58 protein-coding genes and 3 pseudogenes (2 of these 61 cut by a window edge) are annotated in these 57,671 nt (G+C 41.0%); 8 read left to right on the forward strand and 53 right to left on the reverse strand.

Translation table 11 applies throughout. The features are described from left to right. The 8 genes from BVI01S_RS04340 to BVI01S_RS04380 all read right to left on the reverse strand — a co-directional run. Nucleotides 1-265 carry the 5' portion of a ribonuclease FAU-1 family protein gene (locus BVI01S_RS04340; RefSeq protein WP_369690878.1) on the reverse strand. It extends 161 nt beyond the left edge of the window, so the window shows 265 of its 426 coding nt (coding positions 1-265); it begins with the start codon at nucleotides 263-265; its stop codon lies beyond the left edge, outside the window. A 121-nt stretch (nucleotides 266-386) separates the two neighbouring features. Beyond that, nucleotides 387-785 (reverse strand): VOC family protein, encoded by a 399-nt coding sequence (locus tag BVI01S_RS04345; RefSeq protein ID WP_061809378.1) that lies wholly within the window; start codon nucleotides 783-785, stop codon nucleotides 387-389. 97 nt (nucleotides 786-882) lie between these two features. Continuing rightward, nucleotides 883-1,089, reverse strand: a complete 207-nt coding sequence (locus BVI01S_RS04350; RefSeq protein ID WP_061809379.1) for a hypothetical protein — start codon at nucleotides 1,087-1,089, stop codon at nucleotides 883-885. Nucleotides 1,090-1,112: 23 nt separating this feature from the next. Then, nucleotides 1,113-1,886: a class I SAM-dependent methyltransferase gene (locus BVI01S_RS04355; protein ID WP_061809380.1), complete on the reverse strand. Its 774-nt coding sequence runs from the start codon at nucleotides 1,884-1,886 to the stop codon at nucleotides 1,113-1,115. Nucleotides 1,887-2,127: 241 nt separating this feature from the next. Then, complete coding sequence (locus tag BVI01S_RS04365; protein WP_061809382.1) at nucleotides 2,128-2,790, reverse strand: hypothetical protein; 663 nt, start codon at nucleotides 2,788-2,790, stop codon at nucleotides 2,128-2,130. A gap of 28 nt (nucleotides 2,791-2,818) precedes the next feature. Then, nucleotides 2,819-3,487, reverse strand: coding sequence for an HAD hydrolase-like protein (locus BVI01S_RS04370; RefSeq protein ID WP_061809383.1), 669 nt, complete (start codon nucleotides 3,485-3,487; stop codon nucleotides 2,819-2,821). A gap of 44 nt (nucleotides 3,488-3,531) precedes the next feature. Next, nucleotides 3,532-3,915: a hypothetical protein gene (locus BVI01S_RS04375; RefSeq protein WP_061809384.1), complete on the reverse strand. Its 384-nt coding sequence runs from the start codon at nucleotides 3,913-3,915 to the stop codon at nucleotides 3,532-3,534. Between the two features lie 36 nt (nucleotides 3,916-3,951). Next, the gene (locus BVI01S_RS04380) at nucleotides 3,952-4,290 is read right to left on the reverse strand and encodes a hypothetical protein (protein ID WP_061809385.1); all 339 of its coding nucleotides are present in this window, start codon (nucleotides 4,288-4,290) and stop codon (nucleotides 3,952-3,954) included. A 394-nt stretch (nucleotides 4,291-4,684) separates the two neighbouring features. Between BVI01S_RS04380 and BVI01S_RS04385 the strand changes: the two genes are divergently transcribed. Then, the gene (locus BVI01S_RS04385) at nucleotides 4,685-7,717 is read left to right on the forward strand and encodes an efflux RND transporter permease subunit (RefSeq protein WP_061809386.1); all 3,033 of its coding nucleotides are present in this window, start codon (nucleotides 4,685-4,687) and stop codon (nucleotides 7,715-7,717) included. Between the two features lie 217 nt (nucleotides 7,718-7,934). Here BVI01S_RS04385 and BVI01S_RS04390 read toward each other — a convergent pair whose 3' ends face one another. Both BVI01S_RS04390 and BVI01S_RS04395 read right to left on the reverse strand, forming a co-directional pair. Then, nucleotides 7,935-8,360, reverse strand: coding sequence for a VOC family protein (locus BVI01S_RS04390; RefSeq protein WP_061809387.1), 426 nt, complete (start codon nucleotides 8,358-8,360; stop codon nucleotides 7,935-7,937). 23 nt (nucleotides 8,361-8,383) lie between these two features. Next, the gene (locus BVI01S_RS04395; RefSeq protein WP_094075188.1) at nucleotides 8,384-9,193 is read right to left on the reverse strand and encodes a class I SAM-dependent methyltransferase; all 810 of its coding nucleotides are present in this window, start codon (nucleotides 9,191-9,193) and stop codon (nucleotides 8,384-8,386) included. A 383-nt stretch (nucleotides 9,194-9,576) separates the two neighbouring features. Here BVI01S_RS04395 and BVI01S_RS23220 point away from each other — a divergent pair. Beyond that, nucleotides 9,577-10,012 (forward strand): annotated as a pseudogene (locus BVI01S_RS23220) (MraY family glycosyltransferase); the annotation flags it as partial. A gap of 3 nt (nucleotides 10,013-10,015) precedes the next feature. Further along, nucleotides 10,016-10,312, forward strand: coding sequence for an MraY family glycosyltransferase (locus tag BVI01S_RS23225; RefSeq protein WP_369690879.1), 297 nt, complete (start codon nucleotides 10,016-10,018; stop codon nucleotides 10,310-10,312). 116 nt (nucleotides 10,313-10,428) lie between these two features. Here BVI01S_RS23225 and BVI01S_RS22470 read toward each other — a convergent pair whose 3' ends face one another. The 4 genes from BVI01S_RS22470 to BVI01S_RS04420 form a co-directional block, all read right to left on the reverse strand. Further along, nucleotides 10,429-17,976, reverse strand: coding sequence for a carboxypeptidase regulatory-like domain-containing protein (locus tag BVI01S_RS22470; RefSeq protein ID WP_061809389.1), 7,548 nt, complete (start codon nucleotides 17,974-17,976; stop codon nucleotides 10,429-10,431). A gap of 147 nt (nucleotides 17,977-18,123) precedes the next feature. After that, nucleotides 18,124-18,738 carry a histidine phosphatase family protein gene (locus BVI01S_RS04410; RefSeq protein WP_034756780.1) on the reverse strand — a complete coding sequence of 205 codons (615 nt, stop codon included), beginning with the start codon at nucleotides 18,736-18,738 and terminating at the stop codon, nucleotides 18,124-18,126. A gap of 146 nt (nucleotides 18,739-18,884) precedes the next feature. Further along, nucleotides 18,885-19,112, reverse strand: coding sequence for a hypothetical protein (locus BVI01S_RS04415; RefSeq protein ID WP_034756777.1), 228 nt, complete (start codon nucleotides 19,110-19,112; stop codon nucleotides 18,885-18,887). A gap of 54 nt (nucleotides 19,113-19,166) precedes the next feature. Further along, entirely contained in the window at nucleotides 19,167-20,009 is an 843-nt protein-coding gene (locus BVI01S_RS04420) for an alpha/beta fold hydrolase (protein WP_034756775.1), read from the reverse strand. 648 nt (nucleotides 20,010-20,657) lie between these two features. Between BVI01S_RS04420 and BVI01S_RS04425 the strand changes: the two genes are divergently transcribed. Further along, the gene (locus BVI01S_RS04425) at nucleotides 20,658-21,014 is read left to right on the forward strand and encodes a VOC family protein (protein ID WP_061809390.1); all 357 of its coding nucleotides are present in this window, start codon (nucleotides 20,658-20,660) and stop codon (nucleotides 21,012-21,014) included. Nucleotides 21,015-21,039: 25 nt separating this feature from the next. Here BVI01S_RS04425 and BVI01S_RS04430 read toward each other — a convergent pair whose 3' ends face one another. Continuing rightward, the gene (locus BVI01S_RS04430) at nucleotides 21,040-21,936 is read right to left on the reverse strand and encodes a LysR family transcriptional regulator (RefSeq protein ID WP_061809391.1); all 897 of its coding nucleotides are present in this window, start codon (nucleotides 21,934-21,936) and stop codon (nucleotides 21,040-21,042) included. Between the two features lie 115 nt (nucleotides 21,937-22,051). Here BVI01S_RS04430 and BVI01S_RS04435 point away from each other — a divergent pair, with 115 nt between their 5' ends. Then, entirely contained in the window at nucleotides 22,052-22,684 is a 633-nt protein-coding gene (locus tag BVI01S_RS04435) for a class I SAM-dependent methyltransferase (protein ID WP_061809392.1), read from the forward strand. A 79-nt stretch (nucleotides 22,685-22,763) separates the two neighbouring features. Here BVI01S_RS04435 and BVI01S_RS04440 read toward each other — a convergent pair whose 3' ends face one another. From BVI01S_RS04440 to BVI01S_RS04525, 18 genes and pseudogenes are all read right to left on the reverse strand, one after another. After that, nucleotides 22,764-24,656 carry a S9 family peptidase gene (locus BVI01S_RS04440; RefSeq protein WP_061809393.1) on the reverse strand — a complete coding sequence of 631 codons (1,893 nt, stop codon included), beginning with the start codon at nucleotides 24,654-24,656 and terminating at the stop codon, nucleotides 22,764-22,766. 18 nt (nucleotides 24,657-24,674) lie between these two features. Next, nucleotides 24,675-25,895 carry a GNAT family N-acetyltransferase gene (locus BVI01S_RS04445; protein ID WP_061809394.1) on the reverse strand — a complete coding sequence of 407 codons (1,221 nt, stop codon included), beginning with the start codon at nucleotides 25,893-25,895 and terminating at the stop codon, nucleotides 24,675-24,677. Nucleotides 25,896-25,935: 40 nt separating this feature from the next. Beyond that, nucleotides 25,936-26,406, reverse strand: a complete 471-nt coding sequence (locus tag BVI01S_RS04450; protein WP_061809395.1) for a GNAT family N-acetyltransferase — start codon at nucleotides 26,404-26,406, stop codon at nucleotides 25,936-25,938. Between the two features lie 54 nt (nucleotides 26,407-26,460). Further along, nucleotides 26,461-26,946, reverse strand: coding sequence for a GNAT family N-acetyltransferase (locus BVI01S_RS04455; RefSeq protein ID WP_061809482.1), 486 nt, complete (start codon nucleotides 26,944-26,946; stop codon nucleotides 26,461-26,463). A 47-nt stretch (nucleotides 26,947-26,993) separates the two neighbouring features. Next, the gene (locus BVI01S_RS04460) at nucleotides 26,994-27,260 is read right to left on the reverse strand and encodes a hypothetical protein (protein WP_061809396.1); all 267 of its coding nucleotides are present in this window, start codon (nucleotides 27,258-27,260) and stop codon (nucleotides 26,994-26,996) included. Between the two features lie 35 nt (nucleotides 27,261-27,295). After that, nucleotides 27,296-27,580, reverse strand: coding sequence for a TIGR04104 family putative zinc finger protein (locus BVI01S_RS04465; RefSeq protein WP_244886871.1), 285 nt, complete (start codon nucleotides 27,578-27,580; stop codon nucleotides 27,296-27,298). Nucleotides 27,581-27,655: 75 nt separating this feature from the next. Beyond that, nucleotides 27,656-28,000, reverse strand: a complete 345-nt coding sequence (locus BVI01S_RS04470; protein ID WP_061809398.1) for a helix-turn-helix domain-containing protein — start codon at nucleotides 27,998-28,000, stop codon at nucleotides 27,656-27,658. Between the two features lie 102 nt (nucleotides 28,001-28,102). Then, nucleotides 28,103-28,782 (reverse strand): annotated as a pseudogene (locus BVI01S_RS23305) (phosphopantothenoylcysteine decarboxylase domain-containing protein). A 101-nt stretch (nucleotides 28,783-28,883) separates the two neighbouring features. Beyond that, entirely contained in the window at nucleotides 28,884-29,159 is a 276-nt protein-coding gene (locus BVI01S_RS04480; RefSeq protein ID WP_061809399.1) for a YesK family protein, read from the reverse strand. Between the two features lie 81 nt (nucleotides 29,160-29,240). Beyond that, complete coding sequence (locus BVI01S_RS04485) at nucleotides 29,241-30,068, reverse strand: GNAT family N-acetyltransferase (RefSeq protein WP_061809400.1); 828 nt, start codon at nucleotides 30,066-30,068, stop codon at nucleotides 29,241-29,243. Nucleotides 30,069-30,074: 6 nt separating this feature from the next. After that, the gene (locus tag BVI01S_RS04490) at nucleotides 30,075-30,626 is read right to left on the reverse strand and encodes a DinB family protein (protein WP_061809401.1); all 552 of its coding nucleotides are present in this window, start codon (nucleotides 30,624-30,626) and stop codon (nucleotides 30,075-30,077) included. A gap of 55 nt (nucleotides 30,627-30,681) precedes the next feature. Beyond that, entirely contained in the window at nucleotides 30,682-31,599 is a 918-nt protein-coding gene (locus BVI01S_RS04495) for a GNAT family N-acetyltransferase (protein ID WP_061809402.1), read from the reverse strand. Nucleotides 31,600-31,658: 59 nt separating this feature from the next. Further along, on the reverse strand, nucleotides 31,659-32,561 hold the full coding sequence (locus BVI01S_RS04500) for a GNAT family N-acetyltransferase (protein WP_061809403.1): 903 nt from the start codon (nucleotides 32,559-32,561) through the stop codon (nucleotides 31,659-31,661). Nucleotides 32,562-32,596: 35 nt separating this feature from the next. Continuing rightward, a complete protein-coding gene (locus BVI01S_RS04505) occupies nucleotides 32,597-32,884 on the reverse strand; it encodes a hypothetical protein (protein ID WP_174523014.1) in 288 nt (95 codons plus the stop codon). Nucleotides 32,885-32,896: 12 nt separating this feature from the next. Next, nucleotides 32,897-33,751 (reverse strand): DUF2785 domain-containing protein, encoded by an 855-nt coding sequence (locus BVI01S_RS04510; protein WP_082804664.1) that lies wholly within the window; start codon nucleotides 33,749-33,751, stop codon nucleotides 32,897-32,899. A 326-nt stretch (nucleotides 33,752-34,077) separates the two neighbouring features. After that, nucleotides 34,078-34,503, reverse strand: a complete 426-nt coding sequence (locus tag BVI01S_RS04515) for an NUDIX hydrolase (RefSeq protein ID WP_061809404.1) — start codon at nucleotides 34,501-34,503, stop codon at nucleotides 34,078-34,080. A gap of 96 nt (nucleotides 34,504-34,599) precedes the next feature. Then, complete coding sequence (locus BVI01S_RS04520) at nucleotides 34,600-35,907, reverse strand: hypothetical protein (RefSeq protein ID WP_156477299.1); 1,308 nt, start codon at nucleotides 35,905-35,907, stop codon at nucleotides 34,600-34,602. 115 nt (nucleotides 35,908-36,022) lie between these two features. Next, nucleotides 36,023-36,634 (reverse strand): CGNR zinc finger domain-containing protein, encoded by a 612-nt coding sequence (locus tag BVI01S_RS04525; protein WP_061809406.1) that lies wholly within the window; start codon nucleotides 36,632-36,634, stop codon nucleotides 36,023-36,025. A 117-nt stretch (nucleotides 36,635-36,751) separates the two neighbouring features. Between BVI01S_RS04525 and BVI01S_RS04530 the strand changes: the two genes are divergently transcribed. Continuing rightward, nucleotides 36,752-37,228, forward strand: a complete 477-nt coding sequence (locus BVI01S_RS04530) for a hypothetical protein (protein WP_244886867.1) — start codon at nucleotides 36,752-36,754, stop codon at nucleotides 37,226-37,228. A gap of 526 nt (nucleotides 37,229-37,754) precedes the next feature. Here BVI01S_RS04530 and BVI01S_RS04535 read toward each other — a convergent pair. Then, on the reverse strand, nucleotides 37,755-38,186 hold the full coding sequence (locus tag BVI01S_RS04535; RefSeq protein WP_061809408.1) for a hypothetical protein: 432 nt from the start codon (nucleotides 38,184-38,186) through the stop codon (nucleotides 37,755-37,757). A gap of 299 nt (nucleotides 38,187-38,485) precedes the next feature. On the opposite strand from BVI01S_RS04535, the gene BVI01S_RS04540 reads away from it, so the two are divergent. Beyond that, entirely contained in the window at nucleotides 38,486-39,355 is an 870-nt protein-coding gene (locus BVI01S_RS04540) for a DMT family transporter (protein ID WP_061809409.1), read from the forward strand. A gap of 123 nt (nucleotides 39,356-39,478) precedes the next feature. On the opposite strand, the gene BVI01S_RS04545 is transcribed toward BVI01S_RS04540, so the two are convergent. Genes BVI01S_RS04545 through BVI01S_RS04555 form a run of 3 tightly spaced genes read right to left on the reverse strand, consistent with a single transcriptional unit; the run spans nucleotide 39,479 to nucleotide 41,441 of the window. Next, entirely contained in the window at nucleotides 39,479-40,018 is a 540-nt protein-coding gene (locus tag BVI01S_RS04545) for a GNAT family N-acetyltransferase (RefSeq protein WP_061809410.1), read from the reverse strand. 23 nt (nucleotides 40,019-40,041) lie between these two features. Beyond that, on the reverse strand, nucleotides 40,042-40,773 hold the full coding sequence (locus tag BVI01S_RS04550; protein WP_061809411.1) for a GNAT family N-acetyltransferase: 732 nt from the start codon (nucleotides 40,771-40,773) through the stop codon (nucleotides 40,042-40,044). A gap of 44 nt (nucleotides 40,774-40,817) precedes the next feature. After that, nucleotides 40,818-41,441 carry a class I SAM-dependent methyltransferase gene (locus BVI01S_RS04555; RefSeq protein WP_061809412.1) on the reverse strand — a complete coding sequence of 208 codons (624 nt, stop codon included), beginning with the start codon at nucleotides 41,439-41,441 and terminating at the stop codon, nucleotides 40,818-40,820. 113 nt (nucleotides 41,442-41,554) lie between these two features. Between BVI01S_RS04555 and BVI01S_RS04560 the strand changes: the two genes are divergently transcribed. Continuing rightward, nucleotides 41,555-41,917, forward strand: a complete 363-nt coding sequence (locus BVI01S_RS04560) for a hypothetical protein (protein ID WP_061809413.1) — start codon at nucleotides 41,555-41,557, stop codon at nucleotides 41,915-41,917. Nucleotides 41,918-41,952: 35 nt separating this feature from the next. Here the strand turns inward: BVI01S_RS04560 and BVI01S_RS04565 are convergent, their stop codons facing one another. The 16 genes and pseudogenes from BVI01S_RS04565 to BVI01S_RS04645 all read right to left on the reverse strand — a co-directional run. After that, nucleotides 41,953-43,008 carry a serine hydrolase domain-containing protein gene (locus BVI01S_RS04565; protein WP_082804665.1) on the reverse strand — a complete coding sequence of 352 codons (1,056 nt, stop codon included), beginning with the start codon at nucleotides 43,006-43,008 and terminating at the stop codon, nucleotides 41,953-41,955. 10 nt (nucleotides 43,009-43,018) lie between these two features. Further along, entirely contained in the window at nucleotides 43,019-43,441 is a 423-nt protein-coding gene (fosM, locus tag BVI01S_RS04570) for a FosM family fosfomycin resistance protein (RefSeq protein ID WP_061809414.1), read from the reverse strand. Between the two features lie 164 nt (nucleotides 43,442-43,605). After that, nucleotides 43,606-44,133: a GNAT family N-acetyltransferase gene (locus tag BVI01S_RS04575; RefSeq protein WP_034756689.1), complete on the reverse strand. Its 528-nt coding sequence runs from the start codon at nucleotides 44,131-44,133 to the stop codon at nucleotides 43,606-43,608. Nucleotides 44,134-44,248: 115 nt separating this feature from the next. Then, nucleotides 44,249-44,986 (reverse strand): class I SAM-dependent DNA methyltransferase, encoded by a 738-nt coding sequence (locus tag BVI01S_RS04580; protein WP_061809415.1) that lies wholly within the window; start codon nucleotides 44,984-44,986, stop codon nucleotides 44,249-44,251. A 663-nt stretch (nucleotides 44,987-45,649) separates the two neighbouring features. Continuing rightward, nucleotides 45,650-46,003 (reverse strand): Na(+)/H(+) antiporter subunit C, encoded by a 354-nt coding sequence (locus BVI01S_RS04585; protein WP_061809416.1) that lies wholly within the window; start codon nucleotides 46,001-46,003, stop codon nucleotides 45,650-45,652. A 1,404-nt stretch (nucleotides 46,004-47,407) separates the two neighbouring features. Further along, nucleotides 47,408-48,493 carry a DUF4179 domain-containing protein gene (locus tag BVI01S_RS04595; protein ID WP_061809418.1) on the reverse strand — a complete coding sequence of 362 codons (1,086 nt, stop codon included), beginning with the start codon at nucleotides 48,491-48,493 and terminating at the stop codon, nucleotides 47,408-47,410. Beyond that, complete coding sequence (locus BVI01S_RS04600) at nucleotides 48,478-49,035, reverse strand: sigma-70 family RNA polymerase sigma factor (protein WP_061809419.1); 558 nt, start codon at nucleotides 49,033-49,035, stop codon at nucleotides 48,478-48,480. The genes BVI01S_RS04595 and BVI01S_RS04600 overlap by 16 nt, the downstream gene beginning before the upstream one ends. Before the next feature lie 262 nt (nucleotides 49,036-49,297). Further along, on the reverse strand, nucleotides 49,298-50,458 hold the full coding sequence (locus BVI01S_RS04605) for an FtsW/RodA/SpoVE family cell cycle protein (protein ID WP_061809420.1): 1,161 nt from the start codon (nucleotides 50,456-50,458) through the stop codon (nucleotides 49,298-49,300). Nucleotides 50,459-50,950: 492 nt separating this feature from the next. Then, complete coding sequence (locus BVI01S_RS04610) at nucleotides 50,951-51,223, reverse strand: hypothetical protein (RefSeq protein WP_061809421.1); 273 nt, start codon at nucleotides 51,221-51,223, stop codon at nucleotides 50,951-50,953. Between the two features lie 118 nt (nucleotides 51,224-51,341). Beyond that, a complete protein-coding gene (locus BVI01S_RS04615; protein ID WP_061809422.1) occupies nucleotides 51,342-51,695 on the reverse strand; it encodes a Na(+)/H(+) antiporter subunit C in 354 nt (117 codons plus the stop codon). 49 nt (nucleotides 51,696-51,744) lie between these two features. Next, a complete protein-coding gene (locus BVI01S_RS04620; protein WP_061809423.1) occupies nucleotides 51,745-52,251 on the reverse strand; it encodes a hypothetical protein in 507 nt (168 codons plus the stop codon). A 114-nt stretch (nucleotides 52,252-52,365) separates the two neighbouring features. Next, nucleotides 52,366-53,598, reverse strand: a complete 1,233-nt coding sequence (locus BVI01S_RS04625; protein ID WP_167562095.1) for a M1 family metallopeptidase — start codon at nucleotides 53,596-53,598, stop codon at nucleotides 52,366-52,368. 593 nt (nucleotides 53,599-54,191) lie between these two features. Continuing rightward, the gene (istB, locus tag BVI01S_RS04630; protein WP_061809425.1) at nucleotides 54,192-54,956 is read right to left on the reverse strand and encodes an IS21-like element helper ATPase IstB; all 765 of its coding nucleotides are present in this window, start codon (nucleotides 54,954-54,956) and stop codon (nucleotides 54,192-54,194) included. Further along, nucleotides 54,953-56,527, reverse strand: a complete 1,575-nt coding sequence (istA, locus tag BVI01S_RS04635; protein ID WP_061809426.1) for an IS21 family transposase — start codon at nucleotides 56,525-56,527, stop codon at nucleotides 54,953-54,955. The genes istB and istA overlap by 4 nt, the downstream gene beginning before the upstream one ends. 134 nt (nucleotides 56,528-56,661) lie before the next feature. Beyond that, nucleotides 56,662-56,823: pseudogene (lepB, locus tag BVI01S_RS23070) on the reverse strand (signal peptidase I); the annotation flags it as partial. A 136-nt stretch (nucleotides 56,824-56,959) separates the two neighbouring features. After that, on the reverse strand, nucleotides 56,960-57,671 hold the 3' portion of the coding sequence (locus tag BVI01S_RS04645; protein ID WP_061809428.1) for a hypothetical protein. Its footprint extends 1,121 nt past the window's final position; only the last 712 of its 1,833 coding nucleotides appear in the window; its start codon lies beyond the right edge, outside the window — the gene reads right to left on this strand; its stop codon occupies nucleotides 56,960-56,962.

The raw sequence follows: 57,671 nt of genomic DNA on the forward strand, positions 1-57,671 counted from the left end.
CATCCTCATCAAGCAGAAAGATTTCCCCAGAGGGCAGAACGACAATATCCAAGTAGAGATCATCCAACCACGGAACACCGTCCTCCACTCCATTTTCCAGGCATATATCTATGTACCACTGAACGATTTCCCCATTTGCATCAAGCATGGTAGTGACGGAATGATGTTTCCCAAAAGGAAACTGTTGGAGCCACATATAACCGTTATCAACAAAGCATATTTCTTTCTCTCCATATCGGGTAATTAATGGCTCCTTCACTTCCACTGTGTTCAACAGAGTGATATACCCTTGGAACTCCTTCGTGTGAAGATGGGTTTGAGCGTATCTCCTTTGTTCTACTCTCTTCCAATCAGCACGGTTTCCGTATTTTCTTTTGAGCATAAGATCAATTAGGCAAATTCAGCTGCCACGATACCCCAAAACGGTCATTCACCCAGCCAAATTTCTTACTGAATCCATAATCTCCAAGTGGCATAAGCGCTTGACCACCTTCATTCAGCTTCTCATAGATCGTCTCAAGTTCTTCTTCCGAATCGCACTTAAGAAAGATGGAGAAAGAAGGTGTGAAGTCAAACTGATGCTTCACATTGCTGTCAATACACATAAACTCTTGTCCCTTCAAAGTGAACGTCGCCTGCATGACCGTCCCTTCATCTCCACTTTCATTTGCTCCATAGCGAGCTATATTGGTAATGGATGAATCCTCAATCAGAGAGGTGTAAAAGTTCATTGCTTCCTCGGCATCTCGGTTTTGAAACATTAAGAATGGTGTAACCTTGTTCATAGTGAATCTACTCCTTTTTTATGTATTACCTAAAGTATCATTCAACAATTATGATTATATCCAATCGCTCTTTTAAATTCACACAACATTTAATTCGCTAGTTAGTCATCCCTAATAGGTCAGCCACAATATCAGCACTTCCCGGGGTAAACATAAAAATGGATAATCCAATCAACACAGCACCCATCACACCATAGACAAACACTCTTGGCTTTAAGAAAGAACCCTGCTTAGACGCCTGCAAACCAGCACGGAAAATGAGAAAAACCCCTATAAATAGAATAGCAAAATAATAAACTCCCATTAAATAATCACCTCGTTAAAGTTTTAAACGACTAAAAAGAAATGCCCACAATCATACTCATTCAAATGAATGACCTGTTGATATTTTTCATGCCAATATCCATTCTCCAGATCCCTCTGCAAATGTTCAAGGCACTGGTTCACCTCCTCCCCCTTGGCAAGTGGAGATGTCCCCCTTTGAAAATCCCTGTCTAAATAAAGCTCCGGCGTCCTCCATCCCGTAAAGAAAAATTGATCCGTCAAATCATAAGGTAATGGAAAAGGAACCATGGTAACCGGTCGCTCGATCTGTTTCTCAAGTAATTGGGATAGCTCTTTCACTGGAGGATGAATCCTATAAGCACCATCTAAGACTGGTCCGAAATAGTCAAACAGCCAGCACTCCTCTTCGCATAATCTTGGATCCAAGGTGAAAATGACAATCTTGCCACCTTCCTTTAAGACCCTTCTCATTTCCTGAAAACTAACGGATAAATCATGAAAATGATGAGAGGCGAGTGTGCAGATGATTCCGTCAACGGACGCATCTTCCAATGGAATTTGCTCTGCAACTCCCTCTTTCCAAGTCAAATTCCTATGCTGCCTGCCCTGGGTCCTCATGATTTCTGACGGTTCAAGAGCAATGACACGGTATCCCTCTTCAGCTAGTTCATAGCTATAATTTCCGGTTCCTGCTCCAATGTCTAAGATGGTTGCAGAGGGTTCCAGTTTGAGTTGCTGCAGGATCATCCGAGTGATGCGAGAATCTGCTTTTCTGGTCGCGTTGTAGGTTTTTCCTATTTGATTATAAATTGGCATAATCTAATCACTCTCCCTATCTAAAACCCCATAATTATCCTTTACTTTTCCAAAACCAGATTACACTAAAAATAATCATAAGACTCCCCCATACACTAGACGAGAATAAAAGAGTCTTACGTTTATATACACGTTTCAGAATTTCCATTCCAACCCATTCAACCGCTCCAGCTACTAATAGCAAGCTAAACAGTAATACAACATGATTCATTTTCAGCATCACTCACCTGTCCTGAATAAATCACTTTCTCTGCCGACCTTCCTCAATCATCTCAAAATACTGCGTATCCCCTAATCCATACTCTCTGAAATTCTCAAGCATAAGCGATACCAGCTTCTCTATCGGAACATTCGGATGCTTCTGGATATACACCATCAGTTCACTATCCTTCTCCCAGTAGTTTAAATAAAGCTCAACTCCCTTTTTTAAAGGTTCTAGCACAATGTCCTCAGGCATCGTCCGATGAATCATCACTTTTTCGTAAAGGGCCGCATACCCCTTCGCCTCTAAGCTGTACTTATTCACTGGCTTATACTGATGATCTACAAGATGCAGCTCAATAGACCCTTTATACTCCCTCTGGTCCAACCAGGCGAGTATCGTCAGCACATTCATTTGACAGAACATATCTTCATCAAACCACAAGGCAATAGTGTCCACACGCTCATGAAAGAGTGGCTCCAACGGCTTCAGGGTGATGTCTGTATATTGATTCCGCGTTACATGATGAACCTTCGAACGCATCTCAATAAACTCATCTGAAAATATGTTTTCGCACGTCTCTCCCCAACACATGGCTTCGTTAAATGGAATCATCTCTTCTGATTCAAGAAACCCAGTCTCTTTGAAACGTTTGTACATCTCTGTTCCATTTAGAATATGGATTGATTTATGTTGGATCACTTGGATACCCCTTTTCTAATGAACGATTTCATTTAATACCTTGCTTTTTTGCAGGAAACAGCATTTTTAATTCCAGTAACCCCTCAATGATCACATCAGCCTCCGCAAGCTCCTCTTCCCGGGCAAAATCAAAACGACAACCAATGGAAATCAACCCATTGTCCTTCGCCGCATGTATATCCGATAACCGGTCCCCTACCACAGCTCCACTCGTAATCTCGTATTTCTCCACAATATGCCGGACTAAATCTGATTTATTCAGAGATTCAATATGCTGAATACTGAATGTCTCCGTTATCCATTGGTCCAGGGCATAATAATCAACAATAGCGTTTAAGTATTCAATTAATCCGTTACTGGCTATGTAGAGGCTGAATCCATTTTCTTTTAAATGGCTAAAAAGTTCCTGAACATGAGGATATAGGGCCCCTTTTCCATTCCTTATATTCTGAATTAATCTCTCAAGAAAAAAGGCATCGGTCTGCTCTCTTTCTTCAAGAGAATGGTCAGGCAACAGTGCCTCCCATACCTTTGGCAGAGGAACACCCATAATCCCCCGGTATTTCTCAATCGGGGTTTCCTCATACCACTTGCCTTCTGACCGTAATCGTTCGAACGCATCATCCAGAGAGACTTCTAATATTTTGTCTGTTTGAAAGAGTGTTCCATCCATATCGAAGATCAATGATTGTGTCATTATAAATGTTCCTTTCTCTTTGTCATCGTGCAAAATCGTTCTGCTCACAACCCAGTAACATTATCAAAAACGGCAGGCTTACTATCCACTAAAACATGAATGACGTCTTGCCCTTTATCTCTTGTTAAATAATAGACATGTTGCTCCACAACATTCTCTTTTGACTCGGAGGTGTTGAACTTGATTGTGACCGTATCATCTTTTGACTGCACATCTGTTTCTACTTCTCCACTTGATTGAAATACGATATATGAACCCTTTTTTCCTTCATCCATCAGCTGGAGTGTGTATTCGGGTTCGATTTTATTTTGTACATCAGCTGGGACAGTTTTCACTTTACTGAAGCTTAATGTTGACGAATCCTTTGATGAACTGCATGCGGTTAATATCGAGAGCACTAAAATGGCTAAGACTATGATTCTCTTCATTCTCACACTTCTCCTCTATAAGAAAACGATTATTTCTTATATGCATTGTTTAGTTGATTGAAATAATCCTTTATATGTTGCCGTTAGCAATACCATGGTATAGAGAAGGAAATAAAATAATTTAGATGTGTTCATAAGTGGTTCATCTAAAGAATATGCCAGAAAAACACCTGACAGGATGAAAATACAATATGCCCAGAACCAAAGTTTGGCATGCTCCATTCTCTTTTGAAAGTACAGAAGCATTGGTTCAGTAATTGCGAAAATTAATAATACAATTCGCACATATGTGTAGGGCTCATACACGAAGAAACTGATCACGATACCAATCGCAGCAAGGAGATTAATCCAATTAGAAGCTTTTAAATCTTTCATAATCAATCCCCCTCTAAATATGTCGGCTTCAAATAACATTTTTTTCTTATCCCTTCAATCCATTCAATTCCAATTATTCCAAAAACTCTCCCAATAAACAATCGGTTTGTAAAACTTTAGCCTACATGAAATTCACCATTCCCACTTCTTACCATTCATACTATAATACTATATTGTGACAGGAATATTTTTACACAGGGCAGGTCCTTACATAAAATTTACAAGTTTTTAAGAATAACAAGGAGTGCTCTACAGTAAAATGAATTTTGTGACAAGAGGAAATCCGCCTCAAGACCTAGGCGAATATTAGCCTGGAGGTGGCTGTGATGCATTCCGTATTACAGTATCTTTAAAAAGAAGGTTAAAAGCCAAATCAGTATTAGGGGGGAAACACATGCAAACTTTAACCAATTGGGTATTCCGCAATAAGGCAGCCATGACACTATTTATCATCATAACATTGCTTCTCGGCATCATAAGTTATTTCCGTCTGCCTATGGAATTCCTGCCTGAAGCGGATAATCCACAAGTGACCGTCGTCACCCTGGGTCAGGGGTATGACGCAGGCTCCATGACCACGAACATCACAGAACCCGTTGAACAGGCAGTGACATCGATTTCAGGGAAGACATCGATCCTGTCCACGACCGGGGAAGGATATTCCCAGGTGACCATTAACTTCGATTCAAAAAGTGACATGAAGGAAGCCAAGAACAAGGTCGAAGAGGCCATCAAAGGAATCCAGCTTCCTGAAGGAGTCGGACAGCCGCAAATCTCTCAGCTGAACACCTCGATGATCCCGATCAGTCAGGTGTCTGTGACATTTGATGATGGATTGACGAAAAAGAACCTTGATCTCGTCAATGATGAGTTCAAGCCGCTCTTTGAAAATAAGGGCTCCCTGTCTCAGGTAAGCATCGCTGGAGAAAACAGCCCACGGGTCCAAATCAATCTTGATCACCACAAACTGGAGAAGTTACATATTCCGGTCAATGCGGTTATGGGCGTACTGCAAGGGCAGGATGTTTCTGCCTCTGCCGGAAGCACGACGATTGACGGCCAGAAGAGTACGATCAACGTCACGGACAATCTGACTTCCGTAGAAGCCTTGGAGAACTTGCCGGTACCAATGCAAGTCCCGAATGCTCCTGCAGTCAAATTGAAAGACATCGCAAACGTTGAAAAAGTGAAAGCGGAAAACACCATCACCCGTGTAAATGGGAAAGAAGCTTTGGCATTCGTCCTGTTCAAAGAGAGCGATGCCAGTGCCGTTACCGCCGGAGACGATGTGAAAGAAACAGTCGATCAAATCAATAAGGACTATGACGGTGTAGAAGCAACGGCACTGTTTACCACAGGTGATATGGTGGAAAACTCAGTGAACAGCATGGTTCGCGAAGTGGCACTTGGTGCTCTTTTCGCAACCCTTGTCATTCTGTTGTTCCTAAGAAAGTTCAAGCCAACACTGATTACCGTTGTGTCTATTCCATTATCACTCTGTATCACGTTATTCCTGCTCTGGTTATCCGGAGTCACCTTGAACATCCTGACACTGGGAGGGGTCGCAGTAGCGGTCGGTCGACTCGTTGATGACAGCATCGTCGTCGTCGAGAATATTTTCAGGCGAAGCCAAAATGAAAAACTGACCAAACAGAATGTCCTGCTCGCGACAAAGGAAGTTTCCCGTGCGATTACGTCTTCCACTCTCATCACAGTGGCTGTATTCCTGCCGATGGGACTCGTCAACGGATCGTTGAAAGCATTCCTGCTTCCGTTCGGTTTGACTGTTACGTATTCATTGCTCGCATCTCTGCTTGTAGCCGTTACGGTCGTGCCATTATTAAGCCGAGGAATGTTGAAAAATACAACCTTGCCAAAACACAACACGCCGCACCGCTATGTGAATGTTTTGCGTTGGTCACTCAATCACAAATGGATTCCCATCCTGTTGGCCATTCTTGTATTCGGGGGATCCATTGCTCTTTATATCACGTTACCCAAAGCTGCAACGAGTGCGAATGATGCCTCTTTCGTAGCCGTCACCATGGAGTTTCCGAGTGATACACCAGAAGACACGATTAAAGAGCGCACCATGGAATTCGAAGAAACGCTATCCGGGTTTAAAGGGTACGATTACTTGATCACCCAGTACGGTGCAAGTGAAGAAAACGCTGAATACGGAGCCGTGAGTGATCCAAACACAGCGGTGTATACCGTCATCATGAAAGAAGGATCCGATGCAGAATCCTTCATCGAAGAAGTGAATGAAACAAAGAAGGATGAAAAAGGTGTGACGATTACAGCTTCACCATCCTCCATCTTCGGAGGCTCATCCAACTCAAGCATCACCTATGATGTTGTCGGAAATGACGCCAATGAACTTCTGACTACTTCCAAAACCATCATGGATAAGATCAAAGATGTAGACGGTGTGAAGAAAGTCTCAAGCAATCAGGAGAAAACGTCACCTGTTTTCACGGTGAACGTCAATACGGAGAAAGCGAATGCCCAGCAAACGGCCATGCAAATCCGTTCCTTATTGAATCCACAGCCGATCGGGGCCATCAACCTGGATGATGTAACGACACCTGTATTTCTGGACGCAGGCGTCAATCCTGAATCAACGTCAGATTTGAAAGACTTGACCATTGCGACAAACTCAGGCATCCAGCCTCTTACAGAAGTGGCTTCCATAACGGAAGAAGAAAAGCCAAGTACCGTCCTGCATAAAGATGGTGACTTATATGTCCGAATCACGGCAGAGGTAAAACCTGAAGAGCTCTCGGTTATTTCGAAGAATATCGGTACCGAAATCAAGGATATCGACCTGCCAAAAGGCGTTTCCCTTGATACCGGCGGCGCCGCTGCCCAACAGGCCGACGACTTTAAGGACCTTGGCATGACAATGCTTGCATCCATCATGATTGTCTACCTGATCATGGTCCTGACCTTTAAGACGTTGAAAGCACCGCTGGCGATTTTGATCACACTGCCACTCGCCTCAATCGGCGCCGTCCTCGGACTGCTGATTGCACGCGTCCCTGCAGACGCAACGGCTTTAATTGGAGCGTTGATGCTGATCGGTATTGTTGTGACAAACGCTATCGTCTTGATCGACCGCGTCAAGCAGAATGAGGAAACGATGATCATTCGTGACTCGATCCTGGAAGCGTGCGGCACCCGTCTCCGTCCGGTCGTCATGACGGCGATTGCCACGATCTGTGCCATGCTCCCGCTTCTTTTCGGTCATACGGAAGATGGAAGCCTCGTATCGAAATCACTTGCCGTTGTCGTCATCGGTGGTCTTGCCGGTGCCACGGTGCTGACGCTTGTGGTCGTCCCTGTGTTTTATGAATTGCTGTATTTCAGGAAGTCGAAGCGACAACGTGCTCAGCAGTTGGAGAGTGAGGAGAAAGTCGCACAGTAATTTAAAAAAGGTGTTTATCCTGCTTTGGATAAGCACCTTTTTTGGTGGGGTGAAGTTTTGATTTTGGTTCATTCAGCTGCTGAATATTCGTTGTTCTTCACCTGCTGATTCAACCGAAAAAATTCAGCTGCTGATTATAACCATATATTCAGCAGCTGAACCCGCAAACCTCAACCATAAAAAAAGCCACACCCCTCAGATGTGGCCCCCATCTAAATCACTTTGATTCCGAAATCAAATACTTCTCTCTAAACGTCGGACTAAGTTCACTCCACACATCAAACTTATTCCCATCCACATCATAAAAAACAAAATTCCTTCCTGAATGACCTCGGTCCTCAATCTCTCCAACCTTCATCCCGCGACGTATAAAGTCCCCGCGCACATTCTCCAGAGCCTCTAACCCATCCACTTCAAAGGTTAACGAAAAGCGTTCCTTACCGTGAATATCTATAAAGTTGGCACTCTCGTTTTCTTTTGATTTAACAAGAAAGATACTTTGATTTGCAAGATTTAAAATCGCCTTATCTTCATCTTTATAGTTTAATTCTGCCTCCAGTTTCGTCACATACCATTCTGAAGACATTTCCACGTCGCGAACTGGTATATACGTGGTTCCGACTCTTACTAATTTTTCGTTCATCGTTGATTCCTCCGAAACATTTGTTATTTTTTTCTGCCGATATAAAGCAAGTGTGATGATACCCCAAGGATATAAGGATCTGTTGCTCTTTCTATAATAAGATCAATGATTTTCCTCACTTCTACTTCCCCTTTTTCTCTCCAGTAATCCCAGTGGGTCTGATTTAGAAGAGCACCTGCATTCGATCCGATGAGGTCAATGGTTTCAAAGCCATTGACTTCCATAAATGGATTGATGTCTTCTATATCAAAATAATAGGCACCCGTGAAACGTCCTTGATCGGCATGGTTGAAACAGCCTGTTTGGGCGAATTGCAGGATCGCATCCACCTCATCATGGGGCTTCCAGTTGTCAGGAGAGACGAGCGATGTGAGGATATGCCTGATCCTCGGCATGAAGGCTACAAATACGAGGCCATCCTTTTTGGTCACTCTATTAAGTTCTTTCACGGCCATTATGCGGTCGCTTTCTTCCTGCAGATGGTACATGGGCCCGAGCATGAGTGAAGAGTCGAACTGTTCATCTTCAAGCATGTGCAGGTCCCTGGCATCGGCTGCATGAAAACCGTCGAATTGTCCTTCCAGATGAAGTTCGTTTGCTTTACCTTCTGCAATTCCCACTAGTCTTGGTGTTAAATCGGTCAATGTCACTTGATATCCCGCTTTGGCCAGCTCCATTGAATATTTCCCCGGTCCGGCACCATTATCAAGAACAGTCCCCCCAGTAGGCATATGTTTCCGTATATAATGCCAATTCACCTGAAATTCAACTGGTTCACGTTCAAGTCTTCCCCATTCATCATATTGATTGTAATAGTCGATAATAGTACTCAGTTCCTCCACCCACATTCCACTTTTTACCTACTGTATTCGCTGCAATCCATGTCAAATCCTTCCGAATACCCATTTTTTTGAAAAGTATCTTCTTCAGGAGAGAGGATATCCTCTCTCTTCATCGAACTTATGTAAAGACGATTAAATAGAATAGGAGAAGATAAGAAGTGAGAGATCAACTCATCCCGGCCATTATTGCTTTTGTATTAGTCTCGGCATTATCCCCTTTGTTCATTGCACTATTAAGAAAACTGGGCCTCCTGCAGCCCATTCGTAAAGAATTACCTTCCAATCATCAAATAAAAAAGGGTACACCGTTAATGTTTGGGATCATTCTTTTCATCGGAATTATCGTAGCCTTAGTGATCTCACCTACCCCACTGATGTACTTCCTGGCCATCACTTACATCCTATTCAGCTTTATCGGCTTTTTGGATGACTTCTGGAAAGCATCCCGTCAGGATCCCGGCGGTGTATCAAGTAGAACGAAGCTTATCTTCCAATTTCTTTTTACGGGTGCCCTGCTTTTCTATTTGATGAATGAAATGGAGATTGATACGACAATTGATGTGTATTATAACCTCTCCATCAATCTTCCAGCTGTGGCGTATTTCATTGTGATCACTCTATTTGTGGTGGGTTCTGCCAATGCCATCAATTTCACGGACGGTTTGGACGGGCTATTGGGAGTGGTGGCCATCCCCACCTACTTTTTTCTTTTTCATGATTTCAGATACACACGAGGTAAAACTGTTTTGTTTAATCATGATCGGCTGCCTACTCGGATTTCTGATTTATAACATCTTTCCGGCCAAGGCTTTCATGGGCGATACGGGGTCACTTGCGATTGGAGGGTCCCTTTCCTTTCTGGCCGTCATTGAAAAAGTGGAGATCCTCATTCCCTTATTGTTCTTTATCTACTTTGCTGAACAACTGTCGGTCATTCTGCAGGTGGCTTCATTTAAATCAAGGGGTAAGCGAATCTTCAGAATGACTCCGATTCATTATCACTACGGCTTAAAATACGGCTGGGGGGAAACGACGATTGTGACCGCCTTTGGATTTGTTTCGTGGATTTGTACGTTTATTTGCTTTGCATATTGGAAGTTTGTTCTCTAGTCCTCATAGAAAATGGACGAGCATCAAAGTATCATCCCTTTGATTTTGAAACCTGGTATCGGATGGAAGCAAATATAAAAAGAGGTGCTCTCTCTCTGAGAACACCTCTTTTTTTCTTAGTAACACATGTCATCCTCTTCTTCTACCATATCCACCGTTGTTCTTGGACTACAGAAAGAAGCAAGCACTTCCAGTATAACCGGGTGAAGAATTTCAATTTCCAGGCATGCAATGAATTGAATGTGGACCTGTTCCTGGGTGAGGGTTCCTTGTTTTTCCCCACATTTGATATCGATGATGGAGCATTTCACATTCTCAGGATCGATTCCTTCAGGTAAACAAATGGCGATCTTTTTATCAAAGAAGACCGGTGTTTCCATCGTGCAGGTTTCTGCTTCAAATACTCTGGATTGGATGGTCAATTGAAGTGTTGCTTGGCCACGCACCTCCACATATCCCGGTGTCCCTCTTTCAAACCCGATGACCGAACATCCGGCAGGGGTTAACTGACATGATACCTGTATACCTTCTCCCCTATTCAGGAGTTCATCGACCAGCTCACTACAGCCTTCGGATAACCAAATAGGTTGGGTTGCGTTATGGGTAGCAATCACCCAATCATATACTTTATCTACAGCGATGCATTCAGGCCTCAAATTTGATGGTGGAGGGACTACCTCTCCTAACTGAACATTCAGCACCCGATCCTCACCTTCTTGCAGAGTGATACTCACCTCTTTCACCGGGTATCCCGGTGCCGTGAACCTGATGATGAAATTCCCAGGCGGGAGTCCTAACAAGATATAGAATCCATTGGGATCGGTTAACGTTGAGCGAATGGCCACCTGTGATCCAATCGGAAAGATTTGAACCAGCACCTGAGAAATCGGTGCCCCCGTTTGGATATCTGTTACATATCCCCTGACGCTTGCAGGATTGTCTTCCAGCAGAAAGTTGAGGGTCCTTGTGGTTCCCCTGATGAGCGTGACCGTTTGGAACTGACTTTGATAGCCTCTCGCTCTCACAACAATGACCACTTCTCCTCCAGGGAGCCCCGAAAGCGTATAGTTCCCATCCATGTCCGTCAGCGTCACCCCCAGTAACCGTCCATCGGTTGTAAAGGCTTGGATAAGGGCATTATCTATGGCTGCCAGAGTGCCAGCATCCCTGACATTTCCTGTTATCGTGGCAGGGTTTGATTCCAATGCTGCATTTAGAACCGCCGTTTCCCCTGGACTAAGGGTGATAGGGATTGTCTGCCTTACATATCCATCTGCGGAGAATATGACATTGTAATCACCTGCAGGAAGCCCGGTCAGAATATACCTTCCCTCTTGATCGGTTAATGTTGATGCCACAACAATTCCTGATCCACTGATGACAGTTACGACAGCGGCACCGAGAATTGGCGTTCCCGTCCCGGCATCCGTAACCGTGCCTGTCAGCGTGGCAGGCTGACGTCCAAGTTCTACATCGAGAGTCCTCGTTTCTCCATTCGTCAGGAAAATCCTGAATATTTCACTCGTATAACCCTCTGCAGAGAACACCACCCGATACTCACGGGGCTCAAGGCCCGTAATCAAGTAATTCCCAGAGCTATCGGTGAGGACAGAAGCTACCGGCAGTGTCGTCCCAACCCTGAATACTTGAACCAGTGCTGCTTGAATAGGTTGATTGTTGGCTCTATCCCGAACGGTTCCCTTAAGAACCGCTTGTAGGTTCGAAAGACTGAAGTTAACAATTTCCGTTTCACCTGGTGACAACGTCACAACCGCTATTTGATCTCCAAATCCATCCGCGCTTGCTATGGCCGTATATTGACCTGCTGCTAACCCGGTAATCACATAGGCTCCATTTTCATCAGTCAGAGTGCTGGTAATAAACACACCGTCTGAGTTAAAGATCCTTACGAGTGCCCCTGGGATTCCAGTCGCAGTTTGTGCATTGAAGACGGTACCTGTCATTCCAGCAGGATTTGGTTCTAAGGCTGCATTCACCGTTTCTGTCCCATTCGGGGTAAGGATGACCGGGATGATTACTGTTCCATAGCCGTCTGCTGAAATGACCACATTGTAATTGCCGGTTGGCAAGTTGCCGATGGAATACGTTCCATCACTCGACGTCAAGGCGCTTGCAACAACGATATCTGTATTTGGCATCACCACTTTGACAAGTGCTCCACTGATCGGATTCATAGTAACGGCATCTAGTATCGTCCCTTGAATCGTTGCAGGAAACGGCGTAAGGGCAATATCAAGTACCTCAGCTTGACCAGGTGCCAAGAAGACATTATTTACATTGATGGCGTATCCTTCAAGTTGGGCAATGACGTCAAACGCTCCCTGAGGCAAACCTTCTATCAAATAATCACCGTTTTCATCCGTAAGGACCCTCCTCACTAATATACCTGTGCCACTTGCATAGACTTCAATGATGACTCCTGTCAAAGGAGAAGCTGTAACGGCATCCACTACATTCCCACTGAGTGTGGCAGGGTTAGCCAGGAGATTGAAGTCCAGTATGGTGGTGGTGTTGGGTTGAATATTTACCTGTTGGAGCAATGCCTGATAACCCGTATTGATCGCCGCAACGGTATAGCTTCCTTCTGCCAGACCAGGAATGACATACTCCCCGTTCACATCCGTGTGTGCTGTGCCGATAACGGTACCCTGACTGTCAATGACCCTGACCAGGGTGTCCGATAAAGGTAGCAGGGTTTGCGCATCCCTGACCGTCCCCGTTAATGAACCGGGATTCGGCGTGAGAAGAATTTCAACATTGGTGACTCCTCCGCTCATGACTTCCGCCGAAACAGCAGATGCCCCGTAACTCGGACTGCTTCCCACCAGTACATACACCAAAGGAGAAAGAGTCGTCGTCTGAAAGAATCCGCTCGAATCGGTGATGGTGGTGAAAATGATCGGACCGGTTCCGGAAAGTTCACGGACGACTACAGTGGCTCCAGCTATTGGAGCAAGCGTAATCGAGTCCCTTACGAATCCTTGAACGATTCCAGGGTTCGGCTTCAATGCAAAGCTCAAAAAGCTGGTTTGATCAGATATGACGATCGCTCCCGCTGTCTCCGGACCAAATTCGGCTGCATTGGCCACGACAGTATACACTCCAGGAGTGACACCGGCAAACGTATACTCCCCATTTTGGTTGGATAATGTGGTTTGGACGAGTACATTCGTGACATCGTAAAGTTGGATGACGGCGTTTGAGATGGGATTTCCATTTGCAAGATTGGTAATGAAACCTTGAATCTGTCCAGAATTTGGAGAAAGATTGAGTTCAGCAAAGAGAATGTCTCCAGGTCCCCCGATAACAGACTTCGTATCTGTCCCGAATGTGGCTGCATCCGCTGTAATATTCAGTGTACCTACCGGCAAAGAGGTGAAGGTGACATTTCCGTTCGCATCCGTAATACCGGTGGCAATCGTGATATTGTTGGAATGCCGAATGGTGACGGTCGATCCTTCTATAGGAGTCGAAGTATTCTGAATCAATACCTGCACGGAAAGGGTCACAGGATTTGCTGCTAGCACGTTGGTAACCGTTGTGGTTTGATTGGATTGAATGATTGCCGATACGGTGGACGACGAATAGTTTGGTGCTGTAGCTGTAACGAAATACGTCCCTGGTGCAAGTGAAGGCACTGAATATGTCCCATCAGAGTTCGCAAAGAAACTGACAACGAGCACATTATTTTCGTTAAACACAGAGATTTGAATGTTGTTACCTGTAATTGGATTTCCGTTTGTATCTTCCACATTTCCTGTAAGCGTACCAGGATTCTCATTTAAAGCCAGATTCGCTATCGTCGATGAGTCACTTTGGACGATGGCTCCGATTTGTTCTGTCGTAAAATCCACTTTCGAGGCCGAGACGATATAAGATCCGGGAGCCAGCCCACTGACAGAATAGTTACCGAAAACGGATGTCGTTGTCGTTGCTACGGGGATTTGGGAGATCCCATCGATAATGACTACCGTGGCCCCGGGAATGGCATCGCCAGTTGTCAGATTGGTGATCTGCCCATTGATACTTCCGGGATTCGGAACCAATGAAATATTGACGCCGGTTAAATCTTCCCCCACTCCCAGACTGATTCCGGTGATCACCTGTCCAAATCCAGGTGCATTGGCCACCACGGTAAAAGAGCCACTTGGTAAATTTCCTATTACATAATGACCCGATGCGTCCGTGAATCCGGTCCCAATCAAGATATTGTTTTGACCGAACACCTGAATGATGGCGTTTCCGATTGGAGTTCCTACATTATCGGTTACAAATCCTGATATAGATCCCGGATTTGGGGTAAGTGTTATGGCAACCGAAGAGGTTTGATTGGCAAGAACAGAAACCCCTGCCTGAGCCGTGGAATAATTGGGAGCTGATGCAGACACTGTATAGGTGCCTGGGGTCAAGTTTGTAAAAGAGAAAGTCCCGTCTTGATTGGCGACTGTAGAATCGATCAGGACATTGTTTACATCTCTTAACTGAATGATTGTGTTTGGCACGATAGGAGAAACGGTTCCTGTAATCGCTCCAGGGTTGGGTAGCAATGAAACCGAGACGGGTGTTGTCTGACCTGACGAAACAAGAGCACCCACTGTAGCGTTCTGGAAATTGGCAGCGAACACGTTCACTGTATAATTATCAGGTGCCAGTCCTTCTACCATGAATAATCCATTTGAATCCGTCAGTACCGTCGTAATCAGACTACCGGAACTGTTGACAATATTCACGCTAGCCCCCGCGATAGGATTGCCTCCCGGACTATCCACAACGGTTCCCGTTATCCTTCCTGGATTAGGCTCCAAGGCAATACTGCCATCGACCGTTTGGTTGGATGAAACCTGTACAGTTGCAGCGTTAGTCTGGAAATTGAGTGCTGATACAACCACCGTATATACTCCCGGTGCTAACCCATTCACGGCATATTGACCGTTATTGTCGGTTAGAGCTGTTGCGATAACGGCTCCACTGGAGTCCACCACTCTCACCTGAACGTTTGCACCAATGATAGGCGTGCCGGTTTGAGCATTGGTTGCGTTCCCTGCAATGGATCCTGGATCGGAGGCCAAATTAAAGTTCACAACGCTCGTCGCATTGGACGCGATTGTCACCCCTTCAGTGGCAGCCTGATAATTGGTAGCGGCAGCGATGACGATATAATTTCCCGGAGCAAGGTTCTGAACCGTATAGGACCCATCAGGTGCCGTCACAGTCGTAGCAACGATGATGCCCGTTCCCGTGCTGATTTGCACGGTGACACTTCCACCTGCAATCGGATTGCTATTGGTATCCCTGACAAAACCGGTCAATGTACCGGGGTTTTCATTTAATGTGACATTTAGCGTTGTGGTTTGGCCACTTTCAATCATGGCAGCAACTGTTTCAGTTGTGTAATTTGGTGCACTCACAACCACAGAATAACTACCAGGAGGGAGGCCGGGTACCATATATTGCCCATTGGCATCTGTCACGGCCGTACTGATTTGGATATTGTTCTGAAATACCGTGACGGTTGCTCCGGGAATCGCTGCACTATTAGGGTCCTGAACGGTACCAACCAGCGCACCCGCAAGCCTGGATAACGCAGCATCAACAATGGTGACTGTATTCGATACGACGATGGCACCGAGAGTTCGAGTCGCATAACCATTCGCTGTAAATATGAGAGAATAAGAACCGGGAGTGAGACTGGTGAAGGAGTATTGCCCACTTCCATTCGTTGTGGTACTCGCTACAACCACATTCTGACTATTGATTGCCTGAACGGAAGCACCAGATATCGCCGTCATGGTGTCAGCGTCAATGACCGTCCCTTGAATAGATCCTGGATTCGGGTCGAGGAAGAGGTTCGTAATGGTGGTATTTCCGGCGGTGACAATCGAAGAGACCGTCGTGGAACTATAGTTAGCAGCAAAGGACCTGACCTGATACGTTCCAGGTGCTAAATTATTGAAGGTATATTGACCACTTCCATCAGCCGTGGTCGTAGCAATGTGCACCCCATTGGAGTCCAGGAGCTCTAAATTGGCAAATGGGATTGTGTTAGTAGTAGAGGCATCACGGACTGTACCGGATATTGCACCGGGATTTGCAACAAGCGTGAAATTGACCACAGACGCCTGGTTCGGTTCTGTCATCACCGCTTTTGTCTGAGATTGAAATCCTGTGGCCACAACAGATACGTTATAGAGTCCAGGTGTCACATTAGTGAAGGAATAATTACCGGCTATGTTGGTGGTTGTGGTATCCACCACCGTACCGGCATTATTCAGAAGCTGGACGGTCGCATTATTGATGGCACCACCATTCGAAACGTTACCTGTTATGGTACTTGGCTGAGGTACGAGGGCAATATTGCCGGTTGTCGAAGTTCCTGCTGTCGCCGTCACATTCACGCTTCCTGTCACGTAATTGGTTAATGAAGCCTGAACCGTATAGTTTCCAGGCACGACATTGGTAAACGAATAAAAGCCGCTTGTATTCGTTTGTGTAGTGGCAATGACGCTCATTCCCTGCAGAAGCGAAACGGTGGAGTTCGGGAGTACCAACCCGGTTGTTTGATCCGTGATGGTCCCATTGACCGTAGCGCTTTGTTGCACGGTGATCGTCACCACGGAAGTGTTGGATTGAATGGGGTTACCCGACGATGAATCTACACCTGATGCCTGTACCCCATCCAAGTTTCTCGATCCGCTGGTTGTATAGGCACCACTCAGTGAGAATGTTAGAGTAGCGGTGGCACCCGGATTCAGGTTTCCGACGTTCCAGGTCAGTAGTTTAGTAGCTGAGTTATACGTGGTGAGCCCTTGGGATGTGGAATTCACGACAAATCCGGTAACCTGATCCGGACCGATAATGTCATCGAGAAAGACCGTCGTAGCTTGTGAAAGACCCGTATTCGTCACAGTTACGGTACCTGTCCACGTTGCCTGCTGACCAAGAAGGACCGTTTGTGGTCCGGAATTTCTTACCTTGTTGGTCGAAAGCCTGGCCCTGATATCGGCCTGACTTGGCGTGACGGGGTCACTTAATGCATTCGCGAAGGAGAAGCCTTCACTCGTCCTTAAAGAATCTTTGTTGTAGTTGTTTGCGTTTGCTGATGTAAAATAAATGGCACGGATGGCTGTTGATTCATTAATGCCCAAAAGGGAGAATACCGTACTTGCTGGAAGGAACCATTCCAGGAAAAAATCCTGATCGCCTCCGATGCTTGAATCTGCAGGCGTCACCCGGGCATAATCAAAATTGGTAATGGGTTGAGAGAAATTAGGGTTTCCTCCTCCAGTCCCTTCCGCAGGGTCATTCCACGAATTGACCAATTTCACCGTATTTTGAATCAAACTCACTCGGTTATTCAATCCATCCACGTTAAAAAGCCAATCGTATGTCCCGGCAACACCGGTTGTATTAATTAAAACCCCCCATGCGAAATTTCTGAAACCTGTTAATTGATTGTTCCGGGGATCCCCGTTCAGTCTTAATCGGAAATATACATTCGTCCCGTCGTAAGCAAAGAAACCTGCAGGAAACGTTGAATTCCCTACAATATCTGTTGAAACGGGACTTTCATCTCCTAAGACATCAAATACGGGTGTCCCCCCCACTATAACAGGGGTATACTGTGAATTACTGGGAAATGCCACAGAAAAAACCTCCTATAAATGATATGATCTTTACCATTATATTTAGGAGGGTGAGAAGTTGTCTGTTCAAACGTCTATTAAAGTAAATTTCTTAGTCCTTTTATCCTAAAGTAAATCTCTTTCTTTTTCATTAACGATTATGTTCCCTTATTCTTTCATGTGGATCGTATCCCCTAATATCACCTTCTCAAAATGATCACCGTCAAAACGGACGATGGACAGACTTGTCCCGTGAATATTGGGTGGATCCCACATTTTCACAAGGGGTATATTCCAGAAGAATGCCATAAGCGCACGGATAACGACACCGTGTGTCACAATCAGTATTCTTCCTTCTGGACTTTCGGAAAGAATCCGTTTCATGGCGACTGCCACCCGTTGTTTAAAGGCTTCCAACGACTCTCCGTTGTGGTGCAGATGATTATATTTGTGTGGCCGGCTCCAGAAGTTATCGTATTCCTCCTTCCCTTTTAACTCTATTTCTTCCCTGGTTTTCCCTTCCCAGTCTCCAAAAGATATTTCATTCAACTCTTCTATAATCGTGAATGAGGAATCATCGGATATGATCAATTTTGCTGTCTCTAACGCCCGCTTACTTGGGCTTACGTATATCCTCGTAAATTCAATGTCTGACAGACGCCTTCCCAAAGCGGTCGCGTTTCTGACTCCACTTTCAGTTAAGTCGGAATTAAGAGAGCCCTGCAGACGATTTTCTACATTCCATTCCGTTGCACCGTGACGGGTTAAATAAATTTCCAACATACAATTCCCCCTTTTTCATAGAAACTTCCTTTTTATGCTTAAAAGGTTATATTAAACTACGTTAATGACATTCTCCTTAAATACTTGTTCCCCTTTATTTAAAATAGGAAAGGTGCATTTCCGACAAAGAAATGCACCTTTCCGTGTTACTCCATTCTCTTTTTAACCATGCGTTTATGCTTCTCTTGGATGATCTTCTTATTTAGTATTCTTACTTCTCCCACCATCAGTAATCTCATATCTTCCACGATGTAGTTGGCCAGTTCTTGATCAGAGATGTCATCCCCGTCAATATCAAGACGGAACTCCTGTCCTTGAATACCACCACCGTTGGTAAAATCGATTTCAAAGTCAAATTGAACCCGCTTATCCATTTGAAACCTCCTATTAGATCATACTGAGAGCTCCCCGAGGTAAATGATTAAAGTTTACACCAGACATCTGAAATCCTTCACCATGTCATTGAATTTCTCTTGTTCCTCGACATGCGGAGAATGATTGCTATTTTCGAAAATATAAAAGGTTGAATTTGGTACTAAATGAAAGATTTCTTCAGAAAACACAAACGGGCATTGAGCATCGTGCCTTCCGCAGAATATGAGTGTCGGAGTGGTAATGTCCGAAATGGTTTCTCGAATATCATACTCAGGAAGTTCCTTCTTAGAGTAATAGTCCAGCCGTTTTTTAACCATTTTTCCACTGCTTGGCTTGCCGAAGTATTCATCGTATCTTTCCGGATCATACAATGACATTTCCGTCCACGCCTTCCCTGCCTGCCGGCGCTCTTCTTTCGTTGCCTTTTCAGAATATAAGACGGAAACGATTTCCTTCAAACGTTCATTTTCCGGATTTTTATCGCAGTATATACTGTCCTGATGCTCCATATATTCGTTTGTTGCGGAAGCCCCACCTACAACCAATCGTTTGACAGACTCCGGATGATGAGCGGCATAATGCAGCCCGAGCATCCCACCGGTTGAATGCCCAGCAAAGTTCCAGTCTTCATATCCGAGAACTTGGCGGATCGCTTCTAAATCTTTGCTAGTCTCACTCATGCTCAGTTCGTCTTCATGGGTCACTTCAGTGGAGTTCCCTGTTTCTTTCAGATTCACCAGGTACACTTTAAAGTCCTCGACAAATCGATCAGCGAAATGATACCCGCGCTCGTTAAATTCACTATAAAGGTGCGTCACGCATAACGGTTCCCCGTTACCTGCTTCAAAGATTTCAAAAATCCCACGGTTTGTTTGAATCAGCTTTTGTTCCCACATTCCTATTTCCCCCAGTCTGTTTTGTCTGTATTGTTTTTTGGGTATTTTATCTTATACACTATTCATTAGACGGGTGCCGAATCGGAATAGTTTCAATTATTCTGTTAACTTCTTTTATTTTCATAGAATCCATTTATGGCAGATCGTCATCTACACCAGACCCTATGCCACACCGTTGTGAGCCGGCTCATCAAACAGTTGTTCTAGTCATTTATACGTCTTATGAACGAAAAAAGTTTCGAAATAATAGGAGTAATTTGAAGTAGAAGATAAATGGCGTGCACCTTTTTGTTTCCACTTTATTCTTAACGGGGTGGAAAGATGCCAGAAGTGTGAAAGATACGGCAGGAGAATGGAGCGTTTACTTGAATGTACTATAGTAGACGAATGGAAAGGAAGAAGGGCAAGCGATGACACGTTTTGATTTTTTTCGGCCAATGATTATGCCGAGCCCCTATACGAAATATAAGGAATTCCAACCGGCACCGTTTCTCCGCCCCTACATTTGCTGCTACTGGCTGGCTTCCCTTTATAAGATGCAGGTCCCCTTTTGGCAACCGTTTTTATCCGGGGAGCTCTGCTTACTTTATAAGGGAGTTCATCCCTCCGATACCATTAAAATGTAATCACAAAATAGGAGGAAATAGAATGAAGAAATATACAGGAGTCACCTTTCAAGTTCGAGTGACAGATTACGAAAAAGGGCTTAGTTGGTACAAAACCCTCTTCAATCGCGACCCCGACTTCATCCCACATGATAATTTTGCCGAGTGGGAAATCGTGAAAGATACCTGGCTGCAAGTGGCAAAAGGAAAGCCTACAGTGGGGAATGGTCCACTGCGTTTAGGCGTTCAAGACATCCATTCTGAACGTGAAAGATTGATAGAATCGCTGAATATGATGATAGAGCAAGTCCAAACCCGGGAAGGCGTTCCCGCTGCCTGGTGTTCGTTTAGCGATCCGTATGGTAATTCAGTTGGGTTGTTTGAGGAATTAGAGGCATAACGGTAGAGCGGGGATGGCACCCGCTCTATACCTGTCCCCATGCCCCGGACCTTACTGTTTCCAAAAAGCTCCGGGCAGCTGGAGGCAGGGACTGTTCGCTATCCAGGCTTACTAAAGCGACTTCCCTATAGAGAGCCGGCATATCATTTGGTACCAGCTTTACCAATGTTCCATCTTCTAAAAAGGCAGAAACCATGGACTCCGTGAGAAGCGCTGTTCCACTGTAGTTCTGGACGAATTCTAGAGCAGTGGCAGGCGGTAATTCGATGGAGTCACTACCGAATGACATATGGGTTCTCTGCCAATGCTTACTCTCCTCGCTCCAATCGGTCATGATGTACGGTTTACTCCTTTCAAAAACATCTTCCACCCCATAACTCCCGTCCTTCATCCCGCTTAATGGCTGATCACGGCGGGCAACGAAGACCAGGGGTTCTTTAATACTATAAAGCTTTCTCAGATCTTTATTAAAAAACGGGGAAGTGATCATTCCCAGCTTGGTGCTTCCGTCATACAGCATATCGATGATTTGTTGGTTATGGCCGGTGTGGATGGCGATCTGGATATCGGGAAATGCAGTGTACATTTTCTTGATGATCGACGTGAAATGTCCCGATGTAAATGTCGGAAGGGTTCCGATTGTGATTTCCCCTCTTTTCCCTTCTTTTATCGACTGAGCCCTTTCTTTACCTTTATGTAATACTTCAAGAGCCTGCCTGGCATAAGGAAGGAACCCTTTACCCAAATCTGTCAGCTCCATTTGTTTCCCTGCCCTGACAAAAAGGTATCCCCCCACATCTTTCTCTAACTCTTTGATCCGCAAACTGATAGTAGGCTGCGAGACATCCAGGTATCTCGAAGCTCTGCTATATGAACCGAGCCTCGCAACAAGTTCAAACGCGATCAGCTGATTAATTTCCAATTTGACTCCTCCTACTATAAAAATATCTTATAACAACTATAAGTAATATAGGATTGTTTAATGGTGATAAGAAAATTATAGTGTAAATACACAATGAATAAAAGGAGGGCGTTTAATGAATGTGAAAGCAAAATTCCAGCACCTCATGGACACCCAGTATTGCCGGCCCGCAGGAGTTCTAGGATGGTTCATCGGGGAGAAAATGATCCGTCAGCATAAGCCTGAAACCCTGTGGACCATTGAAAATCTCCAGCTCCAGGAAAATGAACGGATCCTTGAGATTGGATGCGGGGCAGGATCTGCGATGAAACAGATTGCTTCGTTGAATGGAGGCCACAAAGTCACCGGATTGGATGTGTCAGAAACTCTTCTTCAGTCAGCCGCTTTGCGCAACAAAAAAGCCATCAGACAAAAGCAGATGGCACTCGTTCACGGAAGCGTTGAAGAAATGCCCTTCCCTGATGAAGAATTCACAGCCGTGTTCAGCATCCATTCTGTTTACTTCTGGGAGGACCTGTCCATATCGTTGAAGGAAATCGAACGGGTGCTGTCTCCTGGAGGAACCGTCCTGATCACGCTTTGCGATGGGAAAGACGGGGAAGACTGGACTACAATCAAGAAGATGATTCAAGGTGAATTACTCCCAATGATGGAACAATTGAAATTTAAGGATGTACGTGTACTGGAAGGACCCGTGTCGCGTGGGTATCATACGGTGGCTGTATGTGGGGGTAAATCATCAACGTGATGACTTAGAAAGCCACGAGGCAGGTCAGTTTATTCACAACGGAACTGTCTCCATGGCTTTTTTTATATACATTTCGTCCCTAATTAACCAACCACTTTAAAAACCAACTCAAATTCTGTTCCATAATAGCCCGGTGTATTCCCGGCTTGTCAGAGCTGTATCCCATGCCATCAAATACAACTAATTCTGTCTCGACTCCCATATCCCTGAGTCCTTTATAGAGCTCATATGCATTAGAAAGCGGAACTCTTGCATCCTTCTCACCATGCTGGATGAGGGTTGGCGTAGAGGCTCTTTGAATATAGGTCGTTGGTGAAGATTTGGCATAGATCTCCGGGTCATTCCACGGTGTCTCTCCTACATGCATCCTGATAAAGGAAGGCAGATCTGTATTCACATAATTCGTGACCCAGTTACTGATTCCTCCTCCAACTGAGGCAGCCTTGAATCGATCACTATAGGTTGAGCAGAATGCTGAGATGAATCCGCCCTGGCTCCAGCCCATCACCCCGACTCGATCTTTATCTGCGATACCCCGGTCTACGAGTGCATCGACACCGGATATCACATCCTCGTAGTCACCGATGCCGAGGTTTCGATAGTTTGCCTTCAAGAAGTCATTCCCATATCCTGAGCTTCCCCTGTAGTTTGGTTCCAAAATGATAAAGCCCTTTTCAATAAACGACTCAACTGGATATTTTTCATTGAAGCAGCTTGAATGGATGGGGAAAGAAGCCCAGTCCGGACCGCCATGGATGAAGACCAGTAAAGGGTGTTTTTCATTCCAATCCATGTCTTTCGGGGTTGTTAATACCCCTTCTATTTCAAGGCCATCACGGCTTATCCATGAGATGATCTCCCTGTTACTTGTAAGGCTTCCCTGGAGCAGACCATTCTCATTGGTGATTTTTTCACCATCAGCATAGACTTCAAATATTTCATTGTGTGAAGCCTTGCGATAGGCGAGATGATTTCCATCTCCTGTTACAGAAGCCTCCATGGTGCAACCTTCCGCTGTCTCGTTTATCATGTTCAGCTTCCCATCTTCAGATAATAACCCGAGACGATAATTCGTTTTGTCCTGCCACATCAGCATAATCCCTTTAGCTGTCCAGCGTATGGGAACAACCGCATGGTCAAAATCCAGCAATGGTTGAATCCGCTCACCATTCGTAAGATCATAGATTTCGAGTGTACTGTCCATGATATGAGTCTTGTAGTAATCCTTCTCACGTAAGCTTGCCGTGTAACACACTTTCGTTGCTTGAGGAGAAAAGCATACGTTACCTCCGACTACCTTATCTCCCTTCAGCTTCCGCAACTGTCCATATGGGCGATCGAGCAGGTAGAGTTCTCCATTCTGATTATCCTCTCCTTCCGGGCTTGGCGTAACCATGAACACCACCTTGTCCCCATCGGTTGAAACATCGAATTCTTGGATGTGAAAATCTCTTCCGTCCGTCAGTTGATTCGGAACCTGCTCAATTAATTCAACGTACCATAAACAATGATTCCGGTATTCCTTTCCTACACGGTGGAAATCTCCATACTTCTCCCTGCGTCTCTTGATTTCCTCAGGTTCCGGTGAAGAGGCAACATAGTAAATTCCCTTGCCAGAAAGATCCCATTTGAATTGAATCACCCCTTCTTTTTCATCGGTGACTTGTACCCTGCCATCACCATCGATCGACTCCGCAAAGATTTGATTCACCGTACCTCCATCACCCGCTGAAAGATAGGCCAAACGTGTGGAATCCGGCGACCAGAGTGGGGAGGTCCCCTCTGTGAATGACGTGCATTCCCCCTTGTCTTTTTCATATATCACGATGGAATTCCTATATCTATTCTCTTCCCAGTCAGCCGTGTTTTTGACAAATGCTACGCGTCGTCCGTCCTCACTCATGTGTAGTTCTGATATGGCAGGTATGGAAAGAAGCTCTTCAATACTTAAATATGTATCACTCCTATTCATTCAGGTACCCCTTCATCTTTAAAATGCTTTCGTACATACCGGTCTTTCTGGCGTTTGGAAAAGGTCATGGACTTGATTCACGAAGGTTGGGTTCGATATTTCTGCTTTGCCCCATTTAATTAAAGAACGGAAAGTCACAGCCCCCATGATCATCGAAGAGAACTCGGAGATATCCATTCGTACGACAGTATCGACTGCCTGTTCATGAAAGCGTTGAATCTCTCCACGTGAAAACGTCACGGTGAAGTTCTTTGTCTCGTCACCTTGCAGATCGTCCTGTATTTCAAATCCTATCGTTAAAGAAGCACTGCCGAATCGATGCTTCTTCTCGTACAGTTCCATCAATAACCCTTTACAATCAATGCCCCTGTACATCACCCCAACCCCAAGGTTCACCATATGCTTATTGTCAACTGAAGGCGCCGTATCAAGCATGGTGTCCATACCACTTTCAGGTGAACTCAGAAAATGAATGAGGTCATCATCGTTAGAATTGATGATGATTCGTTTAAATTGATCGGCCTGTTGGTGTAAGAAGGTAGATAATTCTTCAATCGCTTCCCTTGTTTCAAAGAATAACTCATGGATGTAAAGATCCTTCCCCTTGCCTTCGTGCAATACGTAGCCAAGTACTTGACCATCCTGTTTAAAACCAACCACTTGTCCAAAGTTAAATGGTCGATTCAATTCCCGCTCTGTTGGAAATCGTTTCGTCATCCCATGCGTTTTTTGAAAAACACGGTTGTAACAATCCAGAATGAGTTCTCTGTCTTCGTAGCCTAATTGTTCAAGATGCTCTTTACGTGAACCATTCTGAAAAGAGGATGGGCTCACATAATATTGATAAACCTGTGTCCCCATTCCAAATCCCATTCTTTTATAAAAGGAAACGTTGAACGGATATAACATTACAAGATGATGCCCTTTGGACTTATTCAGTTCATAGAAATACTTAATCAGTTGATACGCATTTCCCTCTTTCTTATGTAACAAATCAACGGCAAGCATCCCGACTCCACCGACAGGGATGGTGGTTTGGTTCAAGTTCATTTCAAACAGAAATGTCCTCATGCCAGCCACTAAATCCTTCCCTTTGAACAATCCATATAAGCTTTCGCTCGGTGTTTCTTCAATATGCCCCTGCAGCCACTGATCGGCATGTAAACCAGGGAATGCCCCATTGACAAGTGAACAGAATGAGGCATATGTAGAATGATTGATTTCCCTTATTTCCTTCAACTCGAAGTCCCTCCCCTAGTTCTGAAAGCTTGTGAGAACCTTATAAACGGATTTCCATCAGCCTTGATTTAGTCTTTAAATTCATGGATTCATAGAATTTAATGGCATCTTCGTTAAACTCCCACACGCCTAATTCCAATGAATCTGCACCAATCTTCTTAGCGTACTCCACTACTTCCCCGAAGAATCTTTTCCCCAAACCTTTTCCTCTGAACGTCTGATCCACGCCAAAGTCGTCCATATAGACCACTTTCTTAGGAATGAGGATCGGCCGTTCTGCTGCATTCTTGATTGTAAGAATGGTATAGGCGATGGGCTGGTCTTCTTCTAATATGAATACCTTCGTGTTCTCTCCATCTACTAAGTTGGTAAAATAGCCCTGGTCTAACGTGGTGTCTGCCATTTGGTAATGGTCTGGTCGTTCTTTTGTATGCATCTCGTGCACTTGTCTTTGGATTCGATGAACTGCATCATAATCGTTTTTGGTGGCTTCTCGGATAAGTGTTTGCATTGTATTTCCTCCTGGATGTTCCTTGTAGGTTACTTACTCTAATGAACTTGTCTTTTAAATTGCCCCATGGCTAACAACTTTTTTATAAAAGATGAGAGTTGCATTTTCGTTTAATTTCTTACGGATTCCCGTTTGGTTATAACCCATTTTCTCATAAAGGTGACAGTTTCTCTTTTCTTCTAATAGTGTAGCTAATTCCCAGGTTTGTGCCCGGGGGAACATTTCTTCCACTAAGAGGATCGTCTTCTGTGCGATTCCCCTCCCTTGATAAGAAGGTAAAATAAACATTGGGCTAATCCTGAATTGCACATCGTCTTTCCAGTAAATACAAATAGCACCTACAAGTCTATCTTCCATCATAATCTTATAAAAACCGCCGTCAGGTCTAATGATTCTCTTCTTCACTTTTTCAATGTCCTCGTTCGCTGGATTGGTTTCATAATCTTTGTACCTATCCAATAGCGGCATAAATGATTTAACCTGAAGATCATAAATAGATGGTGCATCTTTTACTATTGCTTTTTCTAACCGTATCTCCATCATTACACCCATCCTTGGTTTTGTTTTACTATAATCGAACCGCTTACTTATGTGAGGAATGTAATAAGAACATTCCAAATGAAAAACAATGCCGGTAAGGCACTGATGACTAATCCCAATCTCGCTGTTTTTTTAATAAAGGAGAGTACGGAACCAATAATCCATACTGCTAAAACGAAAAGAAATTCAGCGTATACAAATGTATCACCTGTATAATTCTCACCCAATCCCCCACTTGCGATAAAAAGAGTAACCGGTACAGTGATCATTCCTGTAATAACAAGGTGAATGATTCTATATGTTTTAAGATTCATAGTATCACTCCTCTATATTCTTAACTAAACCTTTCTTAATAAATGGTATGATCAAGTTTGAACCTCACTACCAATGGACTCAGCAGGGAGCCGATAAGTAGTAATAGCATACCAATTCCAAGATTCAATAAAATGCTTTGAAAAGGAGTAAGGAACAGGATAAAGAGTGTCGCCGGTAAATACAACAGACTAAGCATGAACCTCCCCTTCATCGTAATCAAGTGCTCTTGATGGCATACATGACATCTGAACGGTTTTATGATTGGGCCCCACAAATACCGGTAGACCTTTTTCCATTTGAATTGGGTATGACAGTTCATGCAGTGCTGCAAAATCTCATTCCCCCTAAAAAAAAATGTGAACAGCTTAAGGTCATTGAAATAACCTTATACCGATCACTGAAAGGTTTTACCTTCCGTCTCCTCTAACCATCGATCGATCGCTTTAACAGGAAAGTAATATTCATATCCCATTTTTATGTATGGAATTTCACTAATAACAACATCATCTTGTTTTCTGGGATATATTAATTCTAATTGCTCGTCGCTTATGCCTAAATAATTTGTTAATTCCGTAGAACTCATCAATTGATGTTCCTGTGTTGAATTCATATTGACCGTAAATTGTTCATCCGCATTTTGAGAGTCGCTGGTTTGTATAGCATTCGAAATCATCCATGCACCAGCTAAAATACATACTCCTAAAATGATAAGTGAAATATTGGTTGATAGTTGTTTCATCGTATCCGCCTTTCAGTGGAAAATCACCTGCCACAAATACCCATTATTTCAAACCTTTTCACTTCTGGCAATATTCATTTTCTTTTGAATATAACTTATTATTTATTTTACACGACCTGCAAGCAACCCCATTAACCCCTCTGCTGTACTTTTTTTACTCATGTACTTTTGGGGAGAGTGAAGCTTTGAAACAATAAAATGCTCGGCATTTTCACCATAGAGAGACGCCGTTTTATTCGCAACCATGAATTCTGCCTCTGAAGAGTCCATTCGAAGGTTTGCCCTCTCGAATAAGTATTCCGCATCATCTGTATGCTCTAATTTGAACCCTACAAGTAAGACGTTCGGATTCCATTTCTTTATTTCTGATAATACTTTTGGAGCTTTTTTAAAATGAATGATTGGGGTTCATCACTCGTCATTTTCCCTGTCTCCAAAATTGGATTCCCTCGTTGGTCCACCATTTTATCGACTATCCAATCTGATCCGGCAGCTGCCATGATCACGACATCAATAGGTTCAGATTGTACAATCGATTTGATTTTCTCACCTAGATCTTCTATCCCCTCAAATTGTATCAAGTGCATGCTTCCATGGTTTTCAGGAAGCTTTGCAAAATAGCCATGTAAGTAAATGACCTCTGCTTCCTGTCTGAATGCTTCTTCCGCTAGGTAACACCCCATCGTCCCTTTTGCTAAATTAGTATGTCCCCTTACCGTATCCCATTTCTCTATCGTACCTCCGCTTGTTATGAGGATCTTTTTACCTTTTAATAAACTCATACATTCACCTACTATTTTCTTTTCACATTCATATGTAATTGAACTGATAAACTGACCTTTTATTTAGGGATGATGCTTGTAGATTTAGCCCTATCTATTAATTAGTACTTAATCTTCCTATAGACCCCCACTCCCAGGTAATATAAGAGACCAATCCCCATAATGGTCACCCCATAGACCATAAATCCTAATCCTTCAAATCCTCGGATAAAGACGATACCAATTACAAAGGATATGTAACCTATAGTGGATATGGTTAAAGGAATGATGAACCCTCTTTTACTTTTCACGCTGAAGAAATGAATCGAACTTAAAATCAATATTGCTGTCAACACTGATACTGCAATCACTGCATCCCCATAGTACTGCCACCACATGGAAAGCTCCTCCTTTCGTTATATCTTTCGATCAAGAAAAGATTGGGTCACATATATTCCTCTTTCAATTAATGAAGAAGATCATTCAAACGGCACACAATACCAACTATAATTAAGCTTATTCCGAAACCCTATATTCTCTGCAACTGAAACAGAAGGAAGATTGATCTCCATACAATCCCAATAAGGTGTAATCTCATTCTCAAAACAGTCTTGAACAAAAGCATGAGTTACTTTCTGTGCAAGCTTTTTCCCTTGATGATGTGGTAGCGTCTCAATGTCAATGCCGTGCACATTTCCAGCTACAACTCCTGAGAAACAAACGCTTACAATTTCATTTTGATAAACCACCATATTCCCGAGACCATACTGTAGGAACTTATCAAACGATGGCCAAAACTCTAATACCTTTAATTGTAAGAATTCAATGTTTCGATTTGTTTCGAAACCCTTGTTTTCCAATACACTTTTGGTTATTTTAACCGTTTCATATCCTTGTTCTAAACGAGGTTCATGCTGGAGATAATGATCCTTTTGTAATTCATACACTTTTTGATTGTAGCCTTTCAGGTTTTCACCAAATACGCTTTTAATCGTCTTATTCCACTTTGGCTGATCTCCTATCGCTTCGAAACCTGTTAAATCCATTTTTTTGGCGTCTGGTTTGATGATTCTATTGAAATGATGGTTCAGCTGGCTATTAAAGCCTGCGTTTTCTTCGTTTCCAATAAAAATAAAACCATTATTACTCCCCAGCCATATAAATCCTGAAGTAGGAGACAAAAGATCATCGACAAATATGCGGTCGGAATGCATACCTTCAATGGCCGCTTTGGATTCCAATAGTCCCCCATGTACCAATAATGCTTTGCATCTATAAAATTCAGACTGTTCAAGCTCTGAAATCACTGGGTTTCATCCTTTCAAATCATTATCACTATTTGTCAATGCATCCCTCAGATATCGATCCTTAATCAACCTTCGATGATGGATTTCATGTCCCGCAATAATGTAAGCAATCGCAAGAGCCGTCACCTCGGAGCCGTTTGCGTTTCCACGTTGGCGCATCGCTTCTTCATCCAGGCTACTTAAAAGGAGAATAGTGTGTTGGCGGACAAGTGCTTGATGATGTAAAAGATCAGATAGTGAAAAACGATTGAACTGCCCTCTTTTCACATAATCATCATCGGTATATCCAGGCAGCATCCCCTTTTCTCCCCTGGCAATACTGAGAAGGCGGTAGCACATGATTCGCTCCGTGTCGGTTATGTGGCCTATGACTTCCTTGATCGTCCATTTGCCCGGAGCATACTGGTATTCTGCCGTTTCCTCACTTAAGTCTTTCAACAATTCCTTGGTTTCCTTTTGTTGATCATCAAGAATCTGGAGCAATTCTCCGTCGGGTACATTGTTTACATATTCCTTATAATACGGTGGGTATTCGTTTGTTTCTGGTTTACTTATCATCGCTTCCACCCCTTCTATATGTCATTCACTTACAGTTATAACATTGTCTTATCGCTTATAAGTCCTTTCCAAACTCCAGATGAATGGAGAACATTCGATAGCCTAATGACTCGTATAAGGATATTGCCCTTCCGTTATCTCCGAATACACCCAGAGTGGCTTCACTCTTCCCATTATCTTTAAGGAACAATAAAGCTTTCGTAATGACGGCTTTGGCGATTCCTTTTCTTCTCCATTCAGGTAATACAAAAATATTTTCCGTCGCACTTCGTTCCTCTCCAAGCCCCCAGGTCATGACGCTTCCAACCACTTCATTTCCATTAAAAACGGTAAACGTATCCCACTCTCCCCCGTTTTTGGTCCACCTTAGATGATTCAGACTCCAAGACACCCCATAAAGATCTCCTTTTGCTTCTGCTGCGAGATACTGTTCCTCTTCAGCTTGCGTCTCCATTTCCCACCTTTTGATCACCAGATTCCCTGGAAGAGAATATTCCTCGATGTCCTCTCTTAAATCCCGTTTCATTAGTAGATGGGTCCTATGAGTACCAAAACCTTTCGAAAGATAGAAATCGATTTCTTCCAGATCATCTGATGAAATGGTGTGCGTCACTCTTACTTTTTTGTCAGGATACCCTGCTCTCAGTTCCCTCCCTCTATTTAAAAGACATTTCAGCAATTCACCATTCACATTTTCAGGAGGCGGCGATTCTTCGTTCAAAGAAATGTCTATATTCAATTGGTACACAAAATCAGAAGGCTGATTTGAATGTTCGATCTCTGACCATGTTTGATCTGGAACTATATGTCCAACGCCAACTATGTGATCATTAGAATCAACAGCACAGAAGACATTTTGCTGTTCATAATCACGGTTGTACCGATAGGCAAGCATGGCGGTAACATCAAATGCAGCAATCTGATTGGCATCGTGATCTTGGTAATTTCGTATCGTGTATTGAGTCGTTGTCATAAATGGATACATCCCTCTCTCATTTTTTTCAGGCAGAATGAGCAAGTACTTTCAAAGGATTAATACTCTAGATACATATCAATGATCGTTTTACTTCTAAGAAATCCAAGATCTTCATATAGCTTAATCGCTGCATTATCCTTAATGACAGATAAGCGAGTGGCCGGGTATCCTTCACTCGAAGAATGGATCGAATGGGTCAACAAGTATCGTCCAATCCCACGTTGTTGATGATCAGGGTCCACGACTAAACTCATGATAAGCGGATAAGCTTCAAATTCCATGTGCAGACAGACACCCACAATGTTGTTCGAATGAGTATCGACCACAACCCTCGAACACTCATCCATGATTTTATTATGTTTGTGTACATCAATGAATTCATTTACGTGGTGGAGATAATCCTCTTTTGTTCCGATTTGCTTATAGGCCGGATTGGTCCTATTGGCTTTCATAAGTAAACATGCGATATCCTCAGCATCTTCACTTGCTACAGCACTGGAGCTATACCCTTCAGGAAGAATGGCCATCACCGGCTCCGTCGGACGAATCATCCATACATTCACTTCCTGAGTCTTGCATCCAAGTTGTTCATACGTTGCAATATGTTCCTCTACCACTTCTCTTACAATGATCTTTTCTTCAGTCGCAGATATTTTTTTCACATAGTTTAATAGCTTGCTGGCCAAGCCTTCGTAGTCCTTATAGGGCGGTACTACAAATAAATCCGAGATGAAATTAGGTTTCAGAAGTACACCGCCAATGATCATTTCGCCTTCCATGATGAAATATCCGCAGTCAAAAATGGTTGCCACTTCCACTAACGTCTCCGGGGACCTTCTAAAATAGGAATCTGCATATTTTTGTCCATGGTAAATGGAGTAATAGCGGGTGTATTCTTTGGGTTCTTGATAAACCAACCTTAATCCGTCTTCAATCTTGATAGGTTCATGCTTATTCATATTTTTTCCCCTTTGTTTGAACAAAGCACTTCGCTCTAAGATCTTTTAAATAGATCCCTTTGCTTCATATACTCGATTGCCTTGGTTTTATTCTTTTGTTTAGAAACATATTCTGCTTCGTTTTTATCTTTATAAAAGGCGTTAAATCTTTTTTCTGAAAGCGTACCTTCCTCGATGGCTCTTTGAACCGCACAGTCTTCCTCGGTTATATGAGTGCAGTTCGAATACTTACAACCCCGGGATAATTCTAGAATATCTTCATATCCCTCTTCTGCTTTGAATTCCGAATCAACGAATGCTCGCACCATTTTATTCTTTTTCATCCCCTGCCTCCTCTACAATTCAGATAAGCACAACTCAATATCCCTACGAAGAGAAATCAACTCTTCACGGGAACTTATCTTTACGTAAAAGCTTTTTAAAAATGTTTTACAGTTCGCTTCTAAAAACCAATAATTCTCTTCATCTACTTGTTCTTTCCGACGTTTCAGTTCGGCTGGTATTGCTTTTAATAAGTGTTCTATTTCCACGATGTCCAATCCCTTTTCTAGCATGGCAAGTATAGGTGTAATCATTCTCTCGTCTTCACCATGAACATAGACACTCTCAGATATAAGGATTTTCTCCCAAAGTGTCGGCAATATGTCTAAAAAATCTTTCTGTTCGATTTTTTTATTGAGTATTAATTCGTCAAACGCATCTGCCACATGGGCTATACTATGTGCCCAGCCTTTCACAGGTACGAAGCCCCTCAGGTCATTTTCAGAGTTGATGTAGTTGATTAAGTGATCTTTGGTTTTATACACAGTGTCCCGGGAGAGAAAATCATCCTTATTATCCTTGTATAAAATAACGGCGATGACAAGTGAACTAAACGCCCTTGTAAAGACGGTATCCGTGCCATTTTCACCTATTCCCTTGAATAACATGTCGTCACTTAAACTGTAATCCAATAGCTCACTCAATAATTCATGCTCCAACTGGTTGTCTATGGCTAAGTGAAAAAAGGTGCTGTAGATCAACTTGTCCCTAAGCTCACTATCCGTAGAGCCGATGAAATGCATCATGGACTTTACAAGACCAACATGATTCTTTACGTCCCATGGTTTATCTCCGCTCTTATATTCTTGTAAGTATCTTTTCAGTTCCTGTTCTTCCATTACCAACTCTGTTGATCGAAAATCCACCATCTACTATTCCTCCTATTGATCTTCATTCAATTGCTCTTTTCCGAATAAAAAAGAGACTATCAAGATACGATAGTCCCCACTCACTAATAAGATTAAAAAATCTCAGGCTTTAACAATATGCGATAAGAAGGTTTTGACATCGTAAATGTAGTTGTTCTTGTATGAAGTTTCTTTGAACGCACGATTTCCAACCTCCTTCATTAATCAATTTCATATCCTATTTAATTATAACAAACTGGTTTTTTTTAGCAATTAGAGATTTGAATTTTCAAAAAAAGGACTTACCCTGTTTTGGATAAGCCCACTGCAATGATATGATTCATTTCTTATTCATCAAAAACCAGATTCAAATAGTCAGCGTGACCTCTTATTAGTTCGACTTCTTCATCGGATGAGATCCAAAAGAATTGAAAGGTAAGTCCGTCTTCTTCTCCTCCACCTGTTGGGTTGTACTCCCACGCATCAGCCTTTTCATTACAAACGATCTTATAAAAATACCTATTGTGCATAGCGCCGTCATCATTTCTCCAAAAGTCAGCTGATATCAATTTTTCCACTTCAAATTTTTGAATTCCAGTTTCCTCCTTAACTTCTCTAATTACAGCGCTATACGTGTCTTCCTCTTCTTTTACTGTCCCTTTAGGTATTTGGATACCAGCTTCAGGAATATCCTTGTGTTGAAATACCAGTACTTGTAGCCTTCCATCTCTTACTCTAGTGACGTAGGCGTATGCTTTTTTTATTGGGGGCATCGGTTCACGCTCCAGTGATTTTTCCCTTTACTATATTGCGAAACAATTCACATCATTAGTAAATTGATTAGTTTTGATAATTAAAGATGGACTGCACTACTTGATAACCACATTCTCAACCAACGCTACCCCGCCTTGCCCCATCTTGTATCTGTCCCGGGGAATGCGTGCAGTCACCATGACACTAAGGTATTTTTCCTGGCTGAGCTTCTCATAGATATGCCGATATTTCTGTCGGTCAAGGTAGAGCGTCCATCCTTCCAGCGCCCGGGGATAATCGACATACTGTTCACCGTAATGATCTTCGACGATATCAATCCGGAAATGGGTGTCCTGCAGATCTTCATACTCTCCGCTGGCAGTGGCATATGGGTCCATCTCCGCCGTTCCTTCTACAAAGAATGGTTCTTCTATATAGGAAATCGGATCATACAATACTTCCCTTCCGATAACTGATAATCCGTTTTCCTCCAAATAGGACTGACCCTCCATCGATGTATCGGCATAGCGTTCCAACGGCTCAAATTCCACATCCTGTCCGACGGCATTTGTTCCAGCATATTCGGTAAAGCGATCATCCTCCACCATCGCGGTGACATTGACATGGACCATCCCACCAAGTACCTGTTCATACAATTCCTTGTACTTCATCCTGTCAAAGACGATCCTCCACAGCTGCTCCTCACTGTTTACCGTGTCCCGCACACTTAATACGAAATGGGTAGGTTCCAGGTCCTTGTATGCGCCGGCATAGCGATAGGTCACGAGTTGCGCGTTCCCACTGAGGGCGAATGGCCGATCAGACATTCCCTTTAAGTCGTACAGGATATCCTTTGCTGTGAGCTCCACGGAATGCTTCTTCATATAGTCAGCCAGTTCGTCATCAAGTGGCTGTTCTTCTACACCGCTTTGTTTAAACAATATTTCCTCAACGATTGAAAGGTGACCCTGCCCCGTTTCGAAATATTCCTTCGGGATGGAAACGGTCGCATACACATCAACCGGTCCTTTCTTTAACGCCTTAAACAGATCCGGGTACTCTTCCCTTGGTAAATAAACATACCAATCCAATTCATCTTTCTTCATAATCTTGATCACAAAATGACTTCCTTCCAACTCATTGAAGCCATAATTATAATACCTGCCGAGCTGTGCCTTCCCTTCCAGCGCAATTAATTGATTCGTGAATGTTTCTTCCACCCTGTAAGGAATGTCAGTCCCCTTTAACGAGACCTCATGATCTTTCATGAACTCATCGAAAGTGTAACCCGCTTTAAGATTTCCTATTGTCTTTGTTTCTGTTGAAGGAGTTTTTTCTACTTCATTAGAAGATTTTTCTCCCTGTTCAGCGGCATTACACCCTGACAAGAGCAAGATGACCATTATGATACATAGTCGTTTCAATTACATTCGTCCTTTCAATTTTTGAACTTCCTATTGAAAAAAATACGTCAATCTTTCTGACATGCTTATCCTATTAGGTTGATGACAGAATAATGAGGAAAGTGACCGAGTATCGTCACTTTCCTTTTTGATAAAACCTCCGCACCTTCGCACGATTCCCGCAATCCGCCATGGAACACCAGCGGCGACTTTTATTTCGGCTGGTATCGAAAAATAACCATCCGCAAGGGTCTCCCTCACATTGCTTGACCCGCTCCAATTCTTTTTTTGAAATGAGTAAATCGACAGCTGATTGGAGAATCGGAGGCAGCATAGGGTCCAGGTTTTTTTCTGTTTGTTTGAATCTCAAAGTGAATTGATCTTCGTCTTTGGTGACTTGTAGTAATTGATAATAGTGGCTCACTGATTGATTGAAGCGTCCCAGATCCTGCTCGTTGGGCGGGGTTTTCATTGAAATGTTCTTGAACATACGGTACATGACTTCACGCAGTTCGATCGCCTGCTTCAGGACATCTTCTGCTTTTGAGGGGTTTTCCTCTGCTTCACTAAGAAGATCTTGTGCCTGTTGAATTGTCAACACTTCAGCATGTAGGGACCAGTCGACCAATTTGGTGTAACTCGTAAACCAGTCCCGCCTTTTCTCCGTACTTTCCCGCCAGCTGACGGTATTGATGAAATCCATACATAGTCGTTCTCCGACCATCATATAAGGGTTTGTTTCTGACATAATCATGACTCCTTTACTCTAACCATCATAATACACATTGACAGTTAGAAACAACCGGAGTAAACTTATAACCAGCTAAATTGTTTTAGATGGTTAAATACAATTTCAGGAGGTACTATGATGGAGAATCCAATGTTGGCAGCTGTTAAGACCTTGTTGAAGGAAACATTTGAAGGGCCTGAAGGAAACGGAAGCTGGTACACAGAATCGAAGCCTGGAAGTGGTTTATTTGGGACGTTAGAAGGATTATCGGCAGAAGACGCTTCGATACCGGTCAACGGCACGACCATCGCCGCCCAAACCGATCATACCCGCTATTATCTATGGGTTGCGAGATCCTACTTGAATGGAGAAGAACCCGACAAGGACTGGGAAGCATCCTGGAAAATCACAAGTGTAGACACCAATACCTGGACACACTTCACCTCTGAAATTCACCAAGAATACACCACACTGCTTACAACAATTGATTCACTTGACTCCTTAGATGAACAAAACGTAACAGGAATGCTTGGGGCAATCGCCCACTCCGCCTACCATCTCGGATCGATACGACAAATGATCAAAGAGATTAAAGTTCCAAGTCAGCCGTAAAGTTGAAAAGAGCTTCCGGCATCATTAAAAAAGAAGAACCCGTCGTATTTGACGAGTTTCATAATGTTAAGAATACTTAATAAGCGGAATTTTTCCGGTTACCTTTAAGTTGGAACCTGTTTTCGGGTTAAATAAGCGGAGTTTTTCCGCTTACGCCCAGAAAAAGCGCCTATCATTGGGACTATTGGAGGAAATAGGCGGAATTTTTCCGTCTATTTCAATCTTTTTTAATAGAAATCTCTAATTAAGCGGAATTATTCCGTCTATTTATCAGCCAGTTCTTAAACTCCACCTGACCACCCAACCGACATAAGTCTATAAAATAATGATATGGGAAACCAGCACATTCTAAATGGGCTGGTTTTTCTATAGATTAGTAACTTTGCTTCATCCACCCAGCGTCTGTTAAAAAGTCATCTCTAGTCAGTTTTTGACCGCCAATATACTCCCTATCCTGGGATCCCCCCTATTCTTTAATAAGTGACAAAACAAGTAAATGCCTTTCTGCTTTTTGGACACATTTTTATTACGAAGCATCCAATTCCTGCAATGCCTCAAGCAATCTATTCTGCATCTTTTCATCATCACTTATATAAAACACCAGAATATTATTAAATTGGTATGCTCTATGTTCAACTACTTCTGCTGTTGCTGTATTCTCTTCAAACCGTTGAAATCCTTTTTCTCTATCACTTGCAGAAGAAAAAACATAAACCGATAATGTATGTCCCTTTACATTATATACTTCGGGAGTAATTCCGTTTAATTCTTGTATAAAGACGTTCTCACTTTGCAAATCAGTCTCTTTATCCAATTCAATCCCTTGGTCCGTTATGATCGTTTCTACTTCTTCCAACGTAAAGTTCTTCCCTTCAGTCGGGTTTTCTTCTGTTTCTTGTTGACTACAAGCCCCCATAATCGATATGACCAGTATCAAAAACAATAGTTTTCTAATCACGTATCCCCCCTACAAAATTAACTTCACTTCCTTAATATTTGCTTGTCGCATCCTCAATTCTTCTACTAACCTGCTTTTCTTAAGCTTCTTTTAAAACTTATTAAGATAACTTCTACATTCCCCTGCCGCTACTATGTACCCGTGCCTCTTGTAACCCTTTATATTCGTTTCATTTTACCCATTTTTTAGAAATTATCCTTTCATTGGTTTAGGTAAGGCAGTTTAAAGGAATCACCGTTAACAACTTTATCAATCCTGCTTAAGTTTTACGTATCAAATTTATCGTTAGGAGGCACACGATGAAATTTACGGGTATAGGTTTAGTCATTCTTGCCGCTATATGTTGGGGGATTAGTGGAGGGATTGCTGATATTTTAATGACTAAGGGCTGGGATCCCCTTGTGATTTCAATATACCGAGGGGCTGTTGGGTTTATCTGTTTTTTCGTGTGGTTTCTCCTTCGCTTTAGACAAAATCGGGGTATCTCTCCACGTAATTGGATATGGTCTCTTTTAGCGGGTGTGGGCGTTGCTGGTAACTTCACATTTTATTTTCTAAGTATCCAAGCCTCGAGTATTGCCATTGCCGCTACTTTAATGTATACCGCACCTGTATTCGTCCTATTAATCTCCTTTTTATTACGAATGGAGCATTCAACTTGGTTTAAATGGGGTTGTATTACTGGTGTTCTTTTCGGAATTATCCTGCTTACAGGTGCCTATAATACTGAATCGATTTCAGTGAGTTTGTTAGGAATGGCTGCCGGGCTTGCTGCTGGCCTTTCCTATGCTTTATTTATATTCGGGTTTAAGAATGCGTCTTCTCATGGAAACCCACCTACCACGTTAACCATTTCATTTTTTTCATTTTGTCTCATCCTTTTTTTCTTTACGGACAAAGGGGAGTCAGGAGCTGTACTGGCGTCTAAGGATTTAGGGCTATTTTTACTATTAGGGATTCTGGGTGCTGGACTGTCCTTTTTAGTGTATGTAATTGGAATTCGAAAGACTACTCCGGCAAATGCTTCGATGGTCGCTATGGTAGAGCCGGTGACAGCATCATTATTTGGCGTTCTGGTAATCGGGGATAACTTGAACCTCATCCAAGTGTTGGGAATGGCGGTCATCCTGGTGACGATCACCGTACTTAGCGTGAAACAGTCCAACTGAGAAAGATTATTTCATCCAACTAATTAATAGAGAATTTTCCTGAAAAAACATTTAGTTTCCAAAGGAAAAGGGATGTGAATGTATAGCCCTTTTCCTTTGGTCTATCATTGAAGTATTTAAATACTAATGTCTCAACGCACAATAAATCGAATAATCCACTTCACCCGATATATTTTCCAGGCCATTTGTACACAATTCCAAAGCCATTAAATTCTCTTCGGAAGGTGGGAGGTTTTTCTCAGACGCATAGATTCCGAATGCAGTTGATGTCCTAAATCCAAAACGGTGATAGTATCGAGGGTCTCCTTCAACAACGATTCCTTTGAACCCCATTTCAGCAGCTAATGCGATTCCTTCCTCTAACATAAACGTGCCAACACCATGACGTTGTTTATTCATTGCCACTGAAACGGGGGACAACATCAAGATTTCATGTTCATGCCTATGACTAATGGGAAGTTTTGAAAGGATACAGTGACCGATAATGGCTTCTTCTTCCTCAACGACCAGATCAAGCTGTGGAATATAATAGGGGTTTTCCCGGATTTCCTTTACAAGGGCTCTTTCAATGACTCCATCTGAAAAAGTGGTGTTCCTGAATATCTCATAGACAAAGTCTTCAATAAAACGATATTCTTCTTTTTTAACGGGTCTTATGTTCATTCATACACCTCCAAAGGTAAGCTCTACACACTCAATCTAATGGCGATCGTCCTTCCAAAACACTTATATCCCAAAGACTGAGCAATGGAAACGGAGGGGGTATTTGATTCAAGGGTCTGATAGTGCATAGTTGCATCACTTGTTAGCCCTCGTTGTGTGAGGGCATTTACAATTGTCTTCGCATGGCCTTTACCTCTATAAGCAGGATGGGTAATAATCCCGACACTCAGAAAGCCTGATTCTCCTTTTATCCAGGAACCTGCTGCCACTACTTTCCCATGAAGGATCTGTAATAAGATTGGACTTTTCTCCTCATCAATGGAACTGTGCTGCCATTCGATTTCAGAGCATGAGTCACGCAATTCTTCCAGTAGCGTTCTATGGTGTTCACTCTTGTATTCAATCACGGATGAAGAGGATGTTTGAAGCAGTGAATCATCCTCTATATACCCTTGAAATGCCGGGCCGATGATATTGGCATGTTTGCCATCCAACGATTGACTCAGCCATTCAGCATCAAATACTACCGCAGGTCCTAGGTTCCTTACCGCTTTGCCCAGCACCGGTACGTATTTTAGTGGAGCGGATATGATACAGGAGATTCCATTGGAGAAAGTGTAAATACCGTTATATCCATCTAAACTCTTGGAATGCTGCAACACCTTCACATTAGGAACAATCAGGTCTGAGTAGTCACATCCAAGAAACTCAGTCCAATGAGCATACACTCGATCTATCATATCTTTCTGAACCATCTATTCTCCCCCCTTCTAGCCTTACTCAGTAAATTTGAGAAAACTCAGTTTCCTGAATAATTACTGTTCACTTCCTTCATACTGCTCGCGATAAACATCGAAGCATCCTTCTTCATGAACACACGCTTTCCATGATGAAATGTCTTAATTCCGGTAGAAGTAAATCCTACGGCAGAGAGTGTTTCTTTTAACTCTTCTTGAACAAATCCGTTATGTACCTTTGGGTGGCTGATTTCTTCGTTTTTGTCAAAGTCCACGATGATAAGCTTGCCTCCGTCATTGAGGATCGTGAACATTTCCTGTAAAATCTTTCGGGTATCAGGGATGTGAAGAAGAACAAGTGACATGAGGATAATGTCTGCTTTCACATCAGGGGTTCCCTGAGTAAAGTCGGAATGAAGGACATCAGCGTTGGGGATTGCTCTCTGGGTGATCTTTTCTTTTGCCACTTCTAACATCTGCTCCGATGAATCAATTAACAAAACCGATTCGACCATATCGGCAAGCTCCAAACCAACAAGCCCTGTACCGCTCCCATAATCAATCAAGGATTTAGTTTGACTGTCCTGCAGTTCTTTTTTCACTTCCTCCCCGACAATCTGAGCAAGTTCCTTTCGTTCTTCTGTATCGTATCGCTTGGCCATTTCTTCAAAGACGTTCTGCTCCATCGGTCACACTCCTATTAAAGGTTCTTTGTTGTCATTATATCAAAAGTCAGTAATGGGGATTCATTTTTGGTACACTACATATAGTCCAAAAAATGAGAAATGAGGTGATGGTTATGAAACAATTCAGATCGGAAGAACAGCAGCAGTCGATAGAAGCGTTTCAATCGATCATACGTAAATCGGAGAATGCTCTAGCCCGCATGAATCCAGGTACGCCGCAGACGAATCTTCTTGAAAAGAGATTAAACGCAGCCAGGATTGGCGAAGAAATTCTTCATGCACGATGGGAAGGAAAGGAGTTGGCTGTCAGCAAAGATGAATTAATGGCAGCAAAGGAGGTGCTGGAGGGCTTGCTGTTAATGCTGCCATCTTTTCTTGAGAAGACAAAGACCGGGAGTGGGCAGCGGACCTATATCGAGAGAAGGATAAAGGCATTTCAGACTGCTGTTTCCTATTTGGATAATGAGAGTAATTAATAGAGCTGGCTCGCCAGCTCATTATTTTCTCTCTCTTATTTCTTCACTTCATTCTTCACACACGCCATAACCGTATCCCCAAACGACCTTACGTCGGATAAGTAATCATAACCCTCCGGAGAGCCAAAACTATTAAACATACGAACTGCCACAATGTCCTCTTCTGGAATGACTAATAGGGTCACATTGGTAAATCCAAGTATTTGGTAGGAACCTTTAGGGACTTGATCACCTATCTCTGTCTTTTTGGCGGATAAACCTTTGACGAACCATAAGAAACCATTTTGAGGTAAGTCCTTATGAAGGGTGGATGGACTCTGAAGAGAGGTGGCGACCTCAATGATTTCTCTTGGAACTTTTTGCTTTCCATTCACTTTTCCTTTCTTCAAATGAAGGTATCCCCAGTATGCGAGCTCCCTGGTCGAGACATACATGTTCATTTTGTCCCCTTCAGTGCTTTCACTCGTTTGCCAGTCTTTATCCCCTTCATAACGCAACATGACATCAACCAGCCTTTCGTGCTTCTGTGAATACCAATCGGATTCAGTAAACCCTAAAGGGGTAAAGGCACTTTCATGAATGATGGCAGCAACTGATTTACCAGTTGTTCGTTTAACAATTCGGGTTAGAGCCTCGATCCCAATTTGCTTATAAGACCAGCTTGAGCCTGGAGTAAGCTCCCGAACGTCTTCATTCGACTCTTGTGTTAATCCATGGGTATGAGTAAGTAAATGTCTTATCGTTGTACCTTTCCAGACGTTCTCAGCAAGTTCAGGCAAATAGGATAAAACCGGATCATCTATGCTGTTGATGTATCCGTAGTACAAAGCATACGAAACTGCAAAACCGATATAACTCTTCCTAACTGAAGCCACATGAAACTGAGTATCAGCCTGAACCGTTCTAGCGTCTTCTTTCCCTGACTGCTTCCCTATGTACCGCTCTAACACAATGGAATCTTGATGAATGATAAGAGTGGAGGCTCCTGAACAGATGACATTATTAAACGTTGATTTTACGTGGTCAACTACTGGTGTGAAAATTGGATTGTCTTTGTGGTCAAGGATCAATTCGTGTTTAATCAGTGGCATACCTTCACTCCTACTCATAAAATTCCATATAAGGTTTAGCTTCCTTATAATAATCGATTCGATCGTGTAACGTGCCACTATGAAACTCAAATTTGTGACCATCAGGATCTGTGAAATATATTGATTTCTTATCAAGCCTGTCTCTCTTTCGACCTGGCAGAATGTTTACCTTCAAATTCGTTAACTCTTTATACGCCTGCTCAAAATCTTTTTCTTCAATCGAAAAGGCTATGTGAGTATAAGATTGTGAGATTTCATTCCTAGGGATATCCTTTTCCTCATTCAAGGCAAGCCAGTGGCCATGAAGATCAAAGTAGGCTGTGGTTTTCCCTTTCACGAGTAATTTTGCATTGAACACTTGCTTGTAAAAGCGGATGGAGCGTTCCAAGTCAGAAACAGAGAAGAGAAAATGATTTAGTCCTTTAATATTCATGTAGTTCACCTTAATCCCTATTTTTATAAATCTTTCATTCAGCTTAATATACCAATTATTTCAAATTAGAGCCGCTTGCTCAAGAGAAATGTAATAACAAAAAAGAAGCTCATCCTGTTCAGGATAAACCTCCTTTAGCTGAGGACTCGAAGACATGATAGATCTCAGTTTTCTAAATCTGAAACTAGCATTCCATATACAATGCTGTCTGTCCATTCACCCTTACTCCAGAAATCCTGTGTGAAATGAGCTTCCTTCCTCATCCCTATTCGCTCACACAACTTTTGTGATGCCGAATTCCGTGCATCAAGGGTGGCTTGAATCCTATGTACTTCAAATTCTTCAAATAATTTTCTTACTAAATGACTAACTGCTTCTGTCGCATATCCCTTACCTGAAGTTTCAGCAGAAAAACTGTACCCAATTTCAACCGTATCCTTCATCCCTGTATACCATACAGATAAATCACCAATGACATTTTTGCGGTTCACCACAGCCAAACTTAAGCCGGTATCTTTAGTGAGAGAACTGTTCTTTAATTTTTTATCAAATGATTCCTGCATGGTTTCACGTGTCCATTTAGTATGTAGTAGGTACTTACACGTCTCATCGTTACTGTATATCTTAAACACATCTTGTAAGTCAAAGCTCTTAAATGGCCTGATTGTTAATCTTTCAGTGGTAAATTCCAAGAAAACCTCTCCTTATAGCTATTTGCCACTTACAATGGGTAGTCCCAAATCTATAAATTACTCAGCTTATTATGTAAAGTTTTATTATTCTTTAAAAATTTTCTTTAAAACTCATTTACTTCACACATAAAAAAGCCAATACGACAGGGATCCTTTGCCTTCTAACAAATTCCTCGTCGCTACTAAAATGTTCACGTTTTGGTGTCCCCTCACGTAAATCCAACACTGTAAAACCTGCTTGTCTAAGCGCTGAAAAATATTGTTCAATCGTGCGATGATACTTAACTACTACTTTATCAATCCACGGCTCTCTTCTTTCACCATCAAGGAAATAATCATCGACAATCCAATTACCACGTTTATCACCGGTTTGCTTACTCGCAAATGACGAAGTGGTAAGGGGATGCTGGATACTAAACGCAAATCTTCCGCCTTCTCTAAGCGTTTTATTAACATTTTGGAACAGTTGGTTAATGTCTGAAACATAATGGAATGCGAATCGGGATGTTACAAGATCAAATGCATCTTTCGGATAATCATACGTTTCCATGGTTTCATTGTGTATTGTTCCTTTTTGTTTTTGTTCAAGTAAGTTAGACCGAGCAGCTTCCACCATTTGTGCTGAACCTTCTACTCCTGTATAGTTTTTTGCCCCTTGAAGTATGAGTTCTTTTCCGAATGAGGCATCACCACAACCTAAATCTAAGATGCTTTTATTTTGAATCTCTCCAATTAATTCATAAATAAGTGGCCCTTCAATCGCATTATTTGGACTATCCTGTCTATTTCTTCTTTTCATGAAATTTGAAAAAAAATCCGATTGATCGTAAACGCTGGCTCCTCTGAATTCCATCGTAACATCTCCCAATCTACTACTTTTATTTATTTATTGTAAAAATTTTACTATGTATTGTCGCTCAATTCATCCCACGATACACAAATTAATGTATTTTAACACGAAATCCCATGTAGTCACAAGAGTTAAATTCCTAATTTTCAAAAAAATACATCTAAAAGAACCATGTGGACGGGTCCCGTAGCATTAAGACGCCGGTAAAAGTGAAATAAGTTTGTTATTGTTGAGATATCTATATGCGAAGATTATCAGCTAGGTCTTTAGTAAAACCCCCCTTAATTGAAGAAGGGCAATCGACGGTGATCAATTAGCTTATCTTCCGTTATTGCCCCCGTTAACTTAATAATATCTATATAACCCAAGTAAGAAGAATTGAGATAATAACACTTTGAATGAGTAAAATTGAATATCCTTTTTTCTTGCCTGCTTTACCCTTTGATAAGTATGTATTTACTATAAAGCTGATTATACCTATTACAAGGAAAGTAAAAATAAATGTTAATACAAATTCGTAAGCCATTGCTCCTTCTCCTTTTTTGTTGACTTTTAAGAGTAAAATATAATAATTACCTTAAACTGGTTGTTTAACTATCCTGCTCTATAATCAATAAAGAATATGTGATGGCCAACACCCAATGTTGCGAAAAAACAGTACTATTTTCACTTCAGACGATCCACGTTTTCACTCATTCTCTCCATATTATCGGTTTCGAGTTCCTGATAAGCTCTGTATGCTAAAACTAAGAAAAATGCAGTTACTCCAAAACTAATTACAATTGCTGTTAAAATTAATGCCTGAGGGAGAGGATCTATATATCCTTTAGCAGAATGTTCACCCAGTAGGGGAGGTGCTTCTTCTCCCTTTGGTAATCCTCCCATTGTTATAAGCAAAAGGTGAACCGCGTGACTTAGAAGCCCTGTGCCGATAATAATTCTAAGTAGACTTTTAGAAAGTATTAAATATACCGCACACATCATAATTATTCCGATTACTATGGACATTAATATTTCCACTCAAAATCCCCCTGTTCTTCTGTTATCCTGTCCTTTATTAGAACAAAGGGCGACTACTTGTTCAGCAATCGCCCCTGTTACTTGAATATAGATATTAGTGTGATACTGGATTAATCGCAAGATAAATAGCCATAAATATGCTAAAACAACCTAACAGAAAGAGAGTTGTAAGGACGACCTTTCTACCTATTTGTCCAGTGAAGTAGATATTCACTAAAAGATAATAGATAAAAGCACTTCCAACAATACAGTACAAAAATTGTTTGGTGTCCTCGGTGGAAGGGAGTGGAGTTGTTATATTAGTTAATGCTGTCCCAGCAAATATGAATAGTCCTAATATGTTTAGTAACCTTCTCATACTCACATCTTTTTTGGTATGAGAAGGTTGAAAATTAGTTTCCAAAGTGACACTCCCATTTTAAATACTTTACTAACTATACGTATTTATCGAACAAAAGTTTCAATTATTTATGTATTTATTCAACAATTATACCTTTTAATGGAATAAACCTCTCCTTTACTAGGACAAGTTAACCTGGATTTGACGTTTTAAAATATCAATCAGAAAACTCTGTAAAACGTTGCGGTTAGCTTCGAAAGAAGTTGAGGTAGTGGGACACCGCGATCAATGAAGAATATCTCACAAATAATAAGAATTAAAAAACCAATCAAGGTAGATACCCCAAAAACCACTGTCCATGTTTTGCTATCTCCAGCTAAATTTACATTTTTATTATTCTTCTTTCTGTATAAACTTTGCGCCATTCGTAGCCGTTGATTTTTATCTTGTTTGTCGGAATTATAATCTATATTCCCTTCTTTCAACAAACAACATATTGGTGAATACAAGAACTCAAATACTTTTCTATCCTATCGTCACTTCAATAGACCATCTAATAAAAATTTATGGTTGATTTCACAACCCTGCTCATAAACATAACTGACAAATAATTTCTCCCATTTTCTAGATAACTCCTAGTGTATCTCTTTTAAATAGTAACGCCCTCTAACCAGACACCCAAGAATCATTTTGAAAGCAAGAACTACACCAATTTCCTCTAATGGAATAATGATAATGAGATACCCTAGAAAGCTTGCTGCTATTATCAAGAATAATAAAAACAACGAAATAACCTCGAAAATACTTATAAAGAAACTGCCATCAACCTAATACCAATTATTTCAAAAAACTTAAACTTACTAAATATAAAATTAATCTTCTTGGTGAGGGTGCTATATTTCTAGGGTGATTTAGAAGCATTTTAAGTATGCTGTGTTTTAGGTTGAATATAAACCATTTAAAAAGCTCAGAATGTCCTCTGAGCTTTTCAATGCAATCCTGTACCCTTTCTAAATAAACAGTCAAGTATAATGCCATATAAATGGCTGTGGTTCTGTTACACACTATTTATAAGTTTTACTATATAATTTATCGTGTTTCTTATCTCTGATAATAATGATATAAGGTATCTTCTCCAAACCCACTTCTTTTCTTTTAATTTCCGTCACCTTATGTGCATATTCCTCAATGACAGCTGCCTGATCTTTACCTTCCTTTCCTTTCCTCAGTGATGTTTTAATGATGATTTGCAAAGGTTGGGGATGGAAAGAATAAGCAAATCCTCTTACTTCGGTAAAGTTCTTGTTGGTTTCATTCATGATTGAATCGAATATTGGATACCAATCGCTTTCTGTCTTTTTAATTTGTGGTACTCGATCAACCGCTACTTTGTATTGCAAGTCGCTCTCTTCGTCTAAAGTTCTCTGGATATTTTCCTCCAAATGAGTTTTAATCTTCTCGAATTTATCTTTTGACTCAGCAATAGTAATCGTAAATATCTTTTTACCTCTACTTATACTGATTCCTTCTGACTCATATCCGTTCTGTTTTAATTTCTCTAAAGCAATATTAAAGAATTCTTCTTCCATTTCCATTCTTTCTTTCTCTTTATTAGATATAGGGACCCTATTTAACTTCCCAACTTTTACTTCTAAGTTGTATTTGATAATATCATGTTTCTGTGCATATTTTTCAACAGTATTCCGGACTTCTTTTTCATGTTGATCCTTTACTCGTTTATCATCTACTAAAACTAACATGAAAGGTGGATCACTTGGGAATTTTTGCTTCATGCTCACATCGATAATCCCTGTATCTTCTTTTACCAATTCTTTATACAAATCATGATAAAATCCTTGTACATCTTTCTTTCTTTCTTCAGTATCGTTCATACTTTTGTATATTTGATCAATGTAGGGGATTTGTGACAATACTTTGGCCATTGTAGGAGAGACTAAACCTGACCCTAGAAACAGTCCGATTACAATAATGGCCGCACCGGCAAGATAACTAATTTTCTTATTAATAGAAAAAGTGGGCTTACTGTTTTCCTCCAATCGGTTAAAGACTCCCTCTTTTATTCGATTAGACGTTTCCTTATCATAAACACTCTCATATCTAGCCTTTATATCTTTTAATTGTTTATCCATGAAGGAGACACTCCTTTCTCAAGAAGGATTTTTCTCAATGCTTCCCTACCCCGGACTAATCTTGTTTTGACTGTATTAGGGTTAATTTCTAATGCTTCGGCTATTTCATTAATTCTCAGATCATGAAAATAGTGTAAGATTATGGCTTCTCTGTACTTCACAGGCAACGTCAATACAGACTCAAGAAGTAAGCCATTTTCATCCCTTTTTAAAACCGCTTCCTCTGAACTCCCACTGCGCTGCAGATTTTCAAAGAACCATTTCGGGTACTTTAATACGTTGAAACTCTTTCTTTTTAACATATCTTTCGACGTGTTGACCGTAATTCTATAGATCCAGGATTTCAAAGAAGCCTCTCCCCTGAAACCATCAATTGATCTATAACACTTTATAAATACTTCTTGTGATATGTCCTCAGCCAGCGATTTTTCCTTCACAAAAGAATAGGCCAGCAAAAAAACATCCTTCTCGTATTTATTCATCAATTCTTCAAGCATTATTTTTTTATTCGTATTATTCCATTGGCTTATTTTCTTCTCCAACTATTTGCACCTGCCTTCCACTATTAAGACTTAGTAGGTGTTGTTATGGTTTCACTTATTAATTTATTTTCATAAAAAAAGTATTGAAGTTTAAAATATAAACTTCAATACTACTTAACCACAAAGTGGGTCTTATTTTGATTTCATCTTCAAATAACTTCCCCTATAATGGAATTAGGCTTGTTATTTAGTTGGAATAATTCCTACTATACAACATTCCATAAGTATTATTATATTTAATTCAACACAGTAAATCCTTCATTTAATCATTATTACCAAACATATAAACATTCGTTGTTGCGGATATATTATTAATAATACTCAAAGCTAATATAGTACCTAATACAGAACTCCCTCCATAACTTAACATAGGTAGAGGTATTCCGGTTATCGGTACCAACCCAATGACCATCCCAACATTTTCAAATATATGAAAAGTTAGCATCGAAATGACTCCCGCACCGATTAGGATTTCGTAATCTCCTTTATTTTTCAAAGCAATAGTTATTATTTTATAAATTAAAATAAAGTATAAGCATAGAACAAAGGATGAACCCAGAAATCCGAATTCCTCTCCTATTACAGTAAATATAAAGTCTGAATGAGCTTCAGGAACTGCCACCTCTCCATCATAAAAACCTTTTCCCATAATCGTCCCAGAACCAGCAGCTAAAATCGATAATCTCAGTTGATACCCTATGCCCTGCCCATTTCCAAACGGATCCAACCAAGAATAAATTCGATCAAGTTGATACTGATCTAAAAACATCAATAATAAATCTGGTCTATAAATAAAAATGAAAACTAATAAAGCAATAATAGTAATCCCTATAAAAGTAAATAAAAAGAGTATATGTTTATTTATCCCCGAAATAAATAACATTCCAATCATAATACTCATCATAACCATCCCCGTTCCCGCGTCGGGTTGTTCTAAAATGAATGCCAATGGGATAAGTGTAAAAGAAAATACTTTGAAAATTAAGAATGAATCGGAGGATAGGGTCTTTTCTACGTGTTTATCATTATGTGTTTGGATAACATGTGCTAAAAAGAGTATTAAAAAAACTTTCATAAATTCTGAGGGTTGTAAGGATCCGAAGCCAGGAATCGAAAACCACGCTTTGGTTCCTTTTATAATGGGTGCAATACTAGCAGGAGCTACCATTAAAATGGCAAGCAACAAGACACCAAAGCCAAACAAATAGGGAGACAACCTCCTTATTTGCTCAAAATCAAAATAGTAAACAATCGATGTAATGATCATTCCACCAATAAACCATATAGACTGCTTTAAAGCAAAATTCTGATCATAGGGTAGAAACTTTTGAGAACTATAGATTGATACGCAGCTTATTGCCATAAAAACAAAAACGATAAATATTAAGTCTAAATCAAATTTCTTGAATTTACTAGTTTCCATAAAAGCTCCTGCCTTTTTGTGAATATAAATTTAGCTATACAAAGAAAAAGGTGGAGTCACCTTCCTGGTTCTCCATCTTTTCCATAATTGTTATTTACCTTTTTGAGAACTTATAAAGAAAAGAATAGCTAGAGCAAAATTAATAATACCAATTGCCAAAAAGTAATAATAAAAAATTCACCTTCAATTGTTGGAGAATGCTAGTTAATGTTCTAAATATTTCAAAATAATTTCCTCCTCATTATTTAGACGAAGCATTCAGAGATTTGGTTTCAAGTCATTCCTAAATTATTTACTTTAGAAGAGCAAAAAAATAGCAGGAGATAATCTAGTGAGTCTTCTCTTATTGCCCTCGTTAATTGAGAAAAACGCGGTTAGGTATTCATATTCTTTATATTTTTCCCCATTCTCATTGACCACAGAAAATCCTGTTCTATTCCAATCATAATATAGTAGTTTTTTCGTCCGTCTATGTACTTTTTTCTTCAACAGTTATCTTTGTGCTGTTATTGGAAACATCTGATTCTTTAAATTCCAGAGTCTGGTTACTTGTACCTGTTGACACAACCACCATTTTCTGACCTCTGATATAGTAAAGACTCTAAACTCTTGAAATTCTGTGTGTTCATTTTGTAATTGCTCTACATAGTTCTTTACACTTCCCACTTCATCAAATCTATCTTTCTCCAACACCCACGTATTACTACCGCAGGCACTTAGAAAAGCTACCATTATAACAAATATTACAAGGTGAATTTTCTTCACATTAATCCCCTCTATTTATAAAAATACATATTACCTTGTGCCACACTCCTTCCCTTTAATGCAATAAAGAAAAAGCGGAAGACCAGCAGCTTAATTTTACGTGAAAACAGGGGTTTATTTACGCCCAATGATCCACATGTTCTCTCATACTCTCCACATCATCCGTTCCAAGCTCCTGATAAACTCTGTACGCTAACACTAAGAAAAATGCAGTTACTCCAAAACTGATTACAATCGCAGTTAAAATCAACGCCTGAGGGAGATGAACTATATGTCCCTTAGCAGAATGTTCACCCAGTAGGGGAGGTGCTTCTTCTCCCTTTGGTAAACCTCCCATTGTTATAAGCAAAAGGTGAACACCGTGACTGAGAAGTCCTGTGCCAATAATTATTCTAAGCAGACTTATAGATAGTATTAAATAGACCGCACACATAATAATAATTCCTATTATTAGGGACATTAATATCTCCATCCAAAATCCCGCTGTTCTTTTGTTAATATGCCCTTTAAAGGAACAACACTTATTTTACTGAAGTCAATGAATCAGCCATCATTTTAAGGTCTTCAATAGTAATTTCGGTATCCTTGAACATTACTGCCAATTCTTGGACATCTCCATCATTGTCAGCCCATTGTAAGACTTTTAATTCCTCTTCATCTTTTTTCAGAATTGCTAATTCCCCATTATTTAACTTGATGGATTCATAACTTTTTGATGAATCAACTTTGTCATTATAATATGTGGTGAAACTAAGATTTATCTTATTACTTAGTTCACGCTCAACAGGTTCATATACTACTGATGTATAAACAATATTCTTTACTTCAGGCGTAGTCGAAAATCTAAAAAACTCGACATCAAAAGGAAACTTCGTTGGTACTTTTATCTTAACTTGAATATCTTTAGGCAAATTGCTGAGTTCTTGGTGGAATGATTGAGGATACTCTTTTATTGGTAATTCATATGCACTTTGATTGGAACAAGCCCCAATTATTAAAACAAATAATACGATGCAAATTTTCTTCATATTATCCTCCTCTCAAATTGATTATATGGTGAAATTCTTTTTCAATTAACCTGCCCTTTAATTGAGCAAAGGGTGCCACTTGTTCAGTGACACTCAAAAAGGAACAAAAAAAGTTTATTCTTCATTCAAATCCAGCCATCCTTCAAAATCTTTATTATTCTCTAAGTTAAAATAATGGTTAGTAAACCTTACAAACTCGTTGGTGTTAATTTCTTTGAATTTGTACTCCTTAACGTATGTTTTGAGGAAGTTCTTTGCCGCTTCTCCTCCTCCATACTTCTTAAACAGCATTCCAAGTCCCAAAGACGCTTTTCCATAAATATAAGAACTTTGATTACCGCTTGGGTATTGGTTTATAGGAAGGTTAACGGGGAGACTAAGTTCTTCTCTAAATTGATCCCCAAAATCAAAAGTAACGGCTTCCTCTTCATCATCAACGTAATACAAAAGCGAGGCAATCTCTGCTAGACCCTCATCAAGCCAAGCATCGTTATAGGGGTCATTGCTAACCATCCCATAGAACCACTGATGTGCTACCTCGTGAACAACCATACGTCTTAATGCGGCTGAGTCTAGTGGTTTAGAGTTATAAATAGAACCCACAGTTACTACATTTGGGTACTCCATCCCAAGCCCACCAAGTATTACATCGAACTCCTTAGCAGAATAAGATCCGAATTCTTTTTGAAAATAGTCCAGAGCTTTTACCGCAGTTTCTAGCACTTCATTTACTTGATCAACTCTTTCTTTATCACTGAATACACGTACATTCACATTATTTATAGTCGTTGTCTTTTCAAAAACCAAGGTATCTTTTAATAAAGCAAGGAAAATCTCTTTTTCATTTTTTACTTTGATTTTTGTCCCTTGGTTATTAAGTAAGTCATCTTCTTCACTTGATGAAACTATGGTATAAGAAGGTGGGACTTCTACATCCAATTGAAAATCACTAAAGGAAGTATGATAGGTTTCACCTCTTGATTGATACTCTTGTTTATTCCACCCGTTACGATATGTTGGTACCATAGGATACCATTGTGCCAGGTGAAGGCTCTCTCCGACTTTTGTAAATCTTAATCCCTCTGATGGCAATGTAAAATCATAGTTTATTTGAACCTTGACATTGTGGTTCGGAGACAGTTGTGTTTTTAAAGGGAGGGTTAGGGTGTCTTTTTCTAAGGAGTAATTTGAAGTTGTTCCATTTAACTTGATATCTTTAATATTTACAGATGCCGGATGATCTAACGAGGGTGAACTTTCTTCTGTGAATATATTCGGAATGAAATATAAAACAAGCTTATCCCATTTTTCTTCAGAAATATTGGTAATATCAATTTTTGCTTCCACACTAACCTTTTCATCTTTATTCATCTTTAACGAAAGATTATAGGAGCTCTTACTTCCTGGTAATACCTCTTTAGCAACAAAAGGTTGTTCTTTATTATTGCTCGATATAGTTGAGTCTCACTGGAAAATCAAACAAAATGCGATCACACATACTGAAATAGAAAGTATTACAAGGAAAGACCTATTCTTCAAATCATAACCCCCATATGATATGCAGTCTATTCTTTCAACAAATAAATGAATACGATTAAAAATTTTTTTATACTCTTACACAACGAAAATTCTATACCTAAAATAAGCTCCCTATTGTGTAATAGGACTACAAGTTTGAATATCCTTCAGTTTCCTTTACAGTCTATTCTTATTCAAATAAGGTACTACTTATGAACTGTCCTATTTTATTCACTTCTTCCGTAAACCTCCCCAATAATTGAAAAAGGGCAATAGCTGGATCCATTACCTGATCTTCAGTTATTGCCCCCTATAATGTGAAATAACACTAATTTTCAATTATCCTAATATCTTTAATTGGATAAAAAACAATACTTGTAGTTCCTTGTGACCGTCAAGTAGAATGATACAATTTTTGCTGACTAATTTGAGACACTTTGTTCACCAAAAATCGTTTTTCGATGTTTCATTCTCCAACTATCATCATTTAAATGAACTATTTCCACTCGATGTAAGATCCGGTCCAGTATAGCTGTCGTGATGGCTTGGTCGCCCAATAGCTCACCCCATTCTTTAGGACCTTTATTAGATGTAAGTATAATCGAGGATTGATTATAAAGGTTGTTAATGAGATGGAAGAACATATTAGCTTCCTGTTTATCCATTGCCATAAACATCAAATCATCAATGATGACCAAATCTGCCTCTCTAATTCGCTTCATCCTTGTTTTGGATTTCCTCGTTATTTCTTCTGTCTTTAATGCCTGAATTAGATCTCCCATAGTGGTAAAGATCACTTTATATCCCTGGTTTAAAGCTTCAATTCCAAGACCTATCGAAAGATGGGTCTTACCGACACCTGGCGGTCCTAGAAAAATTATATTATATAGCTGTTCAATCCAAGTTAAGTCTTTTAACTGGTTTAACTTCTTACTGCTCAAAGACTTTTGCTCTTTCACGTTATACTCATCCACTGTTCTATGGAAGGGAAACGTTGCCCACTTAAATCGCCTTTCCAGCTGCTTTTCATCTCTTCGTTTTTGTTCATAGGTTGCTACATCTAGTAGAAACTGAGTAAAGGACAAATCCCTTTTCTCAGCTTCTCTTATTAACTCTGGCAATCGATCAGCTGTTTCAGCTAACCGAAGGGATCTAAATATTTCTTGGACCTCCTGAAGCTGATTCAACTTTGATCACCTTCTTCCAATAAGGCAGTATAGGCATCGACATTTCTCTTTTGTGCTTCTGTTTCTATAATCCAACCCGATATACTATTTAATGGTGAAACAGTCTCAGCTTTGTCGTTTGTTGTATCATGAACTTGTCGTTGTCGCTTGAGGTATAAAATGATATCGCTGAAATCTGTTGCACTATATAAGTTTCTCTTAATACATTCCGAGAGGGCGGTTGTTAGAAGCTGCTCGTTATTTTGTTTTGTTTCTTTTAGTATCATTTGTAATTGATCACGAATATACCGTGGGTACTTCTCACGAAGTTTATCCAAGTAATCGTAGGCCGTTTCAGTCTCTTCGAATTGGTTTGCCACAGAATCAATGAATGCATCGATTCCTTTTGTGCGATCTCTTGTATGCTTTCTATCTTTAATTAATTGTCCTTTACCATCTGGAATTTGATGCTTGGCCAGGAGTTCTCCTGTATCAGAGATATAGATTAATAGTTCTCTGTCTTTAGTTTCTTTTATTGAGACCGTTTCATGCTTATGAAAAGTTCCAAGTGGAAGGGAGTACCTATTGGATAAATACCGTATGGTATTGTCCTTATGGACGCTTCTTGTTATACTGTTTTCATGATTGTTTAGGAAATTCATGTTTCCTGTGACTGGTCTTAAGTGTTGCTTTTCCAAGGAGAACACTTCGACCGGTCTTTTTTTTGTTGTGTTATGGATTTTTCTATTACCTGTACGATTTAACCATTCCCACCCTTGTTCATTCCAGGAATCAATATGATTGAATACTCTATACTTGGCGAAATTGTACTTAATAAATCCTACAACGTTTTCTATTTTCCCTTTGCTTTCCGGATCGGCTTTTCGACAAACCCGGAGGTTTAATTTTCGAGTTAATTTATAGTGCTGGAATTCTTTCGTTAAAATGAGATCTCCACCATTCTCACTCACTACAATTAAGCTATCCTGATCATACACGAGTTCTCCTGGAATCCCACTAAACCACTGAAAGGCATTTTCATGAGCCTGAATGACATCTTGTGTTGTAAATGGGCGATCTAACCACTCTTTATATTTGTATCTCGAGTTAGATAGCACAAAGGCAATAAAGTTCAGCTTCACTTCTTTATTATCAGACGTTTTTTGCTTGGTGTGTCCAAAGTCAACTTGGACCTGTTCCCCCATGGGTGAATCAGGAATTGCTTCATAATCCCTTGGTGAAGATTCCTTAGCTATTTTATATTCAACTCTTAGCTCCCTTACGTAAGCACGGACTGTACTTTCACCCACTTCAAGTTGTTCCTTATACCTTTCCATCAACCAATCTTCTACTTGTGCTGCTGAAAGATCAGGATGTTCCCTTAACCACTTCAAGATTAACTCTTTATAAGGATCCAACTTTTTCTTTCTTGTTTGTAACGATTCAACCCATTCTGCCATCTCCGAAGGAGATCTCTTAAGGTGACGATATACAGTCGCCCTGGACACCCCCAGCTTATCTGCTACTTTAGTTTTACTGAATCCTTTCTTGAGTAACTGTTGAATTTCCATATACATTTCCCACTTATCCACCTTTTCTTAGCCCTCCAATGATTTAAGAATCAAACCATCATCATACAATGGAGGGGCTATATATTTTACTGGTATATTAGGGTAAATAAGTGTTTCATCTTATCTAGCAAAAACTGTCTACTTTAGTTTAGCAGTCACATTCCTACAACCTCATCTATGGGGATTGCTCCTATTAGTCTGCTATCTGTACTATTTCTTCTGTTATCCCCCATAACAAATAAATGACCTTCTGGTACAGTAGCTTGCCCTACAACAGTATCCTCTAATTTAAAGGGTTTCGTTATGTCACCATCAATCCATTCCAGAGTTTCATTTTTCTTTTCAACCATTTTTTCATCCCCTCACTTTAGATATTCAAGTTCATCCACATTGGCTTTTCCGTTAAACTGGCCTTTAGTTGAAGAAAGGACCTTTGTTGGAAGGGGCAAATCACTAGGTAATTAATATTATCTGTGCACCAAACCCCCAAATGTCTTCTTTAATTATTTTGCTCGATAAATATTCAGGCAATAGAGGGACAAATCTATCCTCTAATTGTCTAGCTGCTACATTTGCTCTTTTTTGTTTTTTGCCAATATTCTTTGCTTCAATAACCCTTAAAAATCCCTCACTGTGATTCGGTGTGAAAATTAGACCATCCAACTCACAAATAGACTTTTTATCTTGATTAATAAATCTTAATGAGCCCAAGTAGACAATTATTAGTCCTCTGTAAGACGTAGACTCTAAACTTTTTTTTACAGCTTCTAGTTCGTGTATGGCATCTTTGTCATTCGGGTTTACCTTCCGATAGTTTTTAATATATTTATCAATTTTCTTCATAGTTTTCAGACTGCCATTTTCAATTATGAAAGGTGAGTTACCTTTATAATAATCATACTCACAGAAATAATCTTCAACTAATAGATTTCGGAATAGATATGTAAATATTTTTTTAAAAATGACTTCTTGTAGTTGCCCATTACTTACAGATTCGTATGAGTATTTACTGTATTCGTTATAATCATTCAAGGCTACTCGGATAACCTTGAAACACTTCTTAATAAGTTTGGTATCAGAAATATTCCTACTTATAGAATAAACAGTTCTATATTTTGAGAAACTTGGAGAAAAGCTAAATGCTACGAAACAATCTTTTCCTAGT

It is taken from the genome of Rossellomorea vietnamensis NBRC 101237 (assembly GCF_001591825.1).
GTDB classification, from domain to species: Bacteria; Bacillota; Bacilli; order Bacillales; family Bacillaceae_B; genus Rossellomorea; species Rossellomorea vietnamensis.

Bases quoted from the DNA above. Each gene is read 5' to 3' on its own strand.
- BVI01S_RS04425 (WP_061809390.1), top strand. From the start codon at position 20,658: ATGAAGAAATATACAGGAGTCACCTTTCAAGTTCGAGTGACAGATTAC.
- BVI01S_RS04530 (WP_244886867.1), top strand. From the start codon at position 36,752: ATGATGGAGAATCCAATGTTGGCAGCTGTTAAGACCTTGTTGAAGGAA.
- BVI01S_RS23225 (WP_369690879.1), top strand. From the start codon at position 10,016: ATGGGCGATACGGGGTCACTTGCGATTGGAGGGTCCCTTTCCTTTCTG.
- BVI01S_RS04375 (WP_061809384.1), bottom strand. From the start codon at position 3,915: ATGAAGAGAATCATAGTCTTAGCCATTTTAGTGCTCTCGATATTAACC.
- BVI01S_RS04410 (WP_034756780.1), bottom strand. From the start codon at position 18,738: ATGTTGGAAATTTATTTAACCCGTCACGGTGCAACGGAATGGAATGTA.
- BVI01S_RS04345 (WP_061809378.1), bottom strand. From the start codon at position 785: ATGAACAAGGTTACACCATTCTTAATGTTTCAAAACCGAGATGCCGAG.
- BVI01S_RS04495 (WP_061809402.1), bottom strand. From the start codon at position 31,599: ATGACAACGACTCAATACACGATACGAAATTACCAAGATCACGATGCC.
- BVI01S_RS04480 (WP_061809399.1), bottom strand. From the start codon at position 29,159: ATGTGGTGGCAGTACTATGGGGATGCAGTGATTGCAGTATCAGTGTTG.
- BVI01S_RS04510 (WP_082804664.1), bottom strand. From the start codon at position 33,751: ATGGTGGATTTTCGATCAACAGAGTTGGTAATGGAAGAACAGGAACTG.
- BVI01S_RS04525 (WP_061809406.1), bottom strand. From the start codon at position 36,634: ATGTCAGAAACAAACCCTTATATGATGGTCGGAGAACGACTATGTATG.
- BVI01S_RS04460 (WP_061809396.1), bottom strand. From the start codon at position 27,260: ATGAATCTTAAAACATATAGAATCATTCACCTTGTTATTACAGGAATG.
- BVI01S_RS04440 (WP_061809393.1), bottom strand. From the start codon at position 24,656: ATGAATAGGAGTGATACATATTTAAGTATTGAAGAGCTTCTTTCCATA.
- BVI01S_RS04515 (WP_061809404.1), bottom strand. From the start codon at position 34,503: ATGCCCCCAATAAAAAAAGCATACGCCTACGTCACTAGAGTAAGAGAT.
- BVI01S_RS04555 (WP_061809412.1), bottom strand. From the start codon at position 41,441: ATGGAGCAGAACGTCTTTGAAGAAATGGCCAAGCGATACGATACAGAA.
- BVI01S_RS04615 (WP_061809422.1), bottom strand. From the start codon at position 51,695: ATGGAGATATTAATGTCCCTAATAATAGGAATTATTATTATGTGTGCG.
- BVI01S_RS04505 (WP_174523014.1), bottom strand. From the start codon at position 32,884: ATGAAAAAGAATAAAATGGTGCGAGCATTCGTTGATTCGGAATTCAAA.
- BVI01S_RS04455 (WP_061809482.1), bottom strand. From the start codon at position 26,946: ATGGAGATACGGTTAGAAAAAGCAATAGTAAAAGATGCACCATCTATT.
- BVI01S_RS04355 (WP_061809380.1), bottom strand. From the start codon at position 1,886: ATGCCAATTTATAATCAAATAGGAAAAACCTACAACGCGACCAGAAAA.
- BVI01S_RS04500 (WP_061809403.1), bottom strand. From the start codon at position 32,561: ATGAATAAGCATGAACCTATCAAGATTGAAGACGGATTAAGGTTGGTT.
- BVI01S_RS04465 (WP_244886871.1), bottom strand. From the start codon at position 27,580: ATGAACTGTCATACCCAATTCAAATGGAAAAAGGTCTACCGGTATTTG.
- BVI01S_RS04490 (WP_061809401.1), bottom strand. From the start codon at position 30,626: ATGATAAGTAAACCAGAAACAAACGAATACCCACCGTATTATAAGGAA.
- BVI01S_RS04595 (WP_061809418.1), bottom strand. From the start codon at position 48,493: ATGGATAAACAATTAAAAGATATAAAGGCTAGATATGAGAGTGTTTAT.
- BVI01S_RS04385 (WP_061809386.1), top strand. From the start codon at position 4,685: ATGCAAACTTTAACCAATTGGGTATTCCGCAATAAGGCAGCCATGACA.
- BVI01S_RS04605 (WP_061809420.1), bottom strand. From the start codon at position 50,458: ATGGAAACTAGTAAATTCAAGAAATTTGATTTAGACTTAATATTTATC.
- BVI01S_RS04545 (WP_061809410.1), bottom strand. From the start codon at position 40,018: ATGAACATAAGACCCGTTAAAAAAGAAGAATATCGTTTTATTGAAGAC.
- BVI01S_RS04580 (WP_061809415.1), bottom strand. From the start codon at position 44,986: ATGGAATTCAGAGGAGCCAGCGTTTACGATCAATCGGATTTTTTTTCA.
- BVI01S_RS04380 (WP_061809385.1), bottom strand. From the start codon at position 4,290: ATGAAAGATTTAAAAGCTTCTAATTGGATTAATCTCCTTGCTGCGATT.
- BVI01S_RS04540 (WP_061809409.1), top strand. From the start codon at position 38,486: ATGAAATTTACGGGTATAGGTTTAGTCATTCTTGCCGCTATATGTTGG.
- BVI01S_RS04620 (WP_061809423.1), bottom strand. From the start codon at position 52,251: ATGAAGAAAATTTGCATCGTATTATTTGTTTTAATAATTGGGGCTTGT.
- BVI01S_RS04420 (WP_034756775.1), bottom strand. From the start codon at position 20,009: ATGTGGGAACAAAAGCTGATTCAAACAAACCGTGGGATTTTTGAAATC.
- BVI01S_RS04560 (WP_061809413.1), top strand. From the start codon at position 41,555: ATGAAACAATTCAGATCGGAAGAACAGCAGCAGTCGATAGAAGCGTTT.
- BVI01S_RS04415 (WP_034756777.1), bottom strand. From the start codon at position 19,112: ATGGATAAGCGGGTTCAATTTGACTTTGAAATCGATTTTACCAACGGT.
- BVI01S_RS04470 (WP_061809398.1), bottom strand. From the start codon at position 28,000: ATGAAACAACTATCAACCAATATTTCACTTATCATTTTAGGAGTATGT.
- BVI01S_RS04350 (WP_061809379.1), bottom strand. From the start codon at position 1,089: ATGGGAGTTTATTATTTTGCTATTCTATTTATAGGGGTTTTTCTCATT.
- BVI01S_RS04550 (WP_061809411.1), bottom strand. From the start codon at position 40,773: ATGGTTCAGAAAGATATGATAGATCGAGTGTATGCTCATTGGACTGAG.
- BVI01S_RS04565 (WP_082804665.1), bottom strand. From the start codon at position 43,008: ATGCCACTGATTAAACACGAATTGATCCTTGACCACAAAGACAATCCA.
- fosM (WP_061809414.1), bottom strand. From the start codon at position 43,441: ATGAATATTAAAGGACTAAATCATTTTCTCTTCTCTGTTTCTGACTTG.
- BVI01S_RS04390 (WP_061809387.1), bottom strand. From the start codon at position 8,360: ATGAACGAAAAATTAGTAAGAGTCGGAACCACGTATATACCAGTTCGC.
- BVI01S_RS04450 (WP_061809395.1), bottom strand. From the start codon at position 26,406: ATGCAAACACTTATCCGAGAAGCCACCAAAAACGATTATGATGCAGTT.
- BVI01S_RS04435 (WP_061809392.1), top strand. From the start codon at position 22,052: ATGAATGTGAAAGCAAAATTCCAGCACCTCATGGACACCCAGTATTGC.
- BVI01S_RS04370 (WP_061809383.1), bottom strand. From the start codon at position 3,487: ATGACACAATCATTGATCTTCGATATGGATGGAACACTCTTTCAAACA.